Source organism: Mycobacterium sp. ACS1612 (genome assembly GCF_001667505.1).
Lineage (GTDB): Bacteria > Actinomycetota > Actinomycetes > Mycobacteriales > Mycobacteriaceae > Mycobacterium.
Genome location: NZ_LZHZ01000001.1, coordinates 1 through 55857 on the forward strand (window position 1 = coordinate 1; position 55857 = coordinate 55857).

Here is a 55857-nt window from a genome sequence, read left to right on the forward strand (position 1 = left end):
GGATCTTGAGCATGCTCGTCGCGAGGTTGCCCTCGCTGGTGCGTGGCGCTGCCGTCGGCCCCGGCCGGGCCACCGACAACGACATCGTGATTCCCGACGTGCTGGCGTCGCGTCATCACGCGACCCTGGTGTCCACCCCGAGCGGCACCGAGATCCTCGACAACCGGAGCATCAACGGCACGTTCGTCAACGGCGCCCGCGTCGACTCGGCGATGCTGCACGAGGGCGACACGGTCACCATCGGCAACATCGACATGGTGTTCCGTGGCGGCACGCTGGTGCGTCGCACGGAGACCGAGGCCGCGACCCGCACCGGCGGCCTGGAAGTGCACGGCGTCACGTGGACCATCGAGGGCAACAAGACGCTGCTGAACAACATCTCGATGTCGGCGCGGCCCGGCACGCTGACCGCGGTGATCGGGCCTTCGGGCGCCGGCAAGTCGACGTTCGCGCGGCTGGTGGCCGGGTACACGCACCCGACGACGGGCACGGTGGCGTTCGAGGGCCACGACGTGCACGCCGAGTACGCGTCGCTGCGGTCCAGGATCGGGATGGTGCCGCAGGACGACGTGGTGCACGGCCAGCTGACCGTCCGGCAGGCGCTGATGTACGCCGCCGAACTGCGGTTGCCGCCGGACACCAACAAGGCCGACCGCGAACAGGTGGTCAACGAGGTGCTCGAGGAACTCGAGATGACCAAGCACCTCGACACCCGCGTGGACAAGCTCTCCGGCGGGCAGCGCAAGCGCGCGTCGGTGGCGCTGGAGTTGCTCACCGGCCCGTCGCTGCTGATCCTCGACGAGCCCACCTCCGGCCTGGACCCGGCGCTGGACCGCCAGGTGATGACGATGCTGCGCCAACTCGCCGACGCCGGCCGTGTGGTGCTGGTCGTCACGCACTCGTTGACGTACCTGGACGTGTGCGATCAGGTGCTGCTGCTGGCGCCCGGCGGCAAGACGGCGTTCTATGGTCCGCCGAGTCAGATCGGCCCGTCGATGGGCACCACCAACTGGGCCGACATCTTCAGCACTGTCGCGGGCGATCCGGACGGCGCCAACCAACGCTTTCTCGCGCAGCACGGTCCGCCGCCACCGCCGCCGCCCGCGCAGAAGCCGGCGGATCTCGGGCAGCCGACCAAAACCAGTCTGCGACGGCAGTTTTCGACGATTGCGCGGCGCCAGATGCGGCTGATCGTGTCCGACCGCGGGTACTTCGTCTTCCTGGCGTTCCTGCCGTTCATCATGGGTGTGCTGTCGCTGTCGGTGCCCGGCGACGTCGGCTTCGGTGTGCCCGTGCCGGCGATCAAGGGCGGCGAGGCGCCCAACGAACCGGGGCAGATCCTGGTGCTGCTCAACGTCGGCGCCATTTTCATGGGCACCGCGTTGACCATTCGCGCGCTGATCGGTGAACGCGCGATCTTCTTGCGCGAGCAGGCCGTTGGGCTGTCCACGACCGCGTACATCCTGGCCAAGGTGTTCGTGTTCGCCGGATTCGCGTTGCTGCAGTCCGCGATCGTGGTCGGCATCAACGTGTGGGGCAAGAAGTGGGGTCCCGGCGCCACCGAACACGGCGCGGTGATACCGCCGCGCACGCTGGAGTTGTACGTCGACGTGGCGGCCTGCTGTGTGGCGGCGGCGATGACGGGCCTGGCGCTCTCGGCGCTGGCGAAGTCGAACGAGCAGATCATGCCGCTACTGGTGATCGCGATCATGTCGCAGTTGGTGTTCCAGGGCGGCATGATCCCGGTGACCGGTCGCATCGTGCTGGACCAGTTGTCGTGGATCACGCCTGCCCGTTGGGGTTTCGCCAGCACCGCGTCGACGATCGACCTGTTGCGACTAGTACCCGGGCCACTGACACCACAGGATTCGCATTGGCGGCACACGCCGGGCGCATGGTGGTTCAACATGGCGATGCTCGGGGCGATCTGTGTGGGCTACGTCAGCTTCGTGCGGTGGAAGATCCGCCTCAAGGGCGGCTGAGCTTTCGCGCACTTATCACGGTCCTTGGTCGGCTTAGAGGCCTGGCTGGTCTTCGATGATGCCGAGCCAGATCTGGGCGGCGTCGATGGCCACCTTCTCGCTGATGAAGGCGTGCTGCGTGCCGGTGTAGATATCGCGGAAGGCTCGCTCGAGGCGACTGCCCTCGCGGATCGAACTGGTGCCCGCTACAAGGTGCGCCCACTCGCCGCACGCGCGTGCGACGTCGGTGGCGTACACGGCGGCCACCCGCATGTCCGCACGCATCGTCGGCGTCAGCTCCTCCCCCACGGCGACGACCGCTTCGGCGGTCGTGAACGCATCGAGCACCAGCAGCCGAGCGGCCCGCCACGATGCGACGTGATGCGCCAACCCTTTCTGGAATGTCGCCCGACTGGCCAGCGACGCCATGTCGCTCATCCGAAATTTCGTGGCGGCCAGCTCCTCGACGTCGTCGAGCATGCTCTTGGCCACCCCCAGCGCCCACGACGCGTGCCCCGCGGCGGTGACGGGCATCAGCCCCATCCTGGTCGCGGGCGACGCACCGCGGTGCGGTTCGCGCGCGAACAATGGGAACGTCCGGTACCCCGGCACGAAGACGTCGGCGGCGTTGTAGTCGTAGGAGCCGGTTCCCTTGAGGCCCTGGACAAACCAGCCGTCGGTGAAGGTGACGTCTGAGCGCGGCAGGATCGCCACCTGCATATCCGGTAGGCCTTCGCTGACCCAGCGGACCTCGCCGTCGTCCATCGGCATGAAGCCGGCCGCAATGTACTCCGAATGCCCGGTGCCAGAACCGAAGCTCCAGGACCCGGTCAACCGGTAGCCGCCGTCTACCGCGTGCCCCTGGCCGTTGGGGAAGAACTGCCCGCCCATCGTGATGCGGTTGTCGTTGGCGGTGAACACTTCGGCGAAACCCTTGTCCGGCAGATACGACGCCGCGGCGAACGTCGACGGCAGGTTCGCGATCCCACACCAACCGAATGAGCCGTCCTGCCAAGCCATTTCGATCCACGCCTCGATCATCTCGGCGAACGAGGGCTCGACTCCGCCCGCGGCGACGGGGTTGAACGACGTCATCAGGCCGCTGGACCACATCTGCTCGACGATCCCGGCCGTCAAGGTGCGCAGTTGCTCCGACTCGGCGGCTTCGGCCATCACCAGTTCGCGCATGCCGCGGGCCCGCGCCACGACCTGATTTCCCATGGTCGATGACCGTACGCGGTAGCTTGTCAGGTCACGGCTGATTTGCGACGATGTCGAGCCCGAGAAATTCGGGCGCCTTGATGACTCGACGAAGCATGAAGCGGATGAACGCGGGCATGTCGGAAGCGTTCTCATCGCGGTAAAGCCGCGGAGCCCCAAGCTGGTAGTGCCGCCGTCGGCTCTCGAGTTCGCAGCCACCCGCGGCGAGAACATTGCGCACCCAGTCCGCGTCGGGCCCATAGGTCAACGCGATCACGTATCGGTTGCCACGCCGAAAGGCCCACAGCGGCGTCCGGAACGTCCTGCCGGACTTCCGCCCGCGATGTACGACGACCGCCCACCCCGGCGCCCACGGCGCGACGAATTTGGTGAGGCGGTTCAGCCCCACTTTGTTGGCTTTGGCAATCCATCGAGGCGCTGGCATGTCGAAAACTCCTCACTTGTGGAATTTCAATTTCCACGCTAACTCCGCACCATCACAAAAGTCAACGACTGTAGAATTTCGCACCATGGCCCGGATCGGACGACCGCGCGGCAAGACGGACACCCGCAACGTGATACTGGCGGCCGCGCGCCGCCTGTTCGCCGATGCCGGTTACGACAAGACCTCGGTACGCGACGTCGCGGCGGCCGCGTGCGTTGACCCCGCCATGGTCCGGCACTACTTCGGCAGCAAGGCCGAACTATTCCGGGCGACGATGGGTTGGCCGTTCGAGCCCGCGGCGATCGCTGCCCGAGTCACCGGCGGCGCACGGCGCGACATGGGCGAGCGGCTGACCCGGGTGTTTTTCGAGGCGTGGGAGCAGCCGGAATCGCGCGCGCCGCTGCTCGCCATTCTGCGCGGGGCGGCCACCCATGACGAGTCCGCGCACCTGGTCCGCCAGTTCATCCAGGGACAGGTGTATTCAGAGATCGCGGCGAGCCTTGCCCAACCCGACGCCGAGCTTCGGATCGATCTCGCGATGGGCCAACTGCTGGGCATCGCCTATCTGCGCCACATCCTGCGAGTGGAACCGATCGCATCGACGCCGGTGGACGTCCTCGTCGAACGGGTCGCGCCCTTGATCGCCGCCCATCTGAGCGGGGTCAGGTGACCGGCGGGGTGATGGACACCGCCGAATCGACAGTGAATCTCACCCGCCGCCCGACGCCCCCGTCGTCGCCGCGAATGTTGGGCGCTGTCCATTCGACCGCCGCGGTGCCCGACACGTGAAGCCTTGTGCCACTGTCGAAATCGATGAACAACAATGACGCCGTCGGATCGACCTCGATATTGCCGAAGCTGTTGAACATGTTGTTGCCGGGGTAGTCCGGCCACCACAGCCCACCGTCCTCGACGCGGACGAAACCGGCCTGGCCACCGCGATGCGACGCATCGGCTCCTCTGGTCGGATGAACGGTGCCGAGGAAGAACGTGTCGGCGTGTGTGATCAGGGCGACGTGCTCGGCAGTGAGGTGATCGAAACGCTCGGCCCCGCCGGCGCCCCGCTCGAGGTGGTCCAGGTGGCGCTGGTGAATGTACTTGGGGCAGTTGCCAAATGCCTGGTCGACGAACAGTTCCAAACCGTCCGGATCCGAGCGGATCAGGGTGCCGTTCACACGAGCCCTTCGCCTGATCGCGAATTCGATGGCGAGCATCCCGACGGGTTGCCCCGCCGGCAGGCCGTGCAACGGATCACCGCTGCCCGGCGTGGCGTCGACGCGCAGCGTGCGGTCGCGTGCTTGCAGGGATCCCGGCGCCGCGAACAGGGGTGAAATCCACAGTCGGCCGTCGACGTCGCGCGCTGTGATGACGGCGAAGTCGCGCCCGGCCAGGAAGCCGCCGATGCCGCCGTTGAGGTCGGGCACGGCCAGCATCGCACCACCGAGGCGCGCCGCCTGGGCACGCACACCTGCACGCTCCTGGACGGCTAGTTCGCCGTCGTGGAAGCCTTGGTCGGTCATGCCACCGTCAACCCGATCGCGCGGCGGTTATTCCCTTAGCTGCGTGCCGGGGCCAGTCGCTTGAGCGCGAGGCCGCCTTCGAACGGCCGGAAACCGAACGCGGGCGGGGCGACGTAGCCGGTGTCGCCCAGCGGCGTGTGCACCTCGGCCACCGTCGGGCCGATCTCGGCGGCGACCGGGGCGAGGGCATCCAGGTCGAACCGGTACAGACGACCCGCGTTGCCGCCGAGAATCTTGCGGCAGGTGTCCTCGGGTTGACTGTGCAGGGCCCACCGGATGGCCAACTTGGAGTGCGGCGCGAACCCTTCCTCGTGCGGGTAGTCGCTGCCCCACATCATGTGGTCGGCGCCCATGTAGTCGATCATCGACGACTCGTACGGGGTCAGTTCGGACGCGAGGTAGCAGTTGCGCTTCGCATACTCGCTGGGCGCCATGGTCAGTTCGTCGATCGACGAACCGCCGAACATCCCGTACGTGCGGTTGTGCGCCTCGGTCTTCATGCTCGGCACCATCACGTCGAGCAGCATCATCTGCTGCTGCAGCCACAGCGTTCCCTGTTCCGTCGGCACGAACCGCAGCGTCGGGTAGCGCTCGAACACGCCCGCGAGGATCAAATGCGAGACGGTGCGCTGCGCCCACATCGCCATCTCGGTGACGAGCACCGCGTTGGACGCCGGCTGATCCATCGGCATCAGCGGACTACCGGCCCCGGCGTGTTGCACCACGGTGAGGTCGAGGTCGGCGCACAGCGCCCAGATCGGTTCGTAGCGGGTGTGAAACAGCGGCGCGACATTCGGATCGCCGGGCGACACCGCGGGCAGCAACACCCCACCGAAGCACTCTTGCTTTGCGCCCCAAAGGATTTCGTCGAGCGCCAGCTCGATGTCGTTGGGGAAGATCTGGATCAGTCCGCGTCGCCGCGTCGGGGCCAGCGCGCAGAAGTCGACCTGCCATCGGTTGTGCGCCTGCACCCCTGCCCACCGCTTCTCGAACTCGTCGTGCGTGCGCGGCAGGCTGATCGTGATGTTGGGCGTGGTCGGGAAGAACGGCGGAATGGTGTTCGGCAGCAGCACTTCGGCGGCCACACCGTCGGCGTCCATCTCCGACATCCGCATCTCGTGATCCCAGTTGCGCTGCGCGGTGGCGACGACGAGGTCGTCGAACGGGCTCACGTAGGTCTTCGCCCACGCGTCGAAATCGTCGTGCCACCGGGACGGTAGGTACCGCTTGTAGTCGTACAGATCGGCGCCGGCGTGAGTGTCCGTCGAGATGACGACGTAGCGATCGATGCTGTCCCAGGTATCGGCCATGGCCCCATCCTGATCGCCGGCGGGCCACCGCGCTGCGAAACCGCGGGGTAGCCCTACGGGCAGGGCGTCGGGATGAACAGCGACCAGCACCACCCCGGCGGAAGCGGCGGGGTCAGGTTGGGCGGAGGCGGCGGTGGCCCAGGCGGATTCGGCCCGTCCCAGATGTTCTGCGCCACGTTGCCCTGGCCGTGATACACGTAGTAGTACGTGTGGCAGATGTTGTTGTCCCAGATGACCGGGTTGACTCGGATGTTGCCGGTTGCCACGGGTGGATCGCCCGGGCACCACGTGTAGGGCCCGCCGGGCGGGGTGCCCGCCTCAGCCGTACCCGCGCCCAGACCAAGGCCCGCGGCCGCGACACCGGCCGACACCAACGCCCCGGTGAGCATCCGCTTCGCGGTGCTAGTGGTCATGTCGTGTTCCTTTGCTTCTGCGACGGCAGGAGGCGGCGCCGTTCGATGAAGCAAGTTTCACAGCCGGTGCACAGCTACCGATCCCAACATCGGGTCGACGGCGGGGATCAGCCGCCGTGGATGTCGAGGCCGTGCGCGGCCGCGAAAGCGACCGCTTGCTCGATGTCGACCTTCGCCCCGCGCACCGCCGCCGTCGTCCACAGCGTCGGTTCTATCCGGGCACCGCGCAGATCGGCCTGATCCAGTTTGGCGTTCTGGGTCCGTGCGCCGGACAGGTCGGCCCGCCGCAGCACCGCCTTGCGCAGATCCGTATCCACCAGGCCCGCTTCGCGCAGTCGGCAGTCGGACAGGTCGACGCCACGTAGATCCGCCGCGCCGAGGACGGCCAGCGTGAAATCCACCTCGACGAACGTGACCGGCCGCATGCGGCATTCGGTGAACACCGAGCCGAGGAAGCTGCTGTGGCGAAAGTTGCTGTGCAGCAACGATGTCCGGCGGAATGTGCAATTGCGGAACGCCGTGCCCACATGCTCGGATTCGGACAGGTCGGCGCCGCTGAAGTCGCACTCGGTGAACACCACACGCTCGGTGCGCAGCCGACTCAGGTCTTCGTCACGAAAGTCGCGGCCGTCGAACTCCTGCTCGGTCCAGACCTCGTCGGCCACGGGCTCAGCCGTGCAGTGGTGTGAGGCTGTTCAGGGCGTACTCGGTGATGGCGATCAGCGCGGCCTTGGCCGAATGCCGGTCGCGGGCGTCGACGGTGATGATCGGAATGTCCTCGCGCAGCGCCAGCGCCTTGCGCACCGCCTGAGCGGGATGCCTTGGCGCCCCGTCGAATTCGTTGACCGCGATCAGGAAGGGCAGATTGCGCGCCTCGAAGAAGTCGACGGCGGCGAAGCTGTCCGCCAGCCGTCGGACGTCGACCAGGATGATCGCGCCGATGGCGCCGCGGACCAGGTCGTCCCACATGAACCAGAAGCGCCGTTGCCCCGGCGTGCCGAACAGATACAGCACCAGGTCGTCGGCGAGCGTGATGCGGCCGAAGTCCATCGCCACCGTGGTGGTGTTCTTCGTCGGGGTCATCTCGAGTCCGTCGACTCCGGCCGAGGCGTTGGTCACCAGAGCCTCGGTGCGCAGCGGCATGATCTCGGATACTGCACCCACGAACGTCGTCTTACCGGCGCCGAAGCCACCGGAGATGACGATCTTCGTCGAGGCGGTGTCCCGCCCCTCAGAGCGCTCGTAGGCCACGCAGGGTCCTTCCTATCAATTCACGTCGTTCGTCGATGGTGGTGGAGTCACCGATGGTGGTGTGCACCCGTAGATAACCTTGCGTCACGAGGTCACCGATTAGCACGCGCGCCACGCCGAGTGGCAGCGATAAGACAGCTGCGACTTCGGCCACCGAGGGGCTGTCGGCGCACAACGTGAGGATTTGGCCACGGACGTCGTTGCCCGGCCAGCGCGGCGGTCGCGGTGGCTCCGGCACCGTTTCGACGGGGGCCTCGAGCGGTAGGTAGACGCGGGAATCAGTGCGACCGGCCGTCAAGGTGTACGGGCGAACCAGCTGCGGCTCGTCCGTATCGTCTGCTTCCCAGAAGTCCATAGGCGGCTCACGAGTGCTGAGGGGCGCGCCGCCCGGATTGGACCACGGCGCCGACTCGTTCCACCAAAATGGCCATCTCATAACCGATTTGGCCGATATCGCAGTTGCGGGTCGCCAACGTCGCGAGGTTGGAACCGTCGCCGACACGCATCAGCAGCAGGTATCCGTTCTCCATCTCGACGACGGACTGCAGCACGTACCCGCCGTCGAACAGTTGCGCGGCTCCGGTTGACAGGCTCGCCAGACCGGAGGCCACCGCGGCGAGTTGGTCGGCACGCTCCATCGGCATGTGCTCACTGGCGGCCATCAGCAACCCGTCAGCGGACACCAGCACGGCATGCGAGACGCCGGACACGTCGCGTGCGAACTTCGACACCAGCCAGTCGAGCGAATCCCGCTGCGTCGCACGTGGCTGGTGGGTCATTCGCGATCTGTTCCTCTGCTCTCTTGGGCATGTGATCGACCCGCGCGCACCCCACCGAAATGGTTGCTGATGCTTGCGCGGACCGCGTCCGGGTCGCGCGATGGAATAGGTCCTCCGCCGGTGCCGAACTCAGCCGCCGATGCTACCTGCTCGCCGCCGCCGTCGCTGCTGTGAGAGCCCCCGTTGGGACCACGTGCTGCGTCGACGGCGCCCGGTACCAGGCGTGCCCCGGGCCGACGCATCGGCAGACCTTCCTCGGTGTGCTCGGTGACGGGCGCCTCGTCCGCGGCAGCCGCCACTGACCAGCCGTGATCCCATACCGACTCCCAGTTCAGGTCGTCGCTCTTGGCCAGATCCGTCGGGTCGACGAGCCACTCGGACAACATCTTCTGATAGATCGCGTCGTCGGCGCCCGCCGTCGCCGACGGCTCGTCGACGGTGTGCTGGGCCTGCGGCGCGACCTGCTCGTTTTCAATCGGCTGGGCAGGCGGCGCCGGTTCGATCCCGTTTTCGTGGGCGACGCCGTTGCTGGCTGCCTGAGCGCGGGACGCGAAGAACGCCGACGTGTCGACGGGCGCGCGGTCGGCCTCCTCCGGATGCGGCGTCAGCGGCTGGCCCCACGGCGGGTGCTCTTCGGTCTGCGCAGGCATCGAATCCTCGGGCCACGACTCCTCGGCGTGCCACTCGTCCTGCGGCGGCTGTTCTGGCTGCGCCAGCGACGCAGGAAGGTCGGCGATACCGCTGGCGCCGGGGTTGCGCTGCGGCAGCAACGCCACCGGCACGTCGCCGTGCCCGTTGGTGTACTCGTGCCCGGGCTCCTCGACGTGATCGGCGTAGTCGTGATCCTCGTCCAGCGCCAGCGCGGTGTGGATGCCTGCGTGCGCGTCCGCGGGCAACCCGTAGTCGGGCTCGCCGAACTGGTCGGGCGCGCCCGCGACCGCCAGCAACGTACCCGGCACGAACACACCGGCGGTGGTGCCCGAATTCGGTTCTCCGGCAATGGTGCTGCGCAACCGGACCACCAGGCCGTGCTGGGCGGCCAGCCTGCCGACCACGAACAGACCCATGTGCCGGGCGGTGTAGGGGTTCACCTCGCCGCCGGACTGCAACCGGGTGTTGGCCACCCGCAGATCGGATTCGGTCATGCCGATGCCGATGTCGCTGACTTCGATGACCAGCCCGCCGTTACCGGTGTGCACGGCCGACACCCGCACCTGCGAGATCGGCGGCGAGTAGCGCAGCGCGTTGTCCAGCAGTTCGGCCAGCAGGTGCACCAGGTCGCCCGCGATCGCGCCGACGACCTCGCTGTCGGGCACCGTCGCGGTGACCACCCGGGTGTAGTCCTCCACCTCGGAGGCCGCGGCGTTGATGATGGCCGACACCGGCACCGGCTCGGCCTGGTCGCGCGGCACCTTGGCACCCGCGAGCACCAACAGGTTGGCGCCGTTGCGGCGCATCCTCGCCGCGAGATGGTCCAGCCGGAACAGGCTCTCCAGCCGGTCGGGGTCCTCTTCGTTGCGCTCGAGGCGGTCGATCAGCGACAACTGCTGGTCGACAAGCGACCGGCTGCGCCGCGACAACGTCTCGAACATGTCGCTCATCTGCAGCTGCAACTGCGACTGCTCGCTGGCCAGCAGGACCGCCTGCTCGTGCAGCTCGTCGACGGCGTGCGCGACCTGGCCGACCTCTTCGGAGGTGTGGACCGGGATGGGCTGGACGTGGCCCACCTCCGCGCCGGCGCGGACCCGTTCGATTTCGCGGGCCAGGTCCTCGTGCGCCACCTTCAGCGCGCTGTCCCGCAGCCTGCGCAGCGGCCGCACCAGCGACCGCGCCACCAGGATGACCAGTAACAGGGCCAGCAGCATTGCGGCGACGACGATCACCGCATCGCGTATCGCGCCGCTGCGCTGGGCCGCCGCGTCGGCCTCCACCGCATCCGTCACCGCGCGAGAGGTGTCGGTGACCATCTTGTCGGCGATCTGGTCGGTGGTTTGAATCGATGCGCTCAGGTCCGGGTTGTTGACCAGCACCGCCGCCGGATCGGACATGATCGCCAGCCGCTTGACGAACTCTCCCTGCAGCTTCTGCGCCTCAGGAGAGCCGACGCCGAGCACCTGGCTCATGCCGAACAGGGTCGACGGTTCGGTGCCTGCCACCGTGGTCATCGACAGCCGCAGTTCGGGGTCCGGCAGTTCGCCGCCGAGGTTGACCAGCAGCTGCTGGATCATCATCTGGCCGCGGGCGCCGACGGCGCGACTCAGGCCGAGCGTCTCGGCGCGGATGCGTTCGTCGTCGACGCGCACCGAGCCGTTGATGGCATCCTCGGCGGTCAGCAGGATCGGCGTATAGGCCTGCACACGGTCTCGCAGCCCGATGCTGTTGGCGGTGACCTTGTCCATCAGCCCCTGGCCGGCGCTGATCATTGTCTGGACGCCCTTGCGCACGTCGGGGGCGACGTCGGTGTCGGTCAGCCTGCGCTGCAGTTCCTGCCTGCTGCTATCGAACTTGGTCAGCGCGGCCTGGGTGTCGCCGCCGGTCGAACCCGCCAGCATCGCCGCGTCGAGCGCGGTCATATAGCTTTCGATCGCGGGCACCATCTCGGCGCGGTCGGCCGCCCGACGCAGGTCGGCGGCGTGCGTCGCGCTCGAGTAAATACGTAACCCGCCGAACGTGCCCGCGAGCACCAGCGGCACCAGGACGATGGCGAACACTTTCCAGCGAACCGGCCAGTTGGCGATCGACCATTTCGACGGTCTCTTGGCCGGCGGCGGCTGTTTCGGCTCGAAATCGACGACCGTGCCATCGGCCCTTTTCAGCTGCGAGAACGCGGTCATGGGCGCCCGCCGCTGCGATCGGCCGCCTGCCCGCAATTCAGTAATGGAGCGTGGTTCATAAGGCTTCCTGCTGATTTCGCCCACCGATGGACGCGCGTTCTACGCCTGGCAATTGGTCGAGTATGCCAGCCATGTGCAGCCGATTCCACAATTCTTACTGAACAGACAGAGTTGATAACCGCTCTGACGAGCCGTTGCGTACCGTCTGAGCAAACGAATTACGCGCCCCGAAGGACCGCGACAAGGAAGTCGGAGTCGTCGTGAAACGGCCGCAGATCCCATGTCGAAAGCAACAGATCCTTCACGAATCCGGCATGCGCCGCGTCGTCGAAAAACTGGCCAAACTCATAATCACGGCCAGCTCCGAATCCGATGACCGCGCGGCCGTCGGACGCGAGGTGGGCGCGCAGCCGGCTGAGCACCTGCACCCGGGTGCTCGGGGCGAGGAACGCCATCACGTTGCCCGCGGAAACGATGACGTCGAACGGCTCGCGTATGCCGCGAGCGGGCAAGTCGAGTTCGGCGAGGTCCCCGACGAGCCACCGCGGGCCGGGATGATCCTGTTCGGCGGCCTCGATCAGCGCCGGGTCGACGTCGACGCCGATCACCCGGTGCCCCGCCTTGGCCAGCACCCCGCCCAGTCGGCCGGGGCCACAGCCGGCATCGAGGATGTGCGCGCCGCGCGGCGCCATCGCGTCGACGAATCGAGCCTCGCCTGCAAGGTCCTCCCCGGCGCGCGCCATGGCCCGGAAACGCTCGATGTACCAGTTCGAATGTCCGGGGTTGGCAGCAACCTTCTGCATCCAAATGCTCCGCTCGACCATGTAAGCATTATCGCCGTGTTCAAGGTGCTGTTCTTTTCGCCGCGCATCGCGCCCAACACCGGCAACGCGATCCGGATGGTGGCAGCGACGGGATGTGAACTGCACCTGGTGCAGCCTCTGGGGTTCGACCTGTCCGAACCCAAGCTGCGTCGCGCGGGCCTGGACTACCACGATCTGGCGTCGGTGACCGTGCACCGCGATCTGCCGTCGGCGTGGGAGGCGCTGGCGCCGACGACGGTCTACGCGTTCACCGCACATGCCGAGGCGTCATTCGCCGACGTTCGCTATCGGCCGGGCGACACGTTGATGTTCGGTCCGGAACCGACGGGCCTCGACGCTGCGACGCTGGCCGACCCGCACATCAGCAGACGCGTGCGGATCCCGATGCTGGCGGGCAGGCGATCACTGAACCTGTCGAACGCCGCAGCCGTCGCCGTCTACGAGGCGTGGCGGCAGCACGATTTCCGCGGCGCGGTCTGACGCTCGCGGCTCACCAGTCGTTCCAGTGCGACACCTGTTCGGCCGGTAGCCGGTTGGCCTTCTTGAAGTCGGTGCCCTTGGTGTAGGCGATCGGAAAGAGGCCGGCCTGGCTGTACTTGCCGTGCGGGATGCCGAGGATCTCGGCGGCTTGCTTCTCGCCGTCGTCGAGCAGGTGCAGCGTGGTCCACGCCGAGCCGAGGCCGCGGGAGCGCAACGCCAGCATGAAGCTCCACACCGCGGGCAGCAGTGAGCCCCAGAACGACGCGGACTTGCCCGCCGGCGCGCCGTCGGGCCGCCCCTCCAGGCATGGGATCAACATGACGGGCACCTCGTGGAGGTGTTCGTTGAGGTACTTCGCGGAGTCGTAGACGCGGGGCCGCTGCTGATCGCGCACGTCGCCGTACTCGGGCTTGGGCAGGTCGAGGTACGGGGTCGCGTTGGTCCGGTAGATCTCGGCAAGCGCGGTGATCTTTGCCCGGTCGTCGACGAACATCCATTGCCAGCCTTGATGATTGGAGCCCGTCGGCGCCTGCAGCGCCAAGTCCAGACACTCCATCAGCACCTCGCGGGGCACCGGCTTCTCCAGATCGAGCCGCTTACGCACCGAACGCGTGGTGGTCAGGACTTCATCGACGGACAAGTTCAAGGTCATTTCGCCGAGGCTACCGGCACACAGGTGACGACCGTCTCCGGCAAACCTGCCTTACTCGAATCACGCGCGCTCGACGAGTCACTTGGAGGTAAGGTGCTGACGCTTTTTCGGCGAGCCGCCAACGTTTTCAGGCCGCCTGCGTTGCTGAATGTGCTGTATTGCGCAGAAGATGACACCATAGTGAAGCTTTGGTAGCCCGGCTGTCGAGTAGATAGCGCACTCTAACTGGTTTTTCAACCGGTATTGAACCACGGGCGGCCCGAATTGGTTAATAGTTCCACACACTCTTGACACATTGCTGAATTCGGGTCTTTATGTCGAGTTTGATCTTGTTTTTACCGCGCTAGTGCTTGTTCCGTGCCACGGTAGGAATTCAGCGCCCAAGAAAGCAATTTCCGGAATCTGGCAAAATCAACTATCGCATGCGTTAATTTCCTCTCACCAGATGGTGATCGCTCACCGAACGGGATGAGGGGAACCAATTATGAGGCTTGGTACACGTCAAACAATCCGGCGGTACGCGATCGTCGCCGTGATCGCCGCCATTCCGTTCGCCGCGATGTGCGCCGCGATGACCTATCTGCTCAACCCGAAGCCGACGCCGGTCGCGCTGGACGTCATGCCCGTCGTGTCGATCGACCAATCGTCGACGACCGTCGGCGTTGCCGACTCTGATCTATATGGCAGATCGAACGCCGAGATCATCGATTCGTTGAACGACATGAAGGCGTTGGGGGTCAACACCATCCGTGTGCTGATTCCCTGGGGCGATATCCAGAAGGTGCCGCCGGGCAGTCCGTTGGAGGTGTTGGCTCCGCCGGACTGGTCCAAGGTCGATTTCATTGTGCAGCAGGCGGTCAACCGCAATATGGCGGTGCTCGGCGTGCTGAGTGCGACGCCGTATTGGGGCGGACAGAACGGTACCGGCTGCATCGGTTGCCCTGGGGTGGCGCCCGACCCCACCAAGTTCGCGGCTTTCGCGGGGCTAGCCGCGGCGCGGTATGCCGGGAAAGTCGCCGCCTACGAGGTGTGGAACGAACCGAACTACATCAAGTCCTGGCTGCCCACCCCCGATCCCCTCGCCTACACCAACGTGTTGAAGGCCGTCTACACCGCGATCAAGGGTGACCCGAACAACCCCAACGACGGCGCTGATCCCAACGCTCTGGTGGTCGGCGGGGTGCTTGGCTCGGTGGCCGGCTTCGCCGGGATCACTTATGACACTGTCGATTTCGTGCGCAAGATGTATGCAAACGGCGCAAAGGGTTACTTCGATGCGCTGTCGTATCATCCGTACAACTTCAAGACCAAGTTCTCCGACGGCACGTATTCGATCTCCAAGCCGTGGAACAAGTTCTCCCCGCTCAACCAGCTGCTCGAGATCAGACAACTGATGATCGCCAACCAGGATCAGGCGCTGCGCATCTGGGCGAGCGAATTCGGTCTGCCGACCGGCGGCCCCAACGCGGTCACCGAAGCGACGCAGGCGGCGTTCATCGCCGACTTCCTCGACAAGTGGTCGAGCATGTCCTTCACCGGTCCTGCGTTCATCTATTCCCTTCGCGATCGTCTCGGCGCGGAACTGACCGAGCAGGGATCGCTGGGTGTCTTCAAATACGCTGCAGATTTGAATGATTGGGTGATGAAGGCGGCCGCCCAGGTCATCAAGGACTTCATCGACGCCCATCCGGCCGATCCGACCGACCCGACCGATCCGCCTGGCCCGGCGAGCCCGCCCAATCTTGTTCAGCAACTGACGCAGGCGCTGGCGGCGTTGTTCCACAGGGTCCAAGCAACGGTTCAGGGCGTGGTCGGTTCGGTCACCGGGTTCGTCAATGCCATCACCCAAGCGGTGGCCAGGATCTTCAACCCCGGTGGCGCCGCGCTCAGGACCGTACCTGCAGCGCTGCAGGACGAGGTCACCGACGCAACGAGTTCGGCCGCGACGTCGGCGCAGAGTAGGGCGATTGCGCCGGATCGTTCGTCGCCCGACTCGTCGCCCGGCACCGAGAAAACCGGTGCCGAACCGTCCGAGGTGAGCATCCCTGCACCGGAGTCGAAGACGGTCGACACGGACAAGGCGCCGACGGACGACGTCAAGACAGTCGAGGCAACGACGGACACCAGCAGTGACGATCCCGGCGATGTCGTCAAGGTGGAGTCCCGCGAACCGGTCCGGACCGGACTCGTGGCCAGGCCGACCAAGCTCGGTTCTGACCGCGCTGTGAAACCGGGCAAGGCCACCAGCGATGACGAGAAGGCGAGCACGCCGACGGCCGATACCACCGAGGACAGCGAGTCGTCGACTGAATCCGGCCCCAGTGACGAAAGTTAGCGGAAGTCACGGCTTTTCGAGCCGACCTTCAAGGCGAGCTTGCCCATTCGGTCGGCGACGACCGTCACCGCACCGGTGGCGTTCTGCACCTGCCCGCGGATCAGCAGCGCCGACGCCGTCTGCGCGAGCTTGCGATGCCGGGCCCACACCCCCGGTGCGCACAGCACGTTGACCATCCCGGTCTCGTCTTCGAGGTTGATGAACGTGACACCCTGCGCGGTGGCGGGCCGCTGCCGGTGCGTCACCGCACCCGCTACCAGCACCCGAGTTCCGTCGGGCACCGATAGCAGTTGATCGGCGGGTACCACGCCGATGGCCTCGAGGTCTTCCCGCAGGAACTGGGTCGGATAGCTGTCCGGTGAGATGCCGGTGGCCCACACATCGGCGACGGCCAACTCCAGGTCGGTCATGCCGGGCAAGGCGGGAGCCCCCGTCGCCGATCCCACCCCCGGCAGCCGGTCGGGGCGTTCCCTGGCGGCCGCACCGGCCGCCCACAACCCCTCACGACGGGTGATCCCGAAGCAGGCCAGCGCTCCTGCGGTGGCCAGCGCCTCGGTCTGCGGTACCGACAGCTGCACGCGACCCGTCAAATCGAGAAGAGAAGCGAACGGTCCGTTGGCGTTTCGCTCCTCGACGATCTGCTCGGCCAGCTCGTCACCGATGTGACGGACTGCCCCCAAACCCAGCCGCACCTCCGTACCCGCGTTCTCCAGCGTGGCGTGTGCCAGGCTGGCGTTCACGTCGGGACCGTGCACGCTCACCCCGTGTCTGCGAGCGTCGGCCACCAGCGACTGGGGTGAATAGAACCCCATCGGCTGCGCCCGTAGCAGCGCCGCGCAGAACGCCGCGGGGTGATGCAGCTTGAACCACGACGAGTAAAACACCAGCGAGGCGAAGCTCAGCGAATGACTCTCCGGGAAACCGAAATTGGCGAACGCTTCCAGCTTCTCGTAAATCCGGTCGGCCACCTCGCCGGTGATGCCGTGTCGCTCGCGCATGCCGTCGTAGAACCGGCCGCGCAGCCGTCGCATCCGCTCGGTGGAGCGCTTGGACCCCATCGCCCGACGCAACTGGTCGGCCTCGGCGGCGGAGAAGCCCGCGCAGTCGACCGCAAGCTGCATGAGCTGCTCCTGAAACAGCGGCACCCCCAACGTCTTCCGCAGCGCAGGCTCCATCGACGGGTGGTCGTAGGTGACGGGCTCGACGCCGTTGCGTCGCTTGATGTAGGGGTGCACCGACCCACCCTGGATCGGCCCAGGACGGATCAGCGCAACCTCGACCACCAGGTCGTAGAACACCCGCGGCTTGAGTCGGGGCAGGGTGGCCATCTGCGCGCGCGACTCCACTTGGAACACGCCGACGGAGTCGGCTTTCTGCAGCATCTCGTACACCGCGGGCTCGGACAGGTCCAGTTTCGCCAGGTCGACCTCGATGCCCTTGTGCTCGGCCACCAGGTCGATGCAGTAGTGCAACGCCGAGAGCATGCCGAGGCCCAGCATGTCGAACTTCACCAAACCGATTGCTGCACAGTCGTCTTTATCCCATTGCAGGACGCTGCGGTTCTCCATCCGTGCCCACTCCACCGGGCACACGTCGGCGATCGGCCGGTCGCAGATCACCATGCCGCCGGAGTGGATGCCCATGTGTCGAGGCAGGTTGGAGATCTGCATGGCCAGGTCGATGACGGGTTGCGGGATGTCCTCGACGTGCGGCGCTTCGGCCAGATTCCCCCACTGGCCGATCTGCTTGCTCCACGCGTCCTGCTGTCCCTGCGAGAAGCCGAGCGCGCGGGCCATGTCACGTACCGCGCTGCGACCGCGGTAGGTGATGACGTTGGCGACCTGTGCGGCGTAGTCACGGCCGTAGCGGTCGTAGACGTACTGAATCGCCTTCTCGCGCAGGTCGGATTCGATGTCGATGTCGATGTCGGGTGGCCCGTCGCGCGCCGGGGACAGGAACCGTTCGAACAGCAACTCGTTGGCCACCGGGTCGACGTTGGTGACCCCGAGCGCGTAGCAGACCGCCGAGTTGGCCGCCGAACCACGGCCCTGGGCCAGGATGCCGTTCTCCTTGCAGAACCTGGTGATGTCGTGCACCACCAAGAAGTAACCCGGAAAGGTCAGCTGTTCGATGGTTTTCAGCTCATGCTCGATCTGGGCGTAGGCCCGCGGCGCCCGTTCCGGCGGGCCGTACCGGTCCCGTGCGCCCCGCATGACCAGGTGCCGCAGCCAGCTGTCCTCGGTGTGGCCGTCGGGAACGTCGAACGGCGGCAGTTGTGGGGCGATCAACGCCAGCCCGAACGCGCACTGCTCACCGAGTTCGGCCGCCGCCGTCACCACCTCGGGGGTACTCGCGAACAGTCGCGCCATCTCCTCCCCCGACCGCAGGTGCGAACCGCCAAGCGGGGCAAGGTAACCGGCCGCTTCGTCGATCGAGTTGCGGGCCCGGATGGCGCCCATCGCCATGGCCAGCCTGCCCCGCGACGGCGCGGCGAAGTGGGCGGCGGTGGTGGCCACCACGCCGACGCCGAATCGCGGCGCCAGTTCGGCAAGCACGGCGTTGCGCTCGTCGTCGAGGGGATGGCCGTGATGGGTCAGTTCGATGCTGACCCTGCTCCGCCCGAACCGGTCCACCAGGTCGGCGAGCGCTCTGCCTGCGGATTCGGGGCCGCCTGAGGAAAGTGCTTGGCGGACATGGCCTTTGCGACACCCGGTCAGGATGTGCCAATGCCCGCCCGCCGCCTCGGTCAGCGCGTCGTAGTCGTAGCGCAGCTTGCCCTTCTCCCCGCCCGCCAGATGCGCCTTGGCGAGTTCCCGCGACAGCCGCCGGTAGCCCTCCGGCCCGCGGGCCAGCACCAGCAGGTGTGGTCCCGGCGGGTCGGGGTCCTCGGTGCGGTCGCCGCCGCCGAGGGACAGCTCGGCACCGAACACCGTCTGCATGTCGAGTTCCTTGGCGGCTTCCGCGAATCGCACCACCCCGTAGAGCCCGTCGTGGTCGGTCAGTGCGATGGCGCGCAGATCGAGGCGGGCGGCCTCCTCGACGAGTTCCTCCGGTGTGCTGGCGCCGTCGAGGAAGCTGTACGCCGAGTGCGCGTGCAACTCGGCGTACGGCACCGTCGACCTCGGCCGCTCCACATCGAGCGGCTGGTATTCGCCCCGCTTGCTCGACCAGGCCGGGCTGTCGCCGCCGTCACCGTTCGGTTGGTCGATGGGCCAGCCGGCGCGGCGGGGCTTGCTGTTGAGCACCCGCTGCATTTCCGTCCAGCTCGGCGGCCCGGTGAACCAGCTCACCGCACCACCATATCGAACGGATGTTCGAGACTGCTACCCCTGGCGGGCCACGATCGTCGCCGACTTGACGGTGTGCACGACGGCCGTGCTGACCGAGCCCAACAGCATGCCTGCGAAACCGCCCCTGCCGTGGCTGCCGACGACCACCAGTTGAGCGGTCTTGGCTTGTTCGACGAGTTGCTTGGCCGGCTGGTCACACACCACCACCCGGCGCACCCTGACGTCGGGATAGCGTTCCTGCCAACCCGCGAGTCGCTCGGCCAGCGCCTCCTGCGCCTGCACTTCGAGCGTCGAGAAGTCGAGCCCCGGCAACTCGATGGCGCCGCCGTCCTGCCACGCGTGTACGGCCACCAACTCCACGCCGCGACGCGAGGCTTCGTCGAAGGCGATCTCGGTGGCGGTCGACGAAGCGGGTGAACCGTCGATGCCCACCACCACGGGTGCCTGCTCAGGCAGCTCCGGAGCGTCGTCGTGGATGACTGCGACAGGGCAATGCGCGTGGTGGACAAGGCCCGTGCTGACCGATCCCAACAGCGCCCGACTGAACGCGCCCTTGCCCGACGAGCCGACGACCATCATGTCGGCGTCCTTCGACAGGTCCACGAGGTTGCCGACCGTCCCGCCGTGCAGCACCACGCTGTGCAACATTGCGGGCGCTGAGACGCCGCAGATTTCTGCAACGGTCTCGCGGGCGGCCGCGAGTACCCGCCTGGCCTCCTCGTTTTGCCATTGGAAGAAGTCCACCGGGAAATCCGGGACCGCCCCGGTGGCCAACAGCGGGGTGATGACGTGAACCAGCGTCAGTGGCGTGTTGCGCAACGCCGCGTCACGCGCGGCCCAGGCGACCGCCGCGGTGGCGGCCCGCGAGCCGTCGACACCGACCAGGATCCCGCGGTGCACAACCGAATCGGACATCTGTGACTTCCTCCGGACTGTTTGTACACCAACGTATGAGCAGGCACCCGACAACGGGATGGCCGTTGGTCCCTACTCGGTTGGGCTTATGGCCCCAACTGGTGCCGCTTCAGGGCAGATCGGCTGGGCCGAGTTGGTCCCTCGGCACGACCATCATCGGAACATCAAGTACGCGAAGCATTTTGGCTGCGGTCGAACCGAGGAACAGCCGACGCGGTGCGCTCAGCCGGCTCGACCCGACCATGATCAGGTCGCCGTCATGCCACTCGAGTTTGCGCACCGCATCCTCGACGGTCTCTCCCTCGACGATCGTCGAGGTCACCGGGAAATCCTTCGGCAGCGAGTTTTTCGCGGTGTCGAGGACGTGCTGGGCATGTGCGAGCGCCCGCCCGCGGACCGCCTCCTCATCGGCGCGCAACGAGCCGAACGTCGGGTCGAGCGCCACCAGCGAGACCAGCCGCAGCGGTGTGCCTGCCGCCCCGCTGAACCGAACCGCCTTCTCCAACAGCAGATCCGCGCCCGCCCGCTGCCCTATCGCGCACGTGACCTCGCGCACCCGGTCGACCGTCGAGTCCCTGATGCCGCGTGGCGCGACCACCACCGGCACCGGCGACGAGTGCAACAGCTCGTTGACCACCGAGCCCAGCGAATAGCTGCCCGCCAGGCCGCCACCCGACCCGCCGACCACGATGAGGTCGGCGGCCACGCGCGCCGTTTCGCGAATCAGCCCGTCGGCGAACGATTCGTCGAACGTGACGTGACTGTGCGCAGCCAGATCGTCGGGCACCGCCGCGAGCGCATCGGCCAGCCACTTCTCGGCCTGCTCGCCCAGCTTCGCCTCGTACGCCCGCGCGCCGGACAGGCTCGGCAGGCCCCGGTCGGCAGGCAGGATGATGCACGCCTCGACATCGGCTCCGAGCGTCCTGGCAAGCCGCGCGCCGAGTGCCATCGCATCCGCGCCACCGGGAGTGGCCAAGTAACCGACGACCAGCTTCATAGCCGACATCCTGTCAACCCGCGAGAGGGATTATCGGCGGTTCGACCCAATCAGTCGCTGTATTCGGCCGTTCCGTCCTCGAGCACCAGCCGGGCGTCGGATCCGTCCGGGCCAGACGCCTCGGTACGGAACACCGCATGGCCCGTCTCGGTGCGCCAGATCGAGGTGGTCAGCGTCTCGCCGGGGAACACCGGTGAGGTGAACCGGGCGCCGACCTGGCTGACCTTGGTGGCGTCGCCGCCGCCGAGTTCGCGCACCAGCGCACGGCCCGCGACACCATATGTGCAGAGCCCGTGCAGGATTGGCTTCGGGAAGCCGGCCAGATTCTGGGCAAACCACGGGTCGCTGTGCAGCGGATTGCGGTCACCGGACAGCCGATAGATCAGGGCCTGGTCCTCGCGCGTCGGCAAGGCGATTCGGGCGTCGGGCTCCCGATCCGGAATCTCGGGGGCGACCGGCCGCTGGCCCGGTTGACCGCCGAAACCGCCCTCGCCGCGGATCACCGCCGTCGTCAGCGTTTCCGCGACGACCTCGGACGTATCGGGATCAGTGCCCGTCGCCTTCAACATGACGATCGCGTTCTTGCCCTCACCCTTGTCCTGGATGTCGGCGACCTCGGCGACGACACTCAGCTTGCCGGCCGGCGGTAACGGCTTGAACAGCCGGATCTCCTGGGAACCGTGCAGCAGCATGGCGAAGTTGAAACTGCCGATCTTGCCTGCGGCCGCGAACGGCAGGCAGGCGATCACGGCGAACGTCGGCAGCACCTGCTGCGGAATGTCGTGGCTGTTCTCGGTGGTGAACGCAAGATCCTCGGTACCCGCGCCGACGCCCAGCGCGTAGAGCAACGTGTCGCGGTCGGTCCACTCGAAGATGCTCGGGTCGGTCTTGGCGCCTATGGCGTTGGGGTCAATGGGCATAGACGGACGATAACGGGTAGACCGACGACCTCGTCACACATGTTGACCTTCGGCGAGCAGGGGGTGAGCATGGCTCGCATGCGTTATGTCGTTACCGGCGGTACCGGGTTTATCGGCCGCCGGGTGGTCTCGGAGATCCTGGCCCGCAGCCAGGCCGCCGAGGTGTGGGTGCTGGTCCGACGAAGTTCACTGGGCACCTTCGAGCGGCTGGCCACGGAATGGGGGGACCAGGCTCACGCCGTGGTTGGTGACCTGACCGCGGATGGCCTGGCGCTCACCGAGGACGCCGTCGCCGAGTTGGGCACCATCGACCACGTCGTGCACTGCGCCGCGATCTACGACATGACCGCCGACGAACGCCGCCAGCGGTTGGCCAACGTGGACGGCACCCGCGCGGTGATCGACCTGGCCCGCAGGCTGGACGCGACGTTGCATCATGTCTCGTCGATCGCCGTCGCGGGCACCTACCGCGGCGAGTTCACCGAGGACGACTTCGATGTCGCGCAGGATCTGCCGACGCCGTATCACCAGACGAAATTCGAGGCGGAGATGCTGGTCCGGTCCGCACCAGGACTGCGCTATCGGGTGTATCGGCCCGCGGTCGTGGTCGGCGACTCGCGCACCGGCGAGATGGACAAGGTCGACGGCCCCTATTACTTCTTTCCCCTGCTGGCCAAACTGGCTGTGCTGCCGCGGTTCACGCCGATGGTGCTACCGGATACCGGCCGCACCAACATCGTCCCGGTGGACTATGTGGTGGCCGCCCTGGTCGAGCTGATGCACGCCGACGGCCGCGACGGTCAGACCTTCCATCTGACCGCCCCGAAAACCGTTGGGCTGCGCGGCATCTACCGCGGTGTCGCGGCCGTAGCAGGCCTGCCGCCGCTACGCGGGTCACTGCCGGGCGCCACCGCCACACCGTTTCTGCGCGTCAGCGGGCGCGCGAAGATCGTCCGCAACATGGCCGCCACCCAACTCGGCATCCCTGGCCAGATACTCGACGTCGTCGACCTGGCGCCCACCTTCACCGCCGTCAACACCACAGAAGCGTTGCGGGGCACCGGGATAACGGTTCCCGAGTTCGCCTCGTATGCACCCAAACTGTGGCAGTACTGGGTGGACCACCTCGACCCCGACCGGGCCCGCCGCGACCATCCTGCCGGACCGCTGGTCGGCAAGCACGTGATCATCACCGGGGCGTCGAGTGGCATCGGGCGCGCTTCCGCTGTCGCCGTCGCCGAACGCGGCGCAACGGTATTCGCGTTGGCTCGCAACGCCGATGCGCTCGACGACCTAATCGCCGAGATCCGGGCCGCGGGCGGTCAGGCGCATGCCTTCACATGCGACGTCACCGACTCGACGTCCGTCGAGCACACCGTTAAGGACATCCTCGGCAGATTCGGACACGTGGATTATCTGGTGAACAACGCGGGCCGGTCGATCCGCCGCTCGGTGTCTGCGTCCACCGACCGCCTGCATGACTACGAGCGCGTGATGGCGGTCAACTACTTCGGCGCGGTCCGGATGGTGCTGGCGCTGCTGCCGCACTGGCGCGAACGCCGATTCGGCCACGTGGTCAACGTGTCCAGTGCCGGCGTTCAGGCCAGCAGCCCGAAGTACAGCGCCTATGTGCCGAGCAAGGCCGCGCTGGACGCGTTCGCCGAAGTCGTTGGCACCGAGACGCTGTCCGACCACATCACCTTCACCAACATCCACATGCCGCTGGTGAAGACGCCGATGATCGCGCCCTCCCGCCGGCTGAACCCGATGCCGCCGATCACCGCGGAGCACGCGGCGGCCATGGTGGTGCGGGGCCTGGTGGAGAAGCCGGCGCGCATCGACACTCCGGTCGGCACGCTCGCCGACGTCGGCATGTACTTCACGCCGAAGTTGTCTCGCCGGGTGCTGCACCAGATCTACCTCGGCTACCCCGACTCGGCGGCCGCCCGGGGACTGGACGCCGAACCCGCACAGCAGCGCACGCCGCGACGGCCCAAGCGCCCGGCGACCGCGATCGCCCCGTTGCGCGCGCTGCGGCCCGTCACCCGTCCGGTGAAGCGGGCGGTGCGACTGGTACCCGGCGTGCACTGGTAGGTGGTCGGTTCTATCGTTGGCGAGGTGACTTCGCTGCCGGTGTTCGTCGACGTCGATACGGGCGTGGACGACGCCATGGCGCTGGCGTATCTGTTCGCCAGCGACGACGCTGACGTGGTCGGCATCGCCTCGACCGCGGGAAACGTTGGAGTGCACCAGGTTTGCCGGAACAACCTGGCGCTGCTCGAGCTGTGCGGCATCACCGGTGTGCCGGTGTCCAAGGGTTCGGAGCAGCCACTGAGTACGCCGCTGCGCACCGCGGAGGACACCCACGGGCCGGAGGGGCTGGGCTATGCCGAACTGCCGCCCACCGATCGTCAGCCCACCGCCCATGACGCCGCCGAGGCGTGGGTGCTCGCCGCACAGGCGTATCCGGGCGAATTGGTCGGCATCGCGACGGGACCGCTGACCAATCTGGCGCTGGCGTTGCGCATCGAACCGGCACTGCCCAAACTGCTTCGCCGCCTGGTGATCATGGGCGGCGCGTTCGATTACCGCGGCAACACCACGCCGGTGGCGGAATGGAACATCAGCGTCGATCCCGAAGCCGCCGCGGAGGTGTTAGCGGTGTGGGGTGCGGCGTGGGGGCTGGAAGCCCCGAAGCACATTCCAATCCTGTTGGGACTCAACCTGACCGAGAACATCGCGATGACGCCTGCCATCTTGAGCAGGCTGGCGGCGGTGGCCGGGTCGTCGTCTGCTCCGATGAGTGTGCTCGACGACCGCGGCACCAGATCACCGGCATCCAATCCGTTGATCCGCGTCCTCGAGGACGCGATGCGGTTCTACTTCGAGTTCCACTTCGACCAGGGCGAAGGATATCTCGCCCATCTGCACGATCCGCTGGCCGCCGCGGTGGCATTGGATCCCGAGTTGGTGCAGTGCCGCGCCGCCGCGGTCGACGTCGAGTTGACGGGCACGCTGACCCGCGGCATGACCATCGCGGATTGGAGTGGACACTGGGGCAAACAGCCCAATGCGCTCGTCGGTGTCGAGGTCGACCCGGCCGTGTTCTTCGACCGGTTCATTGCGCGGGTGGGGGCATTCGCCCGGCGACTGGGCTGAATCCACAGCCAAATACAGCTTGGTCGCAGGTCTTTCACAAGTTCGCCGTCGAAGATTCTCGGGAACGACGAATGGAGACGACGAGTGAAACCTGCCAGGTTTATCGCCGGTCTGATCATTGCGGGTGGCGTCGCTGTCGGTGCGATGGGAACCGCCGGCGTCGGCGTGGCGTTCGCCGATTGGCCGCCACCGGGTCCCGGTCATGACCGCGACCATCACGACTGGGGACCACCGCCCCCGCCACCGCCGCCTGCGCAACCACCGGGCACGTGGAACGGGGGCTGGGAACCCGACGGCGGGTTCTGCTTGTTCGGCGCCTGCATCTAGCCTGTAGGCCGAAACTCGCGGGGACTCAGTCGTCGGTGACGACGAGCTTGACGTCGATGTTGCCGCGCGTCGCGTTCGAGTACGGGCACACCTGATGCGCCTTCTCGGCGAGTTGCACCGCGGCGTCGTGGTCGAGGTTGGGCAGTGTGATCTCCAGTTCGACCGCAAGGCCGAAGCCACCGGTGTCGAGTTGGCCGAGCGAAACCCGCGCTCCTACAGCCGAATCCGAAACGTCGGCCTTCTCCTGACGGCCGACCAGCCGCAGCGCGGAGTGGTAGCAGGCGGCGTAGCCGACGGCGAACAGCTGCTCGGGGTTGGTGCCGTTACCGCTGCCACCCATCTCCTTCGGGATGGCGAGGTCGAGGTCGAGCTTGCCGTCCGAGGTGCGGCCATGGCCGTCGCGGCCTTCGCCGGTGGCCAGCGCTTCGGCGGTGTAGAGGGTCTTCATGCGGATTCCTTTCGTAGCGATGCGTTGAGGGCATCGGTCAGGTGACGGACCGCATCGCGCAGGTCCGCAGCTTGTTCTTCTGTCATTCCCATCGCGCCGAACAGCTGCTCCGGGATGCACTGCGCCTTGCGTTCGAGTCGACGCCCAGTCGCAGTGAGCGTCACGTCGACAAGGCGTTCGTCGTCGCGCGATCTCTCGCGGCGGACAAAACCGTTGGCCTCCAACCGCTTCAGCAGCGGCGACAGCGTTCCCGAGTCGAGTTGCAGCCGCTCGCCCAGTCTGCCGACGGTGACGCGGCCCTCCTCCCACAGCACAAGCAGCACCAGGTACTGCGGATAGGTCAGGTTCAGCTCGTTCAGGATCGGCCGGTATGCGGCCGTCATCGCCCGCGAGGCCGAATACAGGGCGAAGCAGAGATGTCGGTCGAGGGGCAGCATGGCCATGCCAGAACTATAGCCCACAATTCAATTGTGCACAACTAATCTATGGCGAATCTACTCATAGACCCCCTCGACATACCATCGCCGCTGCCGATAGCACAGCAGCAGGGCCTGCGCCGGGTCCCCGTCCACCAGCACCTGCGCCCGCGCGGTACGGCCGGCCTTGGACTGCTCGGGATCCCACCACCGCTCGTCGACCGGCCATGGCCCCGCCCACCACGACAGCTCGCCCTTCCTGCCGGGTGCACGCAGCCGCGACGGGTTGGCGGAGAACAGGCCGCGACCGGTAACCCGCACCTGATTGCCGTCGGCGTCGAGCAATTCGACCGGATCATCGAGCAGCACCGTCGGCGACGGCTCGGGAAGCTGACCCGGCCACGGTTGACTCGGATCGGCGCGCGGCACCGGCTCATCGCCCAGCGGGGTGAAGGTGATGCGCTCGGCGGGCCCACGCCCGCCGCTGAGCACCGGCACCTGCACCGCTTCTGGTCCGAGCAGACCCTGCACCCGCACCAGCGCGCGGCGGGCGCGCAGCCGGTCCGCTTCACCAACGCCGCCCCACAGCGGCAGCTGCAGCGCCTCGGCCGAAACCACCTCCACCGGCCGGAGCCGGAGCAGCGTCACCGGAGCGGTCGGCCGGTCGTTCGGGTTGCGCTTGTTCAGCCAGCCGTCCAGCTGCCAGCGCACCCGGTCGGCGGTGGCGTCCTCGGTCAGCGGTTCGGCGCATCGCCAAACCCGTTCCAACTCTTGACCATTGGCGGTGACAGCGTGAATGGCCAGCCTGGTGCATCCGACGCCTGCGGCCTCGAGGCTGCGGTGCAAAGCGCTGGCCAGTGACCGACCGGCGAATGCCGCCGCGTCGACCCGGTCGATCGGCGGGTCACAGTTCATCACCGCGTCGAGTTCCTCGGGCGGTTCGCGTCCCGACGGGCCACGGGTGGGCTCGCCGCGGGCGAACCGGTGGGCGGCGACGGCGTCGGCGCCGAACCGGGACGCCACATCGCTTCTGGACAACGCGGCGAACTGCCCGATGTTGCGAATCCCCATGCGCCACAACAGGTCTGCCAGATCTTCCCGGCCCGGCGCGGCCAGGCTGGGCTCGGTGGCCAGCTGCCGGATCGACAGGGCGGACAGGAACAGCGCATCCTTGCCCGGCTCGATGATCCGGCCCGCCCGTGCGGCGAACACGGCGGTGGCCAGCTGATCGGCGATGCCGACCTGACATTCGGCGCCCGCCGCGGCCACCGCATCGACAAGCCGCTCCGCGGCGGCTTCTTCAGAGCCGAAGTACCGGGCCGCGCCGCGTACGGACAACACCAGCAGGCCGGGCCGCAACACCTCTGCCCGCGGCACCAGGTCGTCGACCGCGGCCGTCACGGCTTCGAAATGGCGGGCATCGCGCGCGGGGTCGGCGGTGACGACATGCAGTTCCGGACAGCGTGCCTGAGATTCCCTGCGGCGCAACCCCCGTCGCACCCCCGCCGCCCTGGCTGACGCCGAGCAGGCGATCACCCGGTTGGCCAGGGTCACCGCGACCGGCGCTGTCGCAGGAAGGTCCGCCGCGGCCAGCGCGGCGACGGCCGGCCAGTCCATGCACCACACGGCCAGCACACGCGAGGCAGACCTGGATGACACTCATCCGCCTACCGCGCGCGCGTGGCCGCCGAATGATCGACCCCTGGCCCGCATGGCCAGTCGCACTCTGCTGATCCGGCCGAAACCCGGGCGCCCGGATCCGGCGATCTCATATCCACAGACCCTGGCCTCCAGTCGGGTGGATGCGCCTTGCCAGTCCCCGCCGGTGACCAGCAGGGTGCACCCCTTCTGCCGCGCCCGTGCCACCACTGCCCGCGCCCGACCCGCAGGCACCGACCGGCCGCCGAGGCCGAGCACCACCAGATCCATGCCGTCCATCAGCACGGCGGCCACCTCGACCGGATCAGCCCCCGGTTCGGGGATGACCGCGATCCTGCTCAGATCCGCGCCCATCTCGACCGCCGCCAGCAGACCCACGTCGGGCTGGCCGACGATCGCGGCGTGTCCGCCTTCGGCCGTCACCGCCGCCACCATGCTCAGCGACAGCGAGCGGGCGCCCAACACCACCGCCACGGACCCCCGCGGCAACGACGCCGGAAGGAGTTCGGCCAGGGTTTCGGGCACCGGCAGCAAAGATTCCGAATCCGGTAGCGGGTCGGTCGACGGGGTTGGGCCGCGACGCCCGGCGCCGACCTTTCCGGACACCGCTGCTATCTTGCGACGCAGGTGTTCTACCTGTTCAACCCGGTCGAGCCGGCGCTGATCCAGGCTCATGGCCACTGTCACAGCAGCACCTCCTGCATCATCAGAATCATGCTCTTTTCGAATATATGTTCGATAGCTCGAGTAAACACCCACCCACCGACACCGTCAAGCGGCCGGGACGGCGTCAAAGGCCTCCCATTGATCAATAGTGACATTGACAAATGTCATCAGTTGGTGTTGTACTCCAGCGATGCTCAATGACGAGCGCGGATCACTCCGTTCCCGTGGCGCCGCAGCACTGGCCAGCCTGTCCCTTCGGCAGATCGCCGCCGTGATTCCCTCCCAACCGGCATGGGGGGTGTGGCTGTCCCGCCAGATCATCGCCGGCGTCATGGACACCTGTGGTCCGTCGCTCGCAGGCACCCATGTCACCCCGGTCGACACCAGGACCTCCGACGGCCGCCGCGTCGTCGGTGAATGGGTGCACGGCGTCGGGGTGCAACGCGATCGGACCGACGCCGCAATCTACTTCGTGCACGGCAGCGGCTATGTGTTGTGCTCGCCGCGCACCCATCGCCGGCTGACCTCGTGGCTCTCCCGGCTGACCGGTCTCCCGGTGTTCAGCATCGACTACCGCTTGGCACCCAAGCACCGATTCCCCACTGCCGCAGACGATGTCCGGTCAGGTTGGGATTGGCTCGTCGGTGACCATGGGCTGCCACCCGAACGCACCGTGATCGCAGGCGACTCCGCGGGCGGGCACCTCACCGTCGATCTGCTGCTGCAGTCCGACGTGGCGCATCCGGCGGGCGCGGTGCTGCTCTCCCCTGTACTGGATCTGACGTTCACGCTCGCCCGCGCCCGCGAGCGGCTTCGTCGCGATCCGGCCATCCGCTCCCGCGACGCTGTCCGCCTGCTCGAGTTATATTGCGCTGACATCGATTCCGCCCATCCGCGGCTGAAGCTCGACGTCGCAACCGGTCGCACCCTGCCACCGACGCTCATCCAGGCCGGTGGCGCAGAGATGCTGGCCGCAGATGCGATCGCGCTTGCCGACCACATCCAGGCTGCGGGCGGGCAATGCGAGTTGCAGATCTGGCCCGACCAGGTGCACGTCTTCCAAGCCCTGCCGCGCATCAGTCCCGAGGCCACCCCCGCGATGCGGCACATCGCGGGCTTCATCGCCCATGCGCTGCGCCGGCGCGCCTTTGACCAGGCCGCGGGGTGATCGGCATGGGACTGTTGGGAGCGTCGAAGAAGCGCAGTCGCGATGCCGCGGCCGTCATCACCGGTGCGGGCAGCGGCATCGGCGCGGCGTTCGCGACGGAACTGGCTCGCCGTGGCGGCCGGATCGTCTGCAGCGATGTCGACGAGAACGCCGCCCGCGCAACCGCTGACGCGATCATCGCCGAGGGTGGACAGGCTACGGCCGTCCGTTGCGACGTGACTGAGATCGGGGACCTGCACGGGCTTGCGACCAAGGCGCAGGCTTGGTTCGACGGCCCACCGACCCTCGTCATCAACAACGCAGGAGTCGGGGCGGGCGGCAAGGCGATCGGTGATGCGCATCTGGACGACTGGAATTGGGTGCTGAGCATCAATCTGTGGGGACCGATCCACGGCTGCCACGTATTCGCACCGATTCTGCGTGCGACGGGATATGGCGGCATCATCAACGTCGCATCGGCCGCGGCGTTCGGCGCCGCACCCGGGATGGCCGCCTACAACGTCAGCAAGGCCGGCGTGCTGTCGCTGTCCGAGACCCTGGCCGCCGAGTTGAGCGGCACCGGAGTGCACGTTACGGTGCTGTGCCCGACATTCGTCAAGACCAACATCGTCGGATCAGGCCGCATCACAGCACAATCCAGTCAGCTCGCCGATCGGCTGATGCGCTGGACCGGGTTCTCACCCGAGCGGGTGGCGCAGATGTGCCTGGACACCCATGACCGTGGCGGCCTGTACTGCATGCCACAGCCCGATGCCCGGATCGGTTGGGGCATCAAGCGTTTCACCCCGACGGTGTACACCCGCGCCGCCGGTCTGGCCAATCGTGTGACGACGTAGGAGACGGCAATGGCCCCCAAAACAAAGATCGACATGGACGCGATGCTCGACAAGATCAAGGATCGCCAGTGGGCCCTGGCCGACATCGACTGGGACGCGCCCGGCGCGGAACTGATCACCGACGAGCAACGACCGGAGCTGAAGGCGTTCATGGCCGATCTGTGCTGGATCGAGAACATCGGCGCCCGCGGCTTCGCCGCACTGGCCAAAAAGGCGCCGACGCCGACGATCGCCGAGATCTACCGCTACTTCCACGCCGAGGAGCAGCGGCACGCCAACGCCGAACTGGCGCTGATGAAGCGCTGGGGCATGCTGTCCGACGGCGAGGTCCCCGAACCGAACGTCAACATCCGGCTCGCCATCGACTGGCTGGATCGGTGGGCCGACGACATGCCGCTGTCGCTGCTCGGGACCGTGATCCCGATGCTCGAAGTCGCGCTCGACGGTGCGCTGTTGAAGTTCCTCCTCGACGAGGTCCACGACCCGGTCTGCCACCAGGTCTTCGAGAAGATCAACAACGACGAGTCACGGCATCTCGTCGTCGATTTCGAAGTTCTCGACATGATCGGGCATGCCAAGATCCGACGACTGCTGATCGACTTCGTCGGCCACCACGCCACCCCCGGCCTGATTGTCGGCGCCATCACGGGCGCCCCGCTGATCAACAGGATCCGCAACGAGATCACCGCCATGGGCATGGAGCCCGAACGGCTCTACCGCGCCGTCAAGCGGTTCAAGGAGCTCGGCGACCGCGGCGAATACACCAGTCGAGTGCCGACGTACCGGTTCCTGCGGCGCTACGCCGGGGTGGTCACCAACCCGCGCCATCCCTATCACCTGCTGGCCAATTCGATGGTGTGGCTGTCGGATCGGTATCCGCGGCCGCTGTTGCCGTCGGTACCGACCTGGGTCAAGGAAGTCACCCCCGAGCCGGCGGCCTGACATGGCCGCACCACACGACACGCTGATCGTCGGCGCCGGATTCACCGGCATCGGCGCGGCGATCAAGCTGACCAAGGCGGGTGTCAACGACGTGGTCATCGTCGACCGCAGCGACCGCGTCGGCGGCACCTGGCGTGACAACACCTATCCCGGTGCGGCATGCGATATTCCGTCGCTGCTGTATTCGTTCTCGTTCGTTAAGAACCCGGCGTGGTCACGCGCGTACTCCCCCGCCGACGAGATCTGCCAGCACATCGAGGACCTGGTCGACGCGCACGACCTGCGCCGTCGCATCCGGTTCGGTGTCGAGGTCACCGGCTTGGAGTTCGACGAAGCCGACGGCGTGTGGACGGTGAAGACGAAAGGAAAACGCTCCACTACTTTTTATGCTCGCACCGTCGTGCTGGCCTCCGGCCCGCTGGCCGACCACGACTGGCCGGCCATCCGCGGTCTGGACACCTACACCGGCCACAAGATCCACAGCGCCCGCTGGGATCACGACTACGACTTCGCCGGAAAGCGGGTCGCCGTCATCGGCACCGGCGCGAGCGGGGTGCAGATCATCCCCGAACTCGTCAAGAAGGCCGACTTCGTCAAGGTCTTCCAGCGCACACCCGGCTGGGTGCTGCCCCGCCTCGACACCGCCATGCCCACTGCCGCGCAGGCATTGTTCGCGAAAGTACCTGCGGCACAAGAACTTGCCCGGCAGGCGTTGTTCTGGGGGCACGAGATCTCGGCGACCGCACTGGTGTGGGACACCCCGCTGAGCGGCCTGGTGGCCCGGCTGGGCAAGGCGCACCTGCACCGTCAGGTCAAGGACCCGTGGTTGCGCCGCCAGCTGACACCGGATTTCACGCCAGGGTGCAAACGGATGCTCGTGTCCAGCGACTATTACCCAGCGCTGCAACGGGACAACTGCAAGCTCATCGACTGGCCGATCGCCACCATCAGTCCGGTCGGCATCCGCACCAGCGACGGGATCGAGCATCACCTCGATTGCATCGTCTTCGCCACGGGCTATGACGTGCACCTGACCGGCCCGCCGTACCCGGTACTCGGCATCGGCGGACGCTCGCTTCGCGAGGAGTGGGCCGCCGGGGCGCAGGCCTACAAGAGCATCAACGCCAACGGCTACCCCAACCTGTTCTTCATGACCGGACCCAATTCCGGACCAGGGCACAACTCGCTGCTGGTGTACGTCGAGGGGCAGATCGATTACGCCGTGCGCGGCATCACCACGATCCTCGGCGAGAACCTGCGCTACCTCGATGTGCGCGCCGACGTGCAGCGGCGCTACAACGAACGGATTCAGCGACGGCTGACCAAGACGACGTGGATGTCGGGCTGCAGCAGCTGGTACCTGACGGCCGACGGTTTCAACGCGGCGATGTACCCGGGGTTTGCGACGCAGTATCTTCGTCAGATGCGGGACTTCCGGTACACCGATTACGCCGCGGTGGCATGACCGCCGGTCCGCGCCAGCAACCTGGTGCGATCTCGACGGTGTTGAAGGGCCTGCGCCGGCGCGTTCAGCGTGGTTCACGCGACGTCATCGAAACCGCCGTGTCGCAGTTGTTCGACGCCGCGGTGCATCCGCACGGGGTGGCGGCGTCGGGTGAATACCGCATCGACGATCTGGCCCGGCTCGCGGGCACCACGACCCGCAACATCCGCGTCTACCGTGACCGGGGGCTGCTGCACCCGCCGCTGCGCGTTGGCCGGATCGCGTTGTTCAACGACACGCACCTGACCCGGCTGCGGCTGATCACGTCGCTGCTCGACCGCGGCTACAACATCGCCCACGTCCACGAGATGCTCAGCGCGTGGGAGCAGGGCAAGGATCTGGGTTCGGTGCTCGGGCTCGAGTCGGCGATCGCAGGCACCTGGGCGGCGGAGAAGCCGCAGACGATGCCGGTGTCCCAGGCGCGGCGACTGATCAACGACGACGCCGCGTTCGACCGGCTGGTCGGCTCGGGGCTGGTCCGCATCGAGGACGACGAGGCAATCGTGTTGCGGCCCAAGCTGATCGAGGCCTTCAACGACATCCGCGAGTACGGGGTGTCCATCGACAAGCTGATCGACATCCACGAGCAGGTGCTGCCACTGGTCGACCAGATCAGCGCCATCTTGGTGCAGGCGGGCGCCGAGCATGTCCAAGACAGGATCAAACCCGGTGTCGGGTTGCCCGACGACACCGAGGTCGCCGAGTTGATCACGATGCTGGTGCGGTTCCGGACGCAGGCGGTGGCGGCGGTGACCGCGACGCTGGCGTCGTCGATCGAGTCGACGATCGAGGAACTGGTCAGCCGGCTCCTCGCCGACTACGTGGAGAACTCCCCCGGCGAGCAGATATAGAAATCACTCCCACTCGATGGTGCCGGGCGGCTTGCTGGTGATGTCCAGCACCACCCGGTTCACCTCGGGCACCTCGTTCGTGATGCGGGTTGAGATGCGTTCGAGCACTTCGTAGGGCACCCGCGTCCAGTCGGCGGTCATCGCGTCCTCACTGGACACCGGCCGCAACACGATCGGATGCCCGTAGGTGCGGCCGTCGCCCTGGACCCCGACCGACCGGATGTCGGCCAGCAGCACGACGGGGCACTGCCAGATCTGGTGGTCCAGCCCCGCCGACGTCAACTCCTCGCGGGCGATCGCGTCGGCGCGGCGCAGCGTATCGAGTCGGTCGGCCGTGACCTCGCCGACGATCCGAATACCCAGTCCAGGTCCCGGAAATGGTTGGCGCGCAACGATTTCCTCCGGCAGGCCGAGCTCGCGGCCCACCGCACGGACCTCATCCTTGAACAGCAGTCGCAGCGGCTCGACGAGCTTGAACTTCAGGTCGTCCGGCAGACCGCCGACATTGTGATGGCTCTTGATGTTGGCCGCGCCTGTGCCGCCGCCGGACTCGACCACATCTGGATACAGCGTGCCCTGCACCAGGAACTCGACCTCGCCGCCGCTGTGGCCGACGATGTCGCGCACCGCGCCTTCGAACGCCCGGATGAACTGGCGGCCGATGATCTTGCGTTTGCCTTCCGGGTTGGTCACCCCGGACAGCGCTTCGAGGAACTTATCGGCCACGTCGACGGTGACCAGGTTGGCCCCGGTGGCGGCGACGAAGTCGCGCTGCACCTGGGCGCGCTCACCGGCGCGCAGCAATCCGTGGTCGACGAACACACAGGTCAGCCGGTCGCCGATGGCCCGCTGCACCAGCGCAGCGGCCACCGCGGAGTCCACCCCGCCGGACAGCCCGCAGATCGCGTGGCCGTTGCCGATCTGGTTGCGGACCTGCTCGACCAGCGAGTCGGCGATGTTCGCCGGCGTCCAGGATGCGTCGATGCCCGCGAACTCGTGCAGGAACCGGCTCAGGATCTGCTGGCCGTGCGGGGTGTGCATCACCTCGGGGTGATACTGCACACCGGCCAGTCGACGGGCCCTGTTCTCGAACGCCGCCACCGGGGCGCCCGCGCTGGTGGCCACCACGTCGAACCCGTCAGGCGCGGCGGTCACGGCGTCGCCGTGGCTCATCCACACCGGCTGCCTCGCGGGTAGATCCGAATGCAGTTGTCCCCCAGACACATTCAGCTCGGTGCGGCCGTATTCACTGGTACCGGTCTTGGCCACCGTGCCGCCGAGCGCCTGCGCCATGGCCTGGAAGCCGTAGCAGATGCCGAACACCGGAACACCGAGGTCGAACACGGCCGGGTTGAGTTGCGGCGCACCATCGGTGTACACGCTGGCGGGCCCGCCGGACAGCACGATGGCCTGCGGGTCCTTGTCCTTGATGTCCTCGACGCTGGCGGTGTGCGGGATGACCTCCGAGTACACCCGTGCCTCACGCACGCGGCGGGCGATCAGCTGGGCGTACTGGGCGCCGAAGTCGACCACCAGGACGGGGCGGGGCGATGCTGATTCCACTGGGTCAGTCTAGTTGGCGACGGCAGGCACTACGGACGTGGCGACGCCAGTAGGTCGCGCGCCCGCAACGCCAGCCAGAACTCCGCGATGGCCGCCGTCTCGGAGATCGAGCGGCCGGTGATCTGCTCGATCCGCTGGACGCGGTACACCACGGTCTGCCGATGGACGTTCAGCGCCGCGGCCGTCTGCACCCACGATCTGTCGCACCGCAAAAATGTGTCCAACGTCTTGACCATCTCGGCAGAGTGCCGCGCGTCATAACCGATCAGCGGGCCGAGCACCCGGTCGACGACCACTTGCGCCTCATCGGTGTCTCGCAGCACGGAGAACATCGTGGCGTCGGCGAACCGCGCAATACGGTCGGGCGCGGTCTCGGCGACGCGCGCGGCCCATGTCGCCTCCCGCACCGCTGTCGGGGCGCGGCCCGGTCTGGCCAGTGGCTCGCTGATCCCCACCGTGGCCGAAGCGCCGAGTCGCTGGCGCAGCGCGGCCAACGACTGATCGGTGACGGGCATGAGCGCATACAGCAGGTCGCCGCGCCGCAGCAGCAGATGCGGCACTGATCGTCGACCGAGGTTGAGGTGCAGCTGCCGCTCACCGGCGGGCAACACACCGCCCGCGGCCACGATCGAGCACTCCGACGCCCTGAGCCCGCGCTCCGCCAGTTCCCGGTCGGCCTCCCGCGCGGCCATCCGCCCGTCGCACAGTTGCGCCATCACCTCGGCGCCGATGCGTCGTTCGTGCTCGAGTCGCACGTTCTGTTGCGCGAGCAGCACCGCCACCGCCGATGCGAGGTGCTGCAGGTGAACGAGATCGATTGCGGGACCGTGGAAGTCGTAGGTGACGAGCACGGTCGGCTCCTCGTCGGGTACTTCCACCACGAGCGCCCGGATGCCTTCGGCGGCGACGTGCAGAACGCCGGGCACCGCGCCTCGCCGTTCTGCGATCTCGTCGATGACGGCGCGACGCAACTCCGCGGGTACCGGTTTGGAGCCGTCGAGGGCCACCTCTCCGGTGGCCGCGTCGAGCACCGCCAGTCGGCAGGACAGGTCACGACCCAACTGGCTGAACACGTTTGACCGCGTGGTCTGGGTCACCGACTGCCGGATGACGTTGTAGACGCGTTCGGTGGTGACGACCCGTCCGCTGTCGGCGTCAGCGTCGGCCACCGCGCGCCCGATGGCGCCGAAGCCGATCGAGTACGGCACCACCATCACGGGGAAGCGCAACTGGTCGGCCAGCGCGATCGCCGCCGGGGTGAGTTCGGGCGTGGCCGCATCCAACCCGATCACCAGGCCGCACATCCCCTTCTCCGCCAGGCCTCTGATCAACGCGGTCTGGCCGCGGGCCGACTCGGGCAGCGTCTGTCCGTTCTTCATCAGCAACTCGCCGCCGGCAAGGTATGACCAGGGCTCCTCGAGGTCGGAGGTCTGCGCCCATGCGACCGGTCGGTCCAGACCATCGGCCCCGGCGCGCACCCGGACGCGCAGATGCGGGGTGTCGACCAGATCCGCAACGCGATAGACCATCGGTCTCACCGCCTTCCGGGAAGTTCACGCCGCCGCAATGTGCGGTTACGTGGCTGTTGCGACACGGTTCGCCACCGAAACCGCCTGTTCAGGTCGTATGCGTGACGGCTGATGGGACCAGAACGTCCGCGCTTCACCGCTCAACGTTAGACCATCATCTAATTGTCGGCACTTGGTCTATACGAAAGACTACTTCTGTTCGGGCGGCGACAAGCTCACAGTGATGCCTCGATACCACTGACCACGGGAGGCGCCATGGCCCAGCCGCTGGACACCCAACCGGCTTCGAACGACAGTCCGCCGCAGCTGCTGCGCGGCTTCAGCTTCCGATCGGCCCTGTCGCTTGCCTTCGCCGACGTGTCACCGATCGCCGCGGTCTACGCGATCTTCACGCTCGGGTTGTTCGCCGCAGGGCCGAAGTTCTTCTGGGCCTTCCCGGTAGTGCTGATCGGTCAATTGCTGGTTGCGGCGGTGTTCGGCGAGCTGGCCTCCCGATGGCCGTATGCGGGCAGCGTCTACCAGTGGTCCCGCCACGTCCGCGGCACCAGTTGGGGCTGGGCCGCCGCATGGGCGTACATGTGGGGATTGACGTTGGCGCTCGGCACGCTGTCGTATGCCGCCAGCGGGTTCCTGTTGCAGATCTTCGGGGTCGTGCAGCCCGGCCGGCTGCAGATCGCCGTCGTCGCCATCTGCATCATCGCGGTCGGCACGTTGATCAACATGATAGGCCGCAAGGGTCTGAAAGTCGTTGTCGCGATCAGCATTACGTGCGAGATCGTCGGCTCGCTGGGCCTCGGCACGATCCTGCTGCTGTTCTATCGGGAAAACCCGTTCTCCGTGCTGTTCTCCAGCGCAGGCATTCCCGGTGCCGACGCCTGGACGTCGGGACCGATGCTGCTCGCGATCGCCTACGTCGGCTGGTCCTTTCTCGGGTTCGAGGCTGCAGGCTCGATCGCCGAGGAGGTCGATCAACCGGAACGTAATGTGCCGAAGGCGATCATCTTGGGGCTGCTGTTGGTAGGTCTGGTGGTGATGTTCTCCAGCGCGGCGCTGATCCTGTCCATCCCCAATCTCACGTCGGTCGTGCAGGCGCAGTCCGGTGACGTGGTGGCCGACACCCTGACTGCGCATCTCGGCGCAGGCATCACCAAACCACTGCTCGCGATGTTCGTGATCGGCTTCGTGTCAAGCTTTCTCGCGGTGCAGGCCGCGGTGTCGCGCTGCATCTGGGGCGCCGCGCGCGATCGCGGCCTTCCTGGTTCGAAGATTCTCGGCGGGCTGGCGGGCCCCGAACGGTTGCCCGTCTACGCCATCGCACTGACCGGAATCGTCGCCGTGGTGTTCGTTCTGATCGCGGGTACGGAGTTCTACAACGTGTTGGTGAACTTCAACATCATCGGCTTCTACATCGCGTTCGGCGTTCCGGTGATCGGTGCCGCGATCGCGCGACTGACCGGCAAGTGGCGGCCGGGTCCGTTCAACCTCGGCCGGTGGGGCGCGCCGGTGACGTATCTGGCCGCGTTGTGGATCATCTTCGAGACCGTCAACGTCGCCTGGCCGCGTACCCAACCGGACCAGCCGTGGTACATCAACTGGGCCAGCGTGCTGACGACAGCGGCGCTCGCGGTGATCGGACTGGGCATCTTCCTGACGGTGCGCAAGCGCATGGAGGATCCGATCGCCCATCGACTGGGCGCCGACGCTTCGTGACTCGCACCGCCATCGTCACCGGGGCGGCTTCCGGCATAGGGGCCGCCGTCACCGCAGCGCTGACGAAGGACGGCTACACCGTTGCCGGTCTCGACATCGATTCGGCCGCAACGTATGTCGTCGACATATCCGACGCGGCCGCAGTGGCGCGCGTTGTCGACGAGATCGGTCCGGTCGACGCCGTCGTGTCCGCGGCAGGCCACTACGAGATGATCCCGATCGCGGACATCACCGGCCAGCAGTTGCGCCGCATGCTGCGTGTGCACCTCGGCGGGCTGCGCAACGTCACCCGCAGCGTGCTGCCATCGATGCTCGGCCGCGGCCGCGGCTCGATCGTCGCGATCGCGTCGGAGTTGGCGATCGGCGGCGGCGACGGTGACGCGCACTACGCGGCGGCCAAGGGTGCGATCATCGGATTGGTGCGTAGCCTCGCGGCCGAGGTCGCGGGTCGCGGTGTCCGGGTCAACGCAGTCGCACCGGGCCCCACCGACACCCCGCTGTTGGGCGCCGACTCGCCTTGGCGCGCACCGGATTACCTGGCCACGATTCCCAACCGGCGACTGACAAGACCCGACGAGATCGCCGAAGTCGTGCGATTCTTGCTGACTGACGACGCCGACTTCTTCGTCGGCGAAGTCCTCTCGCCCAACGGCGGGGCGGTGATCTGACGATGGCGGGCCCACAGCAAGGACGCATCGCGCTGGTCACCGGCGCCACCCAGGGGATCGGCGCGGCGATCGCGCGCAGACTGTCGCGCGACGGCGCCACCGTCGGGGTCAACGGCCTCACACACGATGAGCGGATGAGCGCCGTACTTGCCGAAACCAGAGGTTTCCCAGCAGTCGGCGACATTTCCGACCCCGACGCGGTCAAGCGCCTCGTCGATGCCGCCGAAACCACTCACGGACCGATCGACATACTGGTGTGCAATGCCGCCTACATGGCCATGGCGCCGTTCGTCGAGCACGACGACGAGGACTGGTGGAAGGTCATCGACACGAACCTCGCCGGCACGGTCTACCTGATTCAGGCGGTGCTGGCCGGCATGCGCCGGATTGGCGGCGGCAACATCGTGATCATCACTTCCGAATGGGGTGTCACCGGGTGGCCGGAAGCCAGCGCCTATTCTGCCTCGAAGGCGGGACTGATCGCGTTGACGAAAACCCTTGGGCGAGAACTGGCTCCCGCGAGCATCACCGTCAACGCTGTCGCGCCGGGGGTGATCGACACCCCGCAACTACAGGTTGACGCCGACAACGCGAAAGTGAGTTTGGCCGAGATGCACGAGGAATACAGCCGCGGCATACCGATCGGAAGGATCGGAAGGCCTGAGGAAATCGCCTCTGCAGTAGCGCTGCTGGCGCGCAAAGACCTTGGCGCGTTTGTGGGCCAGACGATTCAGGTGAACGGCGGGACGACGAGGAGTCGAGTATGAGTGAACCGATCGGGCCGGTCGACGGCCGTGTGGTACCCCGGTACGCGGGCCTGACAACCTTCGGGCGGCTGCCTCGAATCGAGGACGTCGAGAGCTATGACGTTGCCGTCGTGGGGATCCCGTTCGACACCGGGGTCAGCTACCGGCCCGGCGCACGCTTCGGGCCGTCCCATATCCGGCAGTGTTCCCGGGTGTTGCGGCCGTACAACCCGGCGTTGGACGTGTCCCCGTTCGCCAGCCAGCAAGTGGTCGACGCCGGCGATATCGCCTGCACTCCGTACGACATTGCGACCGCGGTGCGCCAGATCGAAGAACATGCGTCGGCGCTCATCGACAGCGGTGCCAGGATCGTCAGCCTGGGCGGCGACCACACCATCGCTTACCCGCTGCTGCGCGCCCACCACCGCCGCTACGGGCCGGTGGCGTTGGTGCACTTCGACGCCCACCTCGACACCTGGGACACGTATTTCGACGCGCCGCTGACGCACGGCACGCCGTTCCGGCGCGCCGCGGAGGAAGGCCTGTTCGTCGCGGGCCACAGCGCGCACGTCGGTATCCGGGGGGCGTTGTACACCCCCGACGACCTCGACGACGACGCGGAACTGGGGTTCACCATCGTGCACTGCTCGGCGTTCCAGAAACGCACCGTCGACGACGTGGTCGAGCAGTTGCGGGAGACCATCGGTGACCATCCCCTGTACGTGTCGATCGACATCGACGTGCTCGACCCGGCGCACGCACCTGCCACCGGCACCCCCGAGATCGGCGGGCTGTCCAGTCGTGAATTGCTGGGCCTGGTACGTGGTTTCGAGGGGCTCAACCTGGTCGGTGCGGAGATCGTCGAGGTCGCGCCCGCCTATGACCACGCCGAGATCACCGGCATCGCCGCGGCGTACCTGGCTTACGAGTTCGTGTCGCTGCTGGCGCAGAAATCCAGCCGATGAGCGTTCCGGCGGCGCCGATCGCGTGGCCCAACGGTGCGCGCTGTGCGGTGTCGTTCAGCTTCGACGTCGACGCTGAATCGGCCATGCTCGGTGTGTCCACCACACATGCCAGCCGGATGTCGGCGATCAGTCACCAGGCGTACGGGCCGCTCACCGGTGTGCCGCGGCTGCTCGACATCCTCGCCAGAAACAGCGTCACGTCAACCTTTTTCGTGCCGGGCTACACCGCTGTGCGCTACCCGGAGGTGATCAAGTCGATCGTCGGGGCCGGCCATGAGGTCGCCCACCACGGTTATCTGCACGAAGCGATGTTCGGGATGACGGAGGAGCAAGAGGCGGCGATTCTGGACCGCGGCCTCGAGGCGCTCGACACCGTCGCAGGTGTGCGGCCCACCGGTTACCGCGCCCCGATGTGGGAGCTGAACTGGCACTCACCGAAGTTGCTGCGGGACAGGGGATTTACCTACGACAGCAGCTTGATGGACACCGACCACCCGTATGAGCTCGCCGTCGACGGCGGTGGCCCGTTGGTCGAGATCCCGATTCAGTGGGCGTTGGACGACTGGGAACAGTATTGCTATGTGCCGGACTTCTCCGGATCGGGTTTGATCGAGAGTCCGGTCAAGGCCGTCGAGATGTGGAAGCTGGAGTTCGACGCGGTACGGGAGGCCGGCGCGTGCTTCGTGCTGACGAATCATCCGTTCCTGTCCGGCCGCCCGTCGCGGGCCAAGGCGCTGGAGGGCTTGATCTCCTACGTGTGTTCCCACGACGACGTGTGGGTGGCCAGCCTGGACCAAATCGCCTCGCATGTGCGCAGTCTCGACCTGACCCCGCGCAGTGTCGACAAGCCTGACGAACGGGACTTCTAGCACCGACCCGAGATGGCATTCTTAGCGGCGTGAACGTGGACGCGATTCTGCAGACGGTCCCGCCGATTGCCATCTATCTGCTCGTCGGCGCCGTCATAGGCATCGAGAGCCTCGGCATCCCGCTGCCGGGAGAGATCGTGCTCGTCAGCGCCGCGCTGCTGGCGTCGCGCCACACGCTGGACATCAGCCCGGTCGCGGTGGGCGCGGCGGCCACGATCGGCGCGGTCGTCGGGGACACCATCGGCTACTCGATCGGCCACCGCTACGGCATGTCGCTGTTCGAACGGCTGGGCAACCGCTTCCCCAACCATTTCGGCCCCGGCCACGTCGCCCTCGCCAAACAGCTGTTCCACCGGTGGGGTGTGTGGGCGGTGTTCTTCGGGCGGTTCATCGCCCTGTTGCGCATCCTGGCAGGCCCGCTGGCGGGCGCCTTGAAGATGCGCTATCCGCGGTTCTTGGCCGCCAACGCCACCGGCGCGCTGTGCTGGGCCGGAGGCACCACCGCGGTGGTGTACTACCTGGGCCTGGCCGCCGAGAAGTGGCTGTCGCGGTTCTCCTGGATCGCCCTGGTGATCGCGGTGCTCGTCGGCATCGGCATGACGCTGCTGCTACGCGAGCGCACCGCCAAAGCGATCGCCCATCTGGAGGACAAACACGACTGGGAGTCGCTGAGGCGGCACTAGGCCATCTTCTTGTGGTCCGGCAGGCCGCCGGTCGCCTCGAAGACCACCCGCTTACCGATCTCCACCGCGTGGTCGGCGAACCGTTCGTAGTACCTGCCGAGCAGCGCGACGTCGACAGCGGAGCAGACCCCGTCCTGCCAGTTGCGATCGATCAACAGGGTGAACAGGTGCCGGTGCGCGGCGTCCACCGCATCGTCGTCCGCACGCAGGCTGGCGGCAACGGCTGGATCCCGCGACTGCAGCACCTCTTTGGCTGTGCGCGCCAAATTGACTGCCCGCGAGCCCATCTCGGCGAAACTCCCCCGCACCTCGTCGGGTAGCGCGCATTCCGGATGACGCAGCCGGGAGATGCCCGCGACGTGCACCGCCAGCGCACCCATCCGCTCGGTGTCCGCGCCGACGTGGATGGCGGTCAGGATGCTTCTCAAGTCGCCGGCGACCGGTTGCTGCAACGCGAGCAGTTTGAGCGCGGACGCCTCGGTCTGCCTGCTGAGCGCGACGATGTGTTCATGGTCGGCCATCACCTGCTCGGCGACCGACAGGTCAGCGCCGAGCAACGCCTGCGTCGCGCGCTCCATCGCGTCGGCAGCCAGCCCGCACATGTCGGCGACGCGGCTACACAGTGCGGACAGCTCCTCGTAGTACATGGTCCGCATGGCATCACCTCCGCCCCTGACTGGCGTCGCTGAGGTACCCCGCCGGCCCGGACTGCAAACTCACGACACGGCGATTTTTGCAATCTCCTCGGCGATTGACCGCGCATGCGTGACATACAGGCCATGGCCCGCGCCGGGCAGTTCGAGCAGCGCCGCCTCGGGCAGCAACGCGGCGGTCTTGCGGCCGGTGATCTTGATCGGCGCGGAGGCGTCGGCGTCGCCGTGGATGACCAACGTGGGCATGTCGAAGGCGGACAACTCGGTGCGGAAATCGGTCTCGGCGCCCATTCTCAGCGTGTCGACCAACGTTCTGACCGGGGTGTCGTTGATCTGCCTGGTGGTCCAGTCGGTCATCCCCGCCGACACGCGGGGATTCACCCCGAAATAAGAGGGCGCGTTGTCCGCACACCAGTGCGGCACGTCGCGGCCGAGCAGGTCCAGCGACGCCTCGAGGTAGGAGTTGTCGACGCCGCCGGGGTTGTCGGCGGTCTGCACCAGCAGCGGCAGGATCGGTGCGAGGAACACCGCACCCGAGACCCGGCCGCCGCCGTAACGCGTGACGTACCGCACGATTTCGCTGCAGCCCATCGAATGTCCCACCAGCGTCACATCTTTGAGGTCGAGATACTCGATGACTTGCGCGAGATCGTCGGCGAGCAGGTCCATGCTCCAACCGCCGCCATGCCGGTCGGATCGGCCGTGCCCGCGCCGGTCAAAGGTGACGCAGCGGTGCCCCTTGTCCAGCAGAGCGGCGACGACATAGGTCCACTGGTCAGAGTTCAGCGCCCAGGAGTGGGCGAAGACGACGCAAGGTCCGTCCCCCTGATCGGTGTAGAAGAGCTCAACGCGGTCGGCGGTCAGCATTCTCGGCATGTCTGAAATGCTGACCGCCCGACCGGCGTCGTGTCGATTACCTCGTAGGTAGCGACATCAGTGCTGCCGCGATCCGAGCTGGTCGCGATTGTCGTTGCGGCCGTCCTGCTCGCGCGGCTGCCACGTCGGAGTGGCTGTCACCGTTTGGGTTTGGGTGGCCACCGAGGTTTGCACCGTCGTCTGCACGTCCGTCTCCGTGTTAGTCACGATGCTGGGCGCCACGGTCTCCGTCTCCGTCTGCACGGGCGCCGCTCCCCCACCACCGCCACCGCTGTTCGACGAGCCACCGGACTGCTCGTGCTTGTCGTGGTGGCTGGTCGAGGAGGTCGTGGTCGTCGTCGTCGAGGTCGTCGATGTGGGCGCGGGCGTCCCGTGGGAACTACACGCAACCGACAGCATGCCGACCGCGACGGCGGCGACACCGACGGAAAAGGATGCCCGCTTACGGACGTGGGCAGTGGTCAACGACAACGGAATCTCGCTTTCCTCGCAAACTCACGACAAGACAGCGAGATTCATACCTGTGCGCAGGTGAGCGCCACCAGAATCACTGGTGCGGTTTTACGTATAGCTTGCTGTCAGCCCGCTGAACTGACCGGCTGGATTGGCAACCGTCGCAGCGCCGCGGGTGCGTCAGCGGGCACCACCGGATGTTCCGGCGGAATCGGCGCCAGTCGCTTGTACGGCTGTCCCTGTTCCGGACGCTGGTCCGCCTCGCCCTTGTTCGGCCACAGCGACGCCGCCCGCTCGGCCTGCGCGGTGATCGAAAGAGACGGGTTCACACCGAGATTCGCCGACACAGCGGCCCCGTCGTGCACCGACAGCGTCGGGTATCCGTACACCCGCTGATACGGGTCGATGACGCCGGTCTGCGGGCTGTCGCCGATCGCGGCCCCGCCGAGGAAGTGGGCGGTGAGCGGGATGTTGAACAACTCGCCCCAGGTGCCGCCGGCAACCCCGTCGATCTTCTCGGCGATCCGGCGGGTCACTTCGTTGCCTGCCGGGATCCACGACGGATTGGGCTGGCCGTGGCCCTGCCTGCTGTCGAGTCGGCGGAAACCGAACTTCGTGCGCCGAGTGAACGTGGTGATGGAGTTGTCGAGGTGCTGCATCACCAGTGCGATCATCGTGCGCTCGCTCCAGCGTCGCGGGTTGAGCAACCGCAGCATGCCGCGCGGATCCTCACCGGCCTGCTGGAGAAACTGCTTCCAGCGCGGCACGTCGGTGCCGTCCGGTCCGTCCCCGTCGGTCATCAGAGTTTGCAACAGACCCATGGCATTTGAGCCCTTGCCGTACCGCACCGGTTCGATGTGCGTGTCCGACGTGGGATGGATCGACGAAGTGATGGCGACGCCGTGGGTGAGGTCCAAGTCGGGCGAGACGTTGAACCGGCCCGCGCCTACGATCGACTCCGAGTTGGTCCGCGTCAGCACGCCCAGCTTGTCGGACAGCCTCGGCAGCTTGCCCTTGTCGCGCATCTTGAACATCAACTTCTGCGTGCCGTATGTCCCGGCGGCCAGCACCACATGCGTGGCGGTGTACGTGCGCCGCTTACGCGGCAGCAAGCCCGTCCTGGCGGTGCGAACCTGCCACAATCCGTCGGAGGACTGCTCGAATCCAGTGACGGTGGTCAGCGGAATGACTTCTGCCCCAGCCCTTTCCGCCAGACCCAGGTAATTCTTCACCAACGTGTTCTTGGCGTTGTGCCGACACCCGGTCATGCACTCGCCGCATTCGATACAACCGGTGCGTGCCGGGCCCGCGCCGCCGAAGAACGGATCGGGCACCGTCTTGCCTGGCGTCTTCTGCCCGTCCGGGCCGAAGAACACCCCGACGGGCGTCGGCACGAACGTGTCGCCGACGCCCATCTCGTCGGCTACCTCTTTCATGACGCGATCGGCGTCGGTGAAAGTCGGGTTCTGCACGACGCCAAGCATCCGCTGGGCCTGGTCGTAGTGCGGCATCAACTCCGCGCGCCAGTCGGTGATGTTCTTCCACTGGGGGTCGTTGAAGAACGGTTCCGGCGGCACGTACAACGTGTTGGCGTAGTTCAGCGATCCGCCGCCGACACCCGCACCCGCCAGGATCATGACGTTGCGCAACAGGTGGATCCGTTGGATGCCGTACATGCCGAGCTTCGGTGCCCACAGGAACTTTCGCAGGTTCCACGAGGTCTTGGCGAAGTCTTCGTCGTTGAACCGGCGGCCGGCCTCGAGTACCCCGACGCGATAGCCCTTTTCCGTCAGGCGTAGCGCGGTGACACTCCCCCCGAACCCCGAACCAATGATCAGAACGTCATAGTCAGGTTTCATGCCCCCAGTATGGACTTAGCGCTCGCATAGTTCTAGACAGGGGGGCCTAATTTGTAAAGCGCGGTCTCACGGGAGATCAGCTGCCGACCGTCAGGCCGACCTTCTGAAACTCCTTGAGATCGCAATAGCCGGCCTTGGCCATCGACCGGCGCAGCCCGCCGACCAGGTTGAGCGAGCCGAACGGATCGTCGGACGGGCCGTTGAGCACCTGCTCCAGCGGCGCCCGCTCACCGATCGCCACCTGCAGCAGCGCACCGCGCGGCAGCGAAGGGTGGGCCGCCGCGGCAGGCCAGAACCAGCCGCCGCCGAGCGCTTCGGCGGCCGTCGACAGCGGCGTGCCGAGCACCACCGCGTCCGCACCGCACGCGATGGCCTTGGCCAAATCACCGGACGTGTGGATGTCCCCGTCGGCCAGCACATGCACGTAGCGGCCGCCGGTCTCGTCGAGGTATTCGCGACGCGCGGCGGCCGCGTCGGCGATGGCCGTCGCCATCGGCACGCTGATGCCCAACACCTCGTCGGTCGTCGTGACACCGGACGTCGACCCGTAGCCGACGATGACGCCCGCCGCGCCGGTGCGCATCAGGTGCAGCGCGGTGCGGTGGTCGAGCACCCCGCCAGCCACCACCGGCACGTCCAGCTCGGAAATGAAGGTCTTCAGGTTGAGCGGCTCACCGTCCTGCGCGACGCGTTCAGCCGAGACGATGGTGCCTTGGATGACCAACAGGTCGATGCCCGCAGCCACCAACGCCGGCGTCAACGACTGCGCGTTCTGCGGGCTGACCCGAACGGCCGTCGTCACCCCCGCCTCGCGGATGCGCGCCACCGCAGCACCCAGCAATTCGGGATCCAGTGGCGCAGAATGCAATTGCTGCAACAGCCGAATCGCGGCCGAGGATTCTGGCTCCTTCTCGGCGGCCTCGAGCACCTGGGCGATCTTCTCTTCGACGTCGGCGTGCCGACCGATCAGCCCCTCGCCGTTGAGCACGCCGAGGCCGCCGCGCCGCCCCAGTTCGATGGCGAATTCGACCGACACCAACGCGTCGGTCGGATGCGACACCACCGGGATCTCGAATCGGTATGCGTCCAACTGCCAGGCCGTCGACACGTCTTGACTGGACCGCGTCCGCCGGGACGGAACGATGTTGATGTCGTCGAGTTCGTAGGTACGGCGGGCGGTTCTGCCCATGCCGATTTCAACCATGTCGCGCACGGTGGGGCTCCCCTTGTCAGCGGGTGTAGTAGTTGGGCGCCTCGACCGTCATCGTGATGTCATGCGGATGGCTTTCCTTCAACCCGGCCGCGGTGATCTGCACGAACTGCGCCTGCTGCAACTGCTCGATGGTGGCTGATCCGGTATAGCCCATGGCGGCGCGCAGGCCGCCGGTCAACTGGTGGATCACCGTCGACAGCGGACCGCGGAACGGCACGCGGCCTTCGATGCCCTCGGGTACCAGCTTGTCCTCGCTCAACGCGTCGTCCTGGAAGTAGCGGTCCTTCGAATAGGACTTGCCGCCGCCAGGACCGGACCGGCCTTGCATCGCACCGAGCGACCCCATCCCGCGATAGCTCTTGAACTGCTTGCCGTTGACGAAGATCAGCTCGCCAGGCGATTCGGCCGTGCCCGCCAGCAGCGAGCCCAGCATCGCGGTGGACGCGCCTGCCGCCAGCGCCTTGGCGATGTCGCCCGAGTACTGCAGTCCGCCGTCGGCGATCACCGGCACGCCCTTCGGTGAGCAGGCGGCCACGGCCTCGAGGATGGCGGTGATCTGGGGTGCGCCCACGCCGGCGACGACCCGGGTAGTGCAGATGGAGCCCGGACCCACGCCCACTTTCACCGCGTCGGCGCCCGCGTCAACGAGCGCGGCGGCCGCGGCGCGGGTGGCGACGTTCCCGCCGATCACCTCGACGCGGTCACCGACCATGGTCTTGAGGCGGTGCACCATGTCGAGCACCAGACGGTTGTGCGCATGCGCGGTGTCGACGATCACCACGTCGACGCCGGCGTCCACGAGCGTCATCGCCCGCGTCCACGAATCGTCGCCGACACCGACCGCGGCTCCGACCAGCAGCCTGCCGTCGCTGTCCTTGGTGGCGTACGGGAACTGCTCGGTCTTGACGAAGTCCTTGACGGTGATCAAACCGGTCAGCTTGCCGTGCCCGTCGACTATGGGCAGTTTCTCGATCTTGTTGCGGCGCAACAGGCCTAGCGCCGCCTCAGCCGAGACGCCCTCCTGCGCGGTGATCAACGGCGCCTTGGTCATCACTTCGGAGACCGGCTTGCTCATGTCGACTTCGAAGCGCATGTCACGGTTCGTGATGATGCCGACGAGCGCACCGTCGGCGTCGACGACCGGCAGCCCGGAGATGCGGAACCGCGCGCACATGGCGTCGACTTCGGCGAGCGTGTTGTCCGGCGAGCAGGTGACCGGGTCGGTGACCATACCTGCCTCGGACCGCTTGACCGTCTCGACCTGGCCGGCCTGCTCCGCGACGGGCAGGTTGCGGTGCAGCACCCCCATCCCCCCCGCCCTGGCCATGGCGATCGCCATCCTGGCTTCGGTCACGGTGTCCATCGCCGAGCTGACGAGCGGCACCCGCAGCCTGATCTTCTTGGTGAGCTGACTGGAGGTGTCGGCTGTGGCGGGCACCACATCGGAGGCGGCGGGCAGCAGCAGCACGTCGTCGAAAGTGAGCCCGAGCATGGCCACTTTGGTCGGGTCATCGCCACCGGTGGGCACCGGAACGGCGATGGGAATGCTGCTTTCAGCAATCGACATGGGCGGGCCTTCCATCAGCGTCGAGCTAGATACTCATCTTATCGGCATTCACGACACCGCTTCGGTCCCACGCTGCCTTGCGGACACGCACGTAACGACGTTGCCGACAGCTGGCGCGATGCCAGTGCCGCTGCGTAGTGTGGACTCGTGCGTGATCACCTGCCACCGGGTTTGCCGCCCGATCCGTTCGCCGATGACCCGTGCGACCCTTCGGCGGCGCTTGATGCGCTCGAGCCCGGCCAGCCCCTGGACCCGCAGGAGCGGACCGCGGTCGAGGCGGATCTCGCCGACCTGGCTGTCTACGAGGCGCTCTTGGCGCACAAGGGAATTCGCGGCCTCGTCGTGTGCTGCGACGAATGCCAGCAGGATCACTACCACGACTGGGACATGCTGCGCGCCAACCTGCTGCAGCTGCTGGTCGATGGCACTGTGCGTCCGCACGAACCGGCCTACGACCCGGAACCCGACGCCTACGTGACTTGGGATTACTGCCGCGGCTACGCCGACGCATCGCTCAACGAGGCGACGTCGGACACCGAAGGTTATCGCTGAGGGCTTAATTACTCCCCGCCGCCGCTGCGCTTCCTCGGCTGCGGCATCTCCAGCGTGGTCGTGACCGGCGCGGTCACCGCAGGTGCAGGCTCTGGCGCTGGATTCTGGGTCACCGGATTCTGCTTCGCCGGGGGCTCCGGCGCTTCGGGCGCCGGTGCCTTGGGCTCCGGCGCCTGCTGACGCGGCACCTCCTGCGGCACGGTCGTCGGCGGCGTCGCGACTTGCGCACCGCCAACGGGCGGGCCGCCGGGGGGCGGGACACCGGCGCCCGCGGCGGGCGCATCACCCACCACGCTCGGCCCGCCGCCAGCGGCAGGCGGCGGTCCCGCGACCGGCGGCACCTGCAGAGTGGTCGTGGTGGTCGTCGTGACCGCAAGCGTCGTCGTGGTCGCCGTGCTGGTATTCGTCGGCGGCGGGGTCGTCGTCGGCGTGCCGCTCGGCGGGGGCGGCTCGGCCGTCGGCGAAGTCGGCGTCGCGGAACTCGTCGAAGTGGTGCTCGACGATGTCGTCTCCGACGCCGACGTCGACGTGCTGGTCTCCGTCGACGACGAAGACGACGACGTCGCGCTGTCGGTCTCAGACGACGTCGAGGTCGACATACCGGAGTCCGGTGCGACGACGACCGGCTCGGGCATCGGTGGCGGCGGCTCGCCGGGCGGCAGCGTCGCGTTGGCGTCCTTCGCGTCGACCTTGACCGTCAGTTGCTGCCACTGCGACACCAGTTCCTGCTTCTGCCCGACGTCATCGACCGTCGCGACGGTGGTGGTGACCGCCTGCAGCTTGTCCTGGGCGGCCTGCCACTGCCCCTGGTCGATCAGCTGCTGCACCTCCGCGAGTTGCTGCGACGCGAGCGCCACCTGATCGGTGCGGGTCTGTTCGCCGAACAGCGCGGTGTGCAGGCCGTAGAGCGCATCGCCCGGTCCGGCGCCGGCGACCACCGCGCCGAATCCGCCGATGCACAGAACGGCCGCGGCGATGGAGCCGACCACAGCGAACGACGTGCGGGTGCGTTTGCGCGCTTCGACGGCGCGGGTCAGTGCGGCGGCCGCGTCTCGCGGCGTGACCGGCCGCATCAGCGGTGGGGTGCGGATCTCGTCGCGCCAGCCCGCCAGCAGGTGCGCGAGTTCGGCCTCACCCGGATCGCTCGAGTACACCGGCTGCTGGTTGGCCAGCGCGTCGATGAACCGGTCCGTGCGGTTGATCTCGTTGAGCGACGGATCCCCACCGTTGTTCCAGCGTCCGAAGTCAGGCATGGCCGTGCTCCGTCGCTGTGATCTCGTTCTTGAGCCGCGCCAGCGCGCGGTGCTGCGCGACGCGGACGGCGCCCGGCGTCGAGCCGACGGCCTCCGCGGTCTCCTCGGCGCTCATCCCGACGACGATGCGCAGGATCAGGATTTCGCGCTGCTTCTCAGGCAGTACGGACAGCAACTTGTTCATCCGCGCTGCCGATTCGGAGTCCAACGCCATTTGCTCGGGACCGGCGTCCAGCGAGTAACGTTCCGGCACCGCATCCGTAGGGTCGGCACGATTCCTGGCGGCCGCGCGGTGCGCGTCAGCTACCTTGTGGGCGGCGATGCCATACACGAAGGCCAGGAACGGTCGTCCCTGATCCTTGTAGCGCGGCAGCGCCGTTATGGCGGCCAAGCACACCTCCTGTGCGACGTCATCAGCTGAAAGACCGCTTCGCTCCGTCGTCCCAACCCGGGCCCGGCAGTACCGAACCACGATCGGACGAATGATCTCCAGCACCTCCCGGAGCGCGTCCCTGTTGCCAGCCACCGCCTCAGCAACGACAGCATCGAGACGTTCTCCCGAAAATGTCATCGTGAGTGGCTTCTCCAGCGTTACGTGAGGGACATGTCCCCGAAGTGTGGACGTCAGCTAAACAATAACGATCACAGTGGCGTGACCATTCTCAGCGATCGGCCAGGTCGCCACCCCGGCGACGCACCGTAGCTGCGCATTCGTTACGAATCATCAGTACGTCTGCTGTGTCGTGGCGACCGCTACCGATGTCGGCCAGTAGGCAGGCCAACGCCCAGCGCAGCGGGATGATTCCCAGCCGGCCGGCGTCCTCGAGCGCGCCGTCGGCAACCCGCCGAGCTGCGTCGACGTCCCCGGCGCTGCACAGCGCCGCGGCCTTCACGACGTCGGATTTGACGGCGTGCCGCGCCGACCCCAGCGCCTTGGCCAATTCCACGGCCCGTTCGGCATGCGGCAGGGCCGCCTGACCGTCGCCCCGGGCCATCGCCAGTTCAGCAGACACCCAGGCAAGCCGCACCGGCAGCCTCGGGGGCGACTGCCCGGCCAGCAACACAGCGGCGCGCTGAAGCGCCGTGGCCGATGCCGCGAACCGGCCGACACCGAGTGCGTCGGCGGCCAGTCCGATGAGCGCGTCGGCGCTCGCTTCGACGTCTGCCCCGGCAAGGGTCAGCCCCCGGCCGTCCCAGCGGCGGGCCCTGTCGTGCCAGCCCAGTTGTCGCAGGAACGACGCGCGGGTGCTGTGCGCCAGGGACACCACCGCGCCGTCGCGCTGGTGTCGACACAGGACGTCGAGGTCGGCCATCGCGCTGCCGTAGTGACCCTGGCCGCCCGCGGCGACGGCGCGCAGCCACAGTTCGCGAGGCGTCGCGGCCGCGGGCAGCGGCCAGCGGCCTGGTTGATCGCCGAACGCGATGTCGGCCAGCGTGCTCATCGGTTCGCGACGCTATCAATGCATTGCGCGATATCCGGTACCGCGGGGCACGCATTCCTCGTATGGCGAATGCGACATCCGTTAACAGTTGATGGTCGCCGTGTTAATGCCGTGTCAACGGGGCCATCCAGACGAAGGATATTGTTTGCGACACGGCGAGAAGCGAACTGCTAAAACACAAGTCGTCATCGCATCGACGACGCTTTGCTACCACCGCCGTCGTTGCCAGTGCATCGCAATGATGAACGTGATGTAAATTCTGGGCCTGCGGCGATGCGGGTGAGCACATGTTCGGGCTATTGACGAAATTTCGTGAGCGCCCCTAGTTTGTGTGCACGAGTAGTCATCGGCGACTTGCGCTCGGATCGGTTCCACAACTCACGCACCCGTTCGCGTGCGAAAAGGGTGGGTAGAGAGGGTTTTTCCATGCCACAGCCGCAGCAGCTACCCGGACCTAATGCTGATATTTGGGATTGGCAGATGTCAGGCCTGTGCCGGGGCGTCGATTCCTCTATGTTCTTCCATCCGGACGGCGAACGTGGCCGAGCACGTGCTCAGCGTGAGATGCGCGCCAAAGAGATGTGCCGCCAGTGCCCAGTGGTCGCACAGTGTCGCGCGCATGCACTGGCCGTGGGTGAGCCGTACGGCATCTGGGGCGGCCTGTCCGAGTCCGAGCGTGAGCTTCTGCTCAAGCGGGGCATCCGCCGAGCCTCGTAACGCGAAATCGAAAACAGCCTCAGCCCCCTGCGATCCGGGTTGGGGCTTTTTCGTGCCGCGTCGTCCCGCCAGAGCCCACGCTCTCCCCGGTCGTTGCCACATGAGCGATGCTGATGACATGACGACACAAGAAGCCGAGGGCGTCGTGACCGTTTCAGGCACGGGCCCGAGGTCGTACACCCAGCACATCACCGCCGGGGCGCATCACCTGATCGCCGACGAACCGACGCCGGTTGGCGCCGACGCGGGGCCCACCCCCTACGATCTGCTGCTGGCCGCGCTCGGGGCGTGTACCTCGATGACGGTACGGATGTACGCCGACCGCAAAGGGTGGGCGCTGGAGGACGTCCGAGTGACGTTGCGGCACAGCCGTATTCACGCAGAAGACTGTGTCCACTGTGAGACCACCAAAGGCCGGATCGACCACATCGACAAGGAAGTCGCGTTCGTCGGCGACCTGGATGATGCGCAGCGGCAACGGTTGTTGCAGATCGCCGAACGCTGCCCCGTCCATCAAACGCTGGTGTCGGAAATCGACATCGCTACCGTGTTGCGGGACGCCTAGCGATTGGCCGCCGAACCTTCCACGAACCCCACTCACCCAGGGTGACACCCGCCGCCAGGGCGGTACCGATGGCCAGTGCCCCCAATACCGAACCGAATCCGACCGCGTGCTGGTCGTTGAGGATGGCGTAGATGCCGTGCAACAACGCCAAGCCCGGCAACAGCGGAACGATGCCGGTGATCGAAACCACAAGCGGCGGAGCCAGATTGCGTCGTTCCATCAAACGGCCCACCAGGCCGATTGGCACCGCCGCGATGAATGAAGCGACGACCGGGCCCAAACCCGCGCCCTGGGCCAAAAGGAACGCGATGGTGCCCGCCGCACCGCCGAATGCCGCGGCCATCGCCGCGGATCGTTCCGCGTAGCAGGCCAGTGCGAAAGCCGCCGCGCTCGCCGCACCGAAAGCCACGCGCGCGGGGAACTCCGCGAGCGCCGGTGGGGCGTTGGCGCTGATCGCGACGAACGGCGCACCGAACCGGTTGGCGAGGTGCAGTACGACTGCCACGCCGGCGATCGTCGCCGCCGTCATCATCACCAACTCGAAGAAGCGGCCCGCCGCGGTGACGGGAGCCCCGCTGATGACGTCGCCGACCGAACCCACCAACGACAGTCCGGCAAGGAGCACGACCAGTCCGGCAGCAATCGCGACCGTCGGCTCGAAGTGCAATCCGAGCTTGGGGCTGAATGCGTACAGGACGATCGGCGGCGCCGTCGCGATCGCACCACCGACTGCGTACTGAAAGAAGAACGGAAGGCCGTGCCGGTTGAGTCGCCGATTGACCCGGTCGATTGTCATCGCACTCAACGCGCTGACCAGGCACACCAGCAGACCCGCACCGAGGGTTCCCGCCGTGGCGAACGCCAGCGCACCCCATGCCAGGGTGGCGACCCAACGCTTGTAGGGATGGGGCGCGGTGATGATGGCGTTGAGTTCGTCGCGGGCTTGCGACGGCGGCACCTGGCCGGCGCGGATGCGGGCGATCAACCGGTCGACGGCGGCCAACCGACTGAAATCCATGGACCGGTACCGCACGATGTGCAATGTGCTCGCGGCGGGCGACGTGGGTCCGCGGTAGGCGGCTAGGTGAATGGTCGTGTTGATGACGTCGACCTCGCACCGGTCGATGCCGTAGGCCGCGGCGATGGCCCGCACCTGCTCCATCGTGGCCGTCGCAGGCGTACCCGAGGCCATCAAGATGGCGCCTATGTTGCCCGCGACGTCGAGCACCTCGCCGACGCGCTCGCGGTAGGCGGCGTCGCCTTCGTCGCGCACCGGATCGGTGATCCGGGCAAACGTATCCGTCGGCGGGTCGGTCTCCCGGACGATACGCGTCAACATCTCGCGTCGACGCACCCCCCACGGCTGGCCCGCGCGGCCACGGGTCAACTGCACAGCAACTCCTCCAAATCCACCGTCGACTCGGATCACCAAACGCGCGAACGCCGGTGATGGTTCCGGTTATTGCCCAGGCCGGGTGGTGTTTTCGCTCACACCGATGGCAACGATGTGGTCGAGGAAGGCGCGCGCGATCGGCAGGAACACGTCCGCCAGACCGCCGGTGCCGCGGACGATCGGTAGCGGATGTGTGCGCATCGACGGCCAGACGTGGAACGTCAAGCCGGGCACTTTCGTCAAGGTGCCCGCCAATTCGGTGCATGGGCTGACGAACACCGGCGACAAGGATCCGATTTTCCTCGTCATCTACGATCCACCGCGCGTCGCCACCGATTAGCGGCTGGAAGGTTGTCGCCCGTCAGCCCAACTCGTAGTCCTCGCGGGAGACCTGGAAGAAGTGACCGGTGGCTGTGTCGGTGCATGTCACACCGGACTGCTCACTGGCACAAGTAATCCGGCCCAACGACTGGGTCTGC

The 55857-nt window shown here is 67.0% G+C and carries 55 protein-coding genes (1 of these 55 only partly in view); 22 read left to right on the top strand and 33 right to left on the bottom strand.

The features are described 5' to 3' along the window. Positions 1-1982 (top strand): ATP-binding cassette domain-containing protein (locus tag A5724_RS00005; RefSeq protein ID WP_067794293.1); only part of this gene is annotated, 1982 nt, incomplete at its 5' end. A 33-nt stretch (positions 1983-2015) separates the two neighbouring features. Here A5724_RS00005 and A5724_RS00010 read toward each other — a convergent pair. Both A5724_RS00010 and A5724_RS00015 read right to left on the bottom strand, forming a co-directional pair. Continuing rightward, a complete protein-coding gene (locus A5724_RS00010; RefSeq protein WP_067794295.1) occupies positions 2016-3182 on the bottom strand; it encodes an acyl-CoA dehydrogenase family protein in 1167 nt (388 codons plus the stop codon). 31 nt (positions 3183-3213) lie between these two features. Continuing rightward, the gene (locus A5724_RS00015) at positions 3214-3606 is read right to left on the bottom strand and encodes a nitroreductase family deazaflavin-dependent oxidoreductase (RefSeq protein ID WP_067794297.1); all 393 of its coding nucleotides are present in this window, start codon (positions 3604-3606) and stop codon (positions 3214-3216) included. Between the two features lie 85 nt (positions 3607-3691). On the opposite strand from A5724_RS00015, the gene A5724_RS00020 reads away from it, so the two are divergent. Next, positions 3692-4276 carry a TetR/AcrR family transcriptional regulator gene (locus tag A5724_RS00020; RefSeq protein ID WP_067794298.1) on the top strand — a complete coding sequence of 195 codons (585 nt, stop codon included), beginning with the start codon at positions 3692-3694 and terminating at the stop codon, positions 4274-4276. Here A5724_RS00020 and A5724_RS00025 read toward each other — a convergent pair. The 9 genes from A5724_RS00025 to A5724_RS00065 form a co-directional block, all read right to left on the bottom strand. Beyond that, positions 4269-5126, bottom strand: coding sequence for a pyridoxamine 5'-phosphate oxidase family protein (locus A5724_RS00025; RefSeq protein ID WP_067794300.1), 858 nt, complete (start codon positions 5124-5126; stop codon positions 4269-4271). The genes A5724_RS00020 and A5724_RS00025 overlap by 8 nt on opposite strands. A gap of 35 nt (positions 5127-5161) precedes the next feature. Continuing rightward, a complete protein-coding gene (locus A5724_RS00030) occupies positions 5162-6436 on the bottom strand; it encodes an amidohydrolase family protein (RefSeq protein WP_067794302.1) in 1275 nt (424 codons plus the stop codon). A 53-nt stretch (positions 6437-6489) separates the two neighbouring features. Continuing rightward, on the bottom strand, positions 6490-6849 hold the full coding sequence (locus A5724_RS00035; RefSeq protein WP_067794304.1) for a hypothetical protein: 360 nt from the start codon (positions 6847-6849) through the stop codon (positions 6490-6492). A 107-nt stretch (positions 6850-6956) separates the two neighbouring features. Continuing rightward, entirely contained in the window at positions 6957-7514 is a 558-nt protein-coding gene (locus A5724_RS00040; protein ID WP_067794306.1) for a pentapeptide repeat-containing protein, read from the bottom strand. Between the two features lie 4 nt (positions 7515-7518). Then, on the bottom strand, positions 7519-8100 hold the full coding sequence (locus tag A5724_RS00045; protein ID WP_067794308.1) for an ATP/GTP-binding protein: 582 nt from the start codon (positions 8098-8100) through the stop codon (positions 7519-7521). Then, complete coding sequence (locus A5724_RS00050) at positions 8081-8455, bottom strand: DUF742 domain-containing protein (RefSeq protein WP_067794310.1); 375 nt, start codon at positions 8453-8455, stop codon at positions 8081-8083. The genes A5724_RS00045 and A5724_RS00050 overlap by 20 nt, the downstream gene beginning before the upstream one ends. Positions 8456-8462: 7 nt before the next feature. Continuing rightward, entirely contained in the window at positions 8463-8879 is a 417-nt protein-coding gene (locus A5724_RS00055) for a roadblock/LC7 domain-containing protein (protein WP_067794312.1), read from the bottom strand. Further along, on the bottom strand, positions 8876-11713 hold the full coding sequence (locus A5724_RS00060; protein WP_067794314.1) for an ATP-binding protein: 2838 nt from the start codon (positions 11711-11713) through the stop codon (positions 8876-8878). Before A5724_RS00060 ends, A5724_RS00055 begins: the two co-directional genes overlap by 4 nt. A gap of 218 nt (positions 11714-11931) precedes the next feature. Beyond that, the gene (locus tag A5724_RS00065; RefSeq protein WP_067794316.1) at positions 11932-12537 is read right to left on the bottom strand and encodes a bifunctional 2-polyprenyl-6-hydroxyphenol methylase/3-demethylubiquinol 3-O-methyltransferase UbiG; all 606 of its coding nucleotides are present in this window, start codon (positions 12535-12537) and stop codon (positions 11932-11934) included. A 15-nt stretch (positions 12538-12552) separates the two neighbouring features. Here A5724_RS00065 and A5724_RS00070 point away from each other — a divergent pair, with 15 nt between their 5' ends. Then, positions 12553-13017: a tRNA (cytidine(34)-2'-O)-methyltransferase gene (locus tag A5724_RS00070; RefSeq protein WP_067794318.1), complete on the top strand. Its 465-nt coding sequence runs from the start codon at positions 12553-12555 to the stop codon at positions 13015-13017. Between the two features lie 10 nt (positions 13018-13027). Here A5724_RS00070 and A5724_RS00075 read toward each other — a convergent pair whose 3' ends face one another. Then, positions 13028-13669 (bottom strand): nitroreductase family protein, encoded by a 642-nt coding sequence (locus tag A5724_RS00075; protein WP_067794320.1) that lies wholly within the window; start codon positions 13667-13669, stop codon positions 13028-13030. Between the two features lie 484 nt (positions 13670-14153). Between A5724_RS00075 and A5724_RS00080 the strand changes: the two genes are divergently transcribed. After that, positions 14154-16004 carry a cellulase family glycosylhydrolase gene (locus tag A5724_RS00080; RefSeq protein WP_156752060.1) on the top strand — a complete coding sequence of 617 codons (1851 nt, stop codon included), beginning with the start codon at positions 14154-14156 and terminating at the stop codon, positions 16002-16004. Here the strand turns inward: A5724_RS00080 and A5724_RS00085 are convergent. From A5724_RS00085 to A5724_RS00100, 4 genes are all read right to left on the bottom strand, one after another. Continuing rightward, positions 16001-19294 (bottom strand): error-prone DNA polymerase, encoded by a 3294-nt coding sequence (locus tag A5724_RS00085; RefSeq protein WP_067794324.1) that lies wholly within the window; start codon positions 19292-19294, stop codon positions 16001-16003. The genes A5724_RS00080 and A5724_RS00085 overlap by 4 nt on opposite strands. 33 nt (positions 19295-19327) lie before the next feature. Further along, entirely contained in the window at positions 19328-20209 is an 882-nt protein-coding gene (locus A5724_RS00090; RefSeq protein ID WP_067794326.1) for a universal stress protein, read from the bottom strand. 109 nt (positions 20210-20318) lie between these two features. Next, on the bottom strand, positions 20319-21206 hold the full coding sequence (locus A5724_RS00095) for a universal stress protein (protein ID WP_067794328.1): 888 nt from the start codon (positions 21204-21206) through the stop codon (positions 20319-20321). A 50-nt stretch (positions 21207-21256) separates the two neighbouring features. Further along, complete coding sequence (locus A5724_RS00100) at positions 21257-22126, bottom strand: MaoC/PaaZ C-terminal domain-containing protein (RefSeq protein WP_067794330.1); 870 nt, start codon at positions 22124-22126, stop codon at positions 21257-21259. Between the two features lie 78 nt (positions 22127-22204). Here A5724_RS00100 and A5724_RS00105 point away from each other — a divergent pair, with 78 nt between their 5' ends. The 3 genes from A5724_RS00105 to A5724_RS00115 all read left to right on the top strand — a co-directional run bounded on the left by A5724_RS00105 (position 22205) and on the right by A5724_RS00115 (position 25612). Then, the gene (locus tag A5724_RS00105) at positions 22205-24220 is read left to right on the top strand and encodes an SDR family oxidoreductase (protein WP_156752061.1); all 2016 of its coding nucleotides are present in this window, start codon (positions 22205-22207) and stop codon (positions 24218-24220) included. Between the two features lie 75 nt (positions 24221-24295). Beyond that, positions 24296-25285, top strand: a complete 990-nt coding sequence (locus A5724_RS00110) for a nucleoside hydrolase (protein WP_067794606.1) — start codon at positions 24296-24298, stop codon at positions 25283-25285. 84 nt (positions 25286-25369) lie between these two features. After that, entirely contained in the window at positions 25370-25612 is a 243-nt protein-coding gene (locus tag A5724_RS00115; protein WP_067794332.1) for a hypothetical protein, read from the top strand. 25 nt (positions 25613-25637) lie between these two features. Here A5724_RS00115 and A5724_RS00120 read toward each other — a convergent pair whose 3' ends face one another. The 4 genes from A5724_RS00120 to A5724_RS00135 are packed head-to-tail and all read right to left on the bottom strand — an operon-like array spanning position 25638 to position 28822. Then, the gene (locus A5724_RS00120) at positions 25638-26060 is read right to left on the bottom strand and encodes an organic hydroperoxide resistance protein (RefSeq protein WP_067794335.1); all 423 of its coding nucleotides are present in this window, start codon (positions 26058-26060) and stop codon (positions 25638-25640) included. Next, positions 26057-26503: a MarR family winged helix-turn-helix transcriptional regulator gene (locus tag A5724_RS00125; protein ID WP_067794337.1), complete on the bottom strand. Its 447-nt coding sequence runs from the start codon at positions 26501-26503 to the stop codon at positions 26057-26059. The genes A5724_RS00120 and A5724_RS00125 overlap by 4 nt, the downstream gene beginning before the upstream one ends. A 51-nt stretch (positions 26504-26554) precedes the next feature. Continuing rightward, positions 26555-28093, bottom strand: coding sequence for a DNA polymerase Y family protein (locus A5724_RS00130; protein ID WP_067794339.1), 1539 nt, complete (start codon positions 28091-28093; stop codon positions 26555-26557). Positions 28094-28135: 42 nt separating this feature from the next. Further along, positions 28136-28822, bottom strand: a complete 687-nt coding sequence (locus A5724_RS00135; RefSeq protein ID WP_369830589.1) for a hypothetical protein — start codon at positions 28820-28822, stop codon at positions 28136-28138. A gap of 169 nt (positions 28823-28991) precedes the next feature. Here A5724_RS00135 and A5724_RS00140 point away from each other — a divergent pair, with 169 nt between their 5' ends. Genes A5724_RS00140 through A5724_RS00160 form a run of 5 tightly spaced genes read left to right on the top strand, consistent with a single transcriptional unit; the run spans position 28992 to position 34102 of the window. Next, positions 28992-29969: an alpha/beta hydrolase gene (locus A5724_RS00140; RefSeq protein ID WP_067794341.1), complete on the top strand. Its 978-nt coding sequence runs from the start codon at positions 28992-28994 to the stop codon at positions 29967-29969. 5 nt (positions 29970-29974) lie between these two features. Further along, on the top strand, positions 29975-30805 hold the full coding sequence (locus tag A5724_RS00145; protein WP_156752062.1) for an SDR family NAD(P)-dependent oxidoreductase: 831 nt from the start codon (positions 29975-29977) through the stop codon (positions 30803-30805). Positions 30806-30814: 9 nt separating this feature from the next. After that, positions 30815-31747 (top strand): reductase, encoded by a 933-nt coding sequence (locus A5724_RS00150; protein ID WP_067794345.1) that lies wholly within the window; start codon positions 30815-30817, stop codon positions 31745-31747. Position 31748: 1 nt separating this feature from the next. After that, a complete protein-coding gene (locus A5724_RS00155) occupies positions 31749-33212 on the top strand; it encodes an NAD(P)/FAD-dependent oxidoreductase (RefSeq protein ID WP_067794347.1) in 1464 nt (487 codons plus the stop codon). After that, positions 33209-34102, top strand: a complete 894-nt coding sequence (locus tag A5724_RS00160) for a MerR family transcriptional regulator (protein WP_067794349.1) — start codon at positions 33209-33211, stop codon at positions 34100-34102. The genes A5724_RS00155 and A5724_RS00160 overlap by 4 nt, the downstream gene beginning before the upstream one ends. A 3-nt stretch (positions 34103-34105) precedes the next feature. On the opposite strand, the gene guaA is transcribed toward A5724_RS00160, so the two are convergent. Both guaA and A5724_RS00170 read right to left on the bottom strand, forming a co-directional pair. After that, positions 34106-35665, bottom strand: a complete 1560-nt coding sequence (gene guaA, locus A5724_RS00165; protein ID WP_067794351.1) for a glutamine-hydrolyzing GMP synthase — start codon at positions 35663-35665, stop codon at positions 34106-34108. 29 nt (positions 35666-35694) lie between these two features. After that, positions 35695-37194, bottom strand: a complete 1500-nt coding sequence (locus tag A5724_RS00170; RefSeq protein ID WP_067794353.1) for a PucR family transcriptional regulator — start codon at positions 37192-37194, stop codon at positions 35695-35697. A 255-nt stretch (positions 37195-37449) separates the two neighbouring features. Between A5724_RS00170 and A5724_RS00175 the strand changes: the two genes are divergently transcribed. Genes A5724_RS00175 through A5724_RS00200 form a run of 6 tightly spaced genes read left to right on the top strand, consistent with a single transcriptional unit; the run spans position 37450 to position 42835 of the window. Beyond that, a complete protein-coding gene (locus A5724_RS00175) occupies positions 37450-38904 on the top strand; it encodes an amino acid permease (RefSeq protein ID WP_067794355.1) in 1455 nt (484 codons plus the stop codon). Next, positions 38901-39572: an SDR family NAD(P)-dependent oxidoreductase gene (locus A5724_RS00180; protein WP_067794357.1), complete on the top strand. Its 672-nt coding sequence runs from the start codon at positions 38901-38903 to the stop codon at positions 39570-39572. Before A5724_RS00175 ends, A5724_RS00180 begins: the two co-directional genes overlap by 4 nt. Before the next feature lie 2 nt (positions 39573-39574). Beyond that, positions 39575-40339, top strand: a complete 765-nt coding sequence (locus tag A5724_RS00185; protein ID WP_067794359.1) for an SDR family NAD(P)-dependent oxidoreductase — start codon at positions 39575-39577, stop codon at positions 40337-40339. Next, positions 40336-41283 (top strand): agmatinase, encoded by a 948-nt coding sequence (gene speB / locus A5724_RS00190; protein WP_067794361.1) that lies wholly within the window; start codon positions 40336-40338, stop codon positions 41281-41283. The genes A5724_RS00185 and speB overlap by 4 nt, the downstream gene beginning before the upstream one ends. Next, entirely contained in the window at positions 41280-42152 is an 873-nt protein-coding gene (locus tag A5724_RS00195; RefSeq protein WP_067794363.1) for a polysaccharide deacetylase, read from the top strand. Before speB ends, A5724_RS00195 begins: the two co-directional genes overlap by 4 nt. A 29-nt stretch (positions 42153-42181) precedes the next feature. Further along, on the top strand, positions 42182-42835 hold the full coding sequence (locus A5724_RS00200; protein ID WP_067794366.1) for a DedA family protein: 654 nt from the start codon (positions 42182-42184) through the stop codon (positions 42833-42835). Here A5724_RS00200 and phoU read toward each other — a convergent pair. The 6 genes from phoU to guaB form a co-directional block, all read right to left on the bottom strand. After that, positions 42832-43491 carry a phosphate signaling complex protein PhoU gene (gene phoU / locus A5724_RS00205; protein WP_067794368.1) on the bottom strand — a complete coding sequence of 220 codons (660 nt, stop codon included), beginning with the start codon at positions 43489-43491 and terminating at the stop codon, positions 42832-42834. The genes A5724_RS00200 and phoU overlap by 4 nt on opposite strands. Before the next feature lie 60 nt (positions 43492-43551). Next, on the bottom strand, positions 43552-44364 hold the full coding sequence (locus A5724_RS00210) for an alpha/beta fold hydrolase (protein ID WP_067794370.1): 813 nt from the start codon (positions 44362-44364) through the stop codon (positions 43552-43554). 57 nt (positions 44365-44421) lie between these two features. Continuing rightward, positions 44422-44835: a hypothetical protein gene (locus A5724_RS34065; RefSeq protein ID WP_197518501.1), complete on the bottom strand. Its 414-nt coding sequence runs from the start codon at positions 44833-44835 to the stop codon at positions 44422-44424. 107 nt (positions 44836-44942) lie between these two features. Beyond that, a complete protein-coding gene (locus A5724_RS00225; RefSeq protein WP_067794376.1) occupies positions 44943-46676 on the bottom strand; it encodes a GMC oxidoreductase in 1734 nt (577 codons plus the stop codon). Positions 46677-46752: 76 nt separating this feature from the next. Continuing rightward, a complete protein-coding gene (locus tag A5724_RS00230) occupies positions 46753-47880 on the bottom strand; it encodes a GuaB3 family IMP dehydrogenase-related protein (protein WP_197518502.1) in 1128 nt (375 codons plus the stop codon). Positions 47881-47905: 25 nt separating this feature from the next. Continuing rightward, positions 47906-49456: an IMP dehydrogenase gene (gene guaB, locus A5724_RS00235; RefSeq protein ID WP_067794612.1), complete on the bottom strand. Its 1551-nt coding sequence runs from the start codon at positions 49454-49456 to the stop codon at positions 47906-47908. 147 nt (positions 49457-49603) lie between these two features. Here guaB and A5724_RS00240 point away from each other — a divergent pair, with 147 nt between their 5' ends. Next, complete coding sequence (locus tag A5724_RS00240; protein ID WP_067794380.1) at positions 49604-50008, top strand: DUF5319 domain-containing protein; 405 nt, start codon at positions 49604-49606, stop codon at positions 50006-50008. 8 nt (positions 50009-50016) lie between these two features. On the opposite strand, the gene A5724_RS00245 is transcribed toward A5724_RS00240, so the two are convergent. The 3 genes from A5724_RS00245 to A5724_RS00255 all read right to left on the bottom strand — a co-directional run bounded on the left by A5724_RS00245 (position 50017) and on the right by A5724_RS00255 (position 52703). Then, entirely contained in the window at positions 50017-51261 is a 1245-nt protein-coding gene (locus A5724_RS00245; RefSeq protein ID WP_067794382.1) for an anti-sigma-D factor RsdA, read from the bottom strand. After that, positions 51254-51832: a sigma-70 family RNA polymerase sigma factor gene (locus tag A5724_RS00250; protein WP_067794384.1), complete on the bottom strand. Its 579-nt coding sequence runs from the start codon at positions 51830-51832 to the stop codon at positions 51254-51256. The genes A5724_RS00245 and A5724_RS00250 overlap by 8 nt, the downstream gene beginning before the upstream one ends. A gap of 91 nt (positions 51833-51923) precedes the next feature. Beyond that, the gene (locus tag A5724_RS00255; RefSeq protein ID WP_067794386.1) at positions 51924-52703 is read right to left on the bottom strand and encodes a hypothetical protein; all 780 of its coding nucleotides are present in this window, start codon (positions 52701-52703) and stop codon (positions 51924-51926) included. A gap of 426 nt (positions 52704-53129) precedes the next feature. Here A5724_RS00255 and A5724_RS00260 point away from each other — a divergent pair, with 426 nt between their 5' ends. Both A5724_RS00260 and A5724_RS00265 read left to right on the top strand, forming a co-directional pair. Further along, positions 53130-53420: a WhiB family transcriptional regulator gene (locus A5724_RS00260; protein WP_067794388.1), complete on the top strand. Its 291-nt coding sequence runs from the start codon at positions 53130-53132 to the stop codon at positions 53418-53420. A gap of 118 nt (positions 53421-53538) precedes the next feature. Then, complete coding sequence (locus A5724_RS00265) at positions 53539-53985, top strand: OsmC family protein (RefSeq protein WP_067794615.1); 447 nt, start codon at positions 53539-53541, stop codon at positions 53983-53985. Here the strand turns inward: A5724_RS00265 and A5724_RS00270 are convergent. Continuing rightward, positions 53963-55378, bottom strand: coding sequence for a threonine/serine exporter ThrE family protein (locus A5724_RS00270; protein WP_232004646.1), 1416 nt, complete (start codon positions 55376-55378; stop codon positions 53963-53965). The genes A5724_RS00265 and A5724_RS00270 overlap by 23 nt on opposite strands. 112 nt (positions 55379-55490) lie before the next feature. On the opposite strand from A5724_RS00270, the gene A5724_RS00275 reads away from it, so the two are divergent. Continuing rightward, positions 55491-55718 carry a cupin domain-containing protein gene (locus A5724_RS00275; RefSeq protein ID WP_082964786.1) on the top strand — a complete coding sequence of 76 codons (228 nt, stop codon included), beginning with the start codon at positions 55491-55493 and terminating at the stop codon, positions 55716-55718. A 21-nt stretch (positions 55719-55739) separates the two neighbouring features. Here A5724_RS00275 and A5724_RS00280 read toward each other — a convergent pair whose 3' ends face one another. Continuing rightward, positions 55740-55857 carry the end of a hypothetical protein gene (locus A5724_RS00280; RefSeq protein WP_067794392.1) on the bottom strand. It continues 353 nt past the right edge of the window, so only the last 118 of its 471 coding nucleotides appear in the window; its start codon lies beyond the right edge, outside the window — the gene reads right to left on this strand; its stop codon occupies positions 55740-55742.

What these genes read in the sequence shown, in the direction of transcription:
- A5724_RS00010 (WP_067794295.1), bottom strand. Translation starts at nt 3,182, where the DNA reads ATGGGAAATCAGGTCGTGGCGCGGGCCCGCGGCATGCGCGAACTGGTG.
- A5724_RS00015 (WP_067794297.1), bottom strand. Translation starts at nt 3,606, where the DNA reads ATGCCAGCGCCTCGATGGATTGCCAAAGCCAACAAAGTGGGGCTGAAC.
- A5724_RS00020 (WP_067794298.1), top strand. Translation starts at nt 3,692, where the DNA reads ATGGCCCGGATCGGACGACCGCGCGGCAAGACGGACACCCGCAACGTG.
- A5724_RS00025 (WP_067794300.1), bottom strand. Translation starts at nt 5,126, where the DNA reads ATGACCGACCAAGGCTTCCACGACGGCGAACTAGCCGTCCAGGAGCGT.
- A5724_RS00030 (WP_067794302.1), bottom strand. Translation starts at nt 6,436, where the DNA reads ATGGCCGATACCTGGGACAGCATCGATCGCTACGTCGTCATCTCGACG.
- A5724_RS00035 (WP_067794304.1), bottom strand. Translation starts at nt 6,849, where the DNA reads ATGACCACTAGCACCGCGAAGCGGATGCTCACCGGGGCGTTGGTGTCG.
- A5724_RS00050 (WP_067794310.1), bottom strand. Translation starts at nt 8,455, where the DNA reads ATGGACTTCTGGGAAGCAGACGATACGGACGAGCCGCAGCTGGTTCGC.
- A5724_RS00055 (WP_067794312.1), bottom strand. Translation starts at nt 8,879, where the DNA reads ATGACCCACCAGCCACGTGCGACGCAGCGGGATTCGCTCGACTGGCTG.
- A5724_RS00060 (WP_067794314.1), bottom strand. Translation starts at nt 11,713, where the DNA reads ATGACCGCGTTCTCGCAGCTGAAAAGGGCCGATGGCACGGTCGTCGAT.
- A5724_RS00065 (WP_067794316.1), bottom strand. Translation starts at nt 12,537, where the DNA reads ATGGTCGAGCGGAGCATTTGGATGCAGAAGGTTGCTGCCAACCCCGGA.
- A5724_RS00075 (WP_067794320.1), bottom strand. Translation starts at nt 13,669, where the DNA reads ATGACCTTGAACTTGTCCGTCGATGAAGTCCTGACCACCACGCGTTCG.
- A5724_RS00080 (WP_156752060.1), top strand. Translation starts at nt 14,154, where the DNA reads ATGAGGCTTGGTACACGTCAAACAATCCGGCGGTACGCGATCGTCGCC.
- A5724_RS00090 (WP_067794326.1), bottom strand. Translation starts at nt 20,209, where the DNA reads ATGTCCGATTCGGTTGTGCACCGCGGGATCCTGGTCGGTGTCGACGGC.
- A5724_RS00095 (WP_067794328.1), bottom strand. Translation starts at nt 21,206, where the DNA reads ATGAAGCTGGTCGTCGGTTACTTGGCCACTCCCGGTGGCGCGGATGCG.
- A5724_RS00100 (WP_067794330.1), bottom strand. Translation starts at nt 22,126, where the DNA reads ATGCCCATTGACCCCAACGCCATAGGCGCCAAGACCGACCCGAGCATC.
- A5724_RS00105 (WP_156752061.1), top strand. Translation starts at nt 22,205, where the DNA reads ATGCGTTATGTCGTTACCGGCGGTACCGGGTTTATCGGCCGCCGGGTG.
- A5724_RS00110 (WP_067794606.1), top strand. Translation starts at nt 24,296, where the DNA reads ATGGCGCTGGCGTATCTGTTCGCCAGCGACGACGCTGACGTGGTCGGC.
- A5724_RS00120 (WP_067794335.1), bottom strand. Translation starts at nt 26,060, where the DNA reads ATGAAGACCCTCTACACCGCCGAAGCGCTGGCCACCGGCGAAGGCCGC.
- A5724_RS00125 (WP_067794337.1), bottom strand. Translation starts at nt 26,503, where the DNA reads ATGGCCATGCTGCCCCTCGACCGACATCTCTGCTTCGCCCTGTATTCG.
- A5724_RS00130 (WP_067794339.1), bottom strand. Translation starts at nt 28,093, where the DNA reads ATGGACTGGCCGGCCGTCGCCGCGCTGGCCGCGGCGGACCTTCCTGCG.
- A5724_RS00140 (WP_067794341.1), top strand. Translation starts at nt 28,992, where the DNA reads ATGCTCAATGACGAGCGCGGATCACTCCGTTCCCGTGGCGCCGCAGCA.
- A5724_RS00145 (WP_156752062.1), top strand. Translation starts at nt 29,975, where the DNA reads ATGGGACTGTTGGGAGCGTCGAAGAAGCGCAGTCGCGATGCCGCGGCC.
- A5724_RS00150 (WP_067794345.1), top strand. Translation starts at nt 30,815, where the DNA reads ATGGCCCCCAAAACAAAGATCGACATGGACGCGATGCTCGACAAGATC.
- A5724_RS00155 (WP_067794347.1), top strand. Translation starts at nt 31,749, where the DNA reads ATGGCCGCACCACACGACACGCTGATCGTCGGCGCCGGATTCACCGGC.
- A5724_RS00160 (WP_067794349.1), top strand. Translation starts at nt 33,209, where the DNA reads ATGACCGCCGGTCCGCGCCAGCAACCTGGTGCGATCTCGACGGTGTTG.
- A5724_RS00170 (WP_067794353.1), bottom strand. Translation starts at nt 37,194, where the DNA reads ATGGTCTATCGCGTTGCGGATCTGGTCGACACCCCGCATCTGCGCGTC.
- A5724_RS00175 (WP_067794355.1), top strand. Translation starts at nt 37,450, where the DNA reads ATGGCCCAGCCGCTGGACACCCAACCGGCTTCGAACGACAGTCCGCCG.
- A5724_RS00185 (WP_067794359.1), top strand. Translation starts at nt 39,575, where the DNA reads ATGGCGGGCCCACAGCAAGGACGCATCGCGCTGGTCACCGGCGCCACC.
- speB (WP_067794361.1), top strand. Translation starts at nt 40,336, where the DNA reads ATGAGTGAACCGATCGGGCCGGTCGACGGCCGTGTGGTACCCCGGTAC.
- A5724_RS00195 (WP_067794363.1), top strand. Translation starts at nt 41,280, where the DNA reads ATGAGCGTTCCGGCGGCGCCGATCGCGTGGCCCAACGGTGCGCGCTGT.
- phoU (WP_067794368.1), bottom strand. Translation starts at nt 43,491, where the DNA reads ATGCGGACCATGTACTACGAGGAGCTGTCCGCACTGTGTAGCCGCGTC.
- A5724_RS00210 (WP_067794370.1), bottom strand. Translation starts at nt 44,364, where the DNA reads ATGCCGAGAATGCTGACCGCCGACCGCGTTGAGCTCTTCTACACCGAT.
- A5724_RS00225 (WP_067794376.1), bottom strand. Translation starts at nt 46,676, where the DNA reads ATGAAACCTGACTATGACGTTCTGATCATTGGTTCGGGGTTCGGGGGG.
- A5724_RS00230 (WP_197518502.1), bottom strand. Translation starts at nt 47,880, where the DNA reads ATGGTTGAAATCGGCATGGGCAGAACCGCCCGCCGTACCTACGAACTC.
- guaB (WP_067794612.1), bottom strand. Translation starts at nt 49,456, where the DNA reads ATGTCGATTGCTGAAAGCAGCATTCCCATCGCCGTTCCGGTGCCCACC.
- A5724_RS00245 (WP_067794382.1), bottom strand. Translation starts at nt 51,261, where the DNA reads ATGCCTGACTTCGGACGCTGGAACAACGGTGGGGATCCGTCGCTCAAC.
- A5724_RS00250 (WP_067794384.1), bottom strand. Translation starts at nt 51,832, where the DNA reads ATGACATTTTCGGGAGAACGTCTCGATGCTGTCGTTGCTGAGGCGGTG.
- A5724_RS00255 (WP_067794386.1), bottom strand. Translation starts at nt 52,703, where the DNA reads ATGAGCACGCTGGCCGACATCGCGTTCGGCGATCAACCAGGCCGCTGG.
- A5724_RS00260 (WP_067794388.1), top strand. Translation starts at nt 53,130, where the DNA reads ATGCCACAGCCGCAGCAGCTACCCGGACCTAATGCTGATATTTGGGAT.
- A5724_RS00265 (WP_067794615.1), top strand. Translation starts at nt 53,539, where the DNA reads ATGACGACACAAGAAGCCGAGGGCGTCGTGACCGTTTCAGGCACGGGC.
- A5724_RS00275 (WP_082964786.1), top strand. Translation starts at nt 55,491, where the DNA reads ATGTGGTCGAGGAAGGCGCGCGCGATCGGCAGGAACACGTCCGCCAGA.